The 57,671-nt window shown below is 40.8% G+C and carries 42 protein-coding genes and 2 tRNA genes (2 of these 44 cut by a window edge); 31 read left to right on the forward strand and 13 right to left on the reverse strand.

Annotation, left to right across the window (positions count from 1 at the left end; translation table 11 throughout):
- Nucleotides 1–363, reverse strand: partial view of a pyridoxal phosphate-dependent aminotransferase gene (locus PSE72_RS13795; protein ID WP_004259802.1) — the 5' end (the start) only. The gene continues 852 nt to the left of window position 1, outside the view; only the first 363 of its 1,215 coding nucleotides appear in the window; it begins with the start codon at nucleotides 361–363; its stop codon lies off the left edge, out of view.
- 799 nt (nucleotides 364–1,162) lie between these two features.
- On the opposite strand from PSE72_RS13795, the gene PSE72_RS13800 reads away from it, so the two are divergent.
- The 14 genes from PSE72_RS13800 to nuoN all read left to right on the forward strand — a co-directional run bounded on the left by PSE72_RS13800 (nucleotide 1,163) and on the right by nuoN (nucleotide 18,174).
- On the forward strand, nucleotides 1,163–2,086 hold the full coding sequence (locus tag PSE72_RS13800; RefSeq protein ID WP_115167031.1) for a LysR family transcriptional regulator: 924 nt from the start codon (nucleotides 1,163–1,165) through the stop codon (nucleotides 2,084–2,086).
- Nucleotides 2,087–3,199: 1,113 nt separating this feature from the next.
- The gene (locus tag PSE72_RS13805; protein ID WP_004259806.1) at nucleotides 3,200–3,643 is read left to right on the forward strand and encodes an NADH-quinone oxidoreductase subunit A; all 444 of its coding nucleotides are present in this window, start codon (nucleotides 3,200–3,202) and stop codon (nucleotides 3,641–3,643) included.
- A gap of 18 nt (nucleotides 3,644–3,661) precedes the next feature.
- Nucleotides 3,662–4,336 carry a NuoB/complex I 20 kDa subunit family protein gene (locus PSE72_RS13810; protein WP_004912254.1) on the forward strand — a complete coding sequence of 225 codons (675 nt, stop codon included), beginning with the start codon at nucleotides 3,662–3,664 and terminating at the stop codon, nucleotides 4,334–4,336.
- Between the two features lie 74 nt (nucleotides 4,337–4,410).
- Complete coding sequence (gene nuoC / locus PSE72_RS13815; RefSeq protein ID WP_371021517.1) at nucleotides 4,411–6,213, forward strand: NADH-quinone oxidoreductase subunit C/D; 1,803 nt, start codon at nucleotides 4,411–4,413, stop codon at nucleotides 6,211–6,213.
- A 2-nt stretch (nucleotides 6,214–6,215) separates the two neighbouring features.
- Nucleotides 6,216–6,764 (forward strand): NADH-quinone oxidoreductase subunit NuoE, encoded by a 549-nt coding sequence (gene nuoE, locus PSE72_RS13820; protein ID WP_004912250.1) that lies wholly within the window; start codon nucleotides 6,216–6,218, stop codon nucleotides 6,762–6,764.
- The gene (gene nuoF / locus PSE72_RS13825) at nucleotides 6,761–8,119 is read left to right on the forward strand and encodes an NADH-quinone oxidoreductase subunit NuoF (RefSeq protein ID WP_217007698.1); all 1,359 of its coding nucleotides are present in this window, start codon (nucleotides 6,761–6,763) and stop codon (nucleotides 8,117–8,119) included. The genes nuoE and nuoF overlap by 4 nt, the downstream gene beginning before the upstream one ends.
- An 89-nt stretch (nucleotides 8,120–8,208) precedes the next feature.
- Nucleotides 8,209–10,941: an NADH-quinone oxidoreductase subunit NuoG gene (gene nuoG / locus PSE72_RS13830; protein WP_198641558.1), complete on the forward strand. Its 2,733-nt coding sequence runs from the start codon at nucleotides 8,209–8,211 to the stop codon at nucleotides 10,939–10,941.
- Nucleotides 10,941–11,918 (forward strand): NADH-quinone oxidoreductase subunit NuoH, encoded by a 978-nt coding sequence (nuoH, locus tag PSE72_RS13835; protein ID WP_004912244.1) that lies wholly within the window; start codon nucleotides 10,941–10,943, stop codon nucleotides 11,916–11,918. Before nuoG ends, nuoH begins: the two co-directional genes overlap by 1 nt.
- A 14-nt stretch (nucleotides 11,919–11,932) precedes the next feature.
- Nucleotides 11,933–12,475, forward strand: a complete 543-nt coding sequence (gene nuoI, locus PSE72_RS13840) for an NADH-quinone oxidoreductase subunit NuoI (protein ID WP_004259834.1) — start codon at nucleotides 11,933–11,935, stop codon at nucleotides 12,473–12,475.
- Between the two features lie 12 nt (nucleotides 12,476–12,487).
- Entirely contained in the window at nucleotides 12,488–13,030 is a 543-nt protein-coding gene (gene nuoJ / locus PSE72_RS13845; protein ID WP_004912236.1) for an NADH-quinone oxidoreductase subunit J, read from the forward strand.
- The gene (nuoK, locus tag PSE72_RS13850) at nucleotides 13,027–13,329 is read left to right on the forward strand and encodes an NADH-quinone oxidoreductase subunit NuoK (RefSeq protein ID WP_004912233.1); all 303 of its coding nucleotides are present in this window, start codon (nucleotides 13,027–13,029) and stop codon (nucleotides 13,327–13,329) included. The genes nuoJ and nuoK overlap by 4 nt, the downstream gene beginning before the upstream one ends.
- Nucleotides 13,326–15,167, forward strand: coding sequence for an NADH-quinone oxidoreductase subunit L (gene nuoL, locus PSE72_RS13855; RefSeq protein ID WP_004912230.1), 1,842 nt, complete (start codon nucleotides 13,326–13,328; stop codon nucleotides 15,165–15,167). Before nuoK ends, nuoL begins: the two co-directional genes overlap by 4 nt.
- A 19-nt stretch (nucleotides 15,168–15,186) precedes the next feature.
- Complete coding sequence (nuoM, locus tag PSE72_RS13860) at nucleotides 15,187–16,707, forward strand: NADH-quinone oxidoreductase subunit M (RefSeq protein WP_115167032.1); 1,521 nt, start codon at nucleotides 15,187–15,189, stop codon at nucleotides 16,705–16,707.
- Nucleotides 16,708–16,713: 6 nt separating this feature from the next.
- Nucleotides 16,714–18,174 carry an NADH-quinone oxidoreductase subunit NuoN gene (nuoN, locus tag PSE72_RS13865; protein WP_115167033.1) on the forward strand — a complete coding sequence of 487 codons (1,461 nt, stop codon included), beginning with the start codon at nucleotides 16,714–16,716 and terminating at the stop codon, nucleotides 18,172–18,174.
- 55 nt (nucleotides 18,175–18,229) lie between these two features.
- Here the strand turns inward: nuoN and PSE72_RS13870 are convergent, their stop codons facing one another.
- Together PSE72_RS13870 and PSE72_RS13875 are read right to left on the reverse strand one after the other, a co-directional pair.
- Nucleotides 18,230–19,213 carry an alpha-xenorhabdolysin family binary toxin subunit B gene (locus PSE72_RS13870; protein WP_198641559.1) on the reverse strand — a complete coding sequence of 328 codons (984 nt, stop codon included), beginning with the start codon at nucleotides 19,211–19,213 and terminating at the stop codon, nucleotides 18,230–18,232.
- 11 nt (nucleotides 19,214–19,224) lie between these two features.
- Nucleotides 19,225–20,433, reverse strand: coding sequence for an alpha-xenorhabdolysin family binary toxin subunit A (locus PSE72_RS13875; RefSeq protein ID WP_213942572.1), 1,209 nt, complete (start codon nucleotides 20,431–20,433; stop codon nucleotides 19,225–19,227).
- Between the two features lie 751 nt (nucleotides 20,434–21,184).
- Between PSE72_RS13875 and PSE72_RS13880 the strand changes: the two genes are divergently transcribed.
- The 6 genes from PSE72_RS13880 (at nucleotide 21,185) to menE (ending at nucleotide 28,312) form a co-directional block, all read left to right on the forward strand.
- The gene (locus tag PSE72_RS13880) at nucleotides 21,185–22,519 is read left to right on the forward strand and encodes an isochorismate synthase (protein ID WP_115167034.1); all 1,335 of its coding nucleotides are present in this window, start codon (nucleotides 21,185–21,187) and stop codon (nucleotides 22,517–22,519) included.
- A 117-nt stretch (nucleotides 22,520–22,636) separates the two neighbouring features.
- On the forward strand, nucleotides 22,637–24,310 hold the full coding sequence (menD, locus tag PSE72_RS13885) for a 2-succinyl-5-enolpyruvyl-6-hydroxy-3-cyclohexene-1-carboxylic-acid synthase (protein WP_115167035.1): 1,674 nt from the start codon (nucleotides 22,637–22,639) through the stop codon (nucleotides 24,308–24,310).
- Nucleotides 24,310–25,074, forward strand: a complete 765-nt coding sequence (gene menH / locus PSE72_RS13890; RefSeq protein WP_272690985.1) for a 2-succinyl-6-hydroxy-2,4-cyclohexadiene-1-carboxylate synthase — start codon at nucleotides 24,310–24,312, stop codon at nucleotides 25,072–25,074. Before menD ends, menH begins: the two co-directional genes overlap by 1 nt.
- Nucleotides 25,075–25,086: 12 nt before the next feature.
- On the forward strand, nucleotides 25,087–25,944 hold the full coding sequence (gene menB, locus PSE72_RS13895) for a 1,4-dihydroxy-2-naphthoyl-CoA synthase (RefSeq protein WP_004259866.1): 858 nt from the start codon (nucleotides 25,087–25,089) through the stop codon (nucleotides 25,942–25,944).
- The gene (menC, locus tag PSE72_RS13900; RefSeq protein WP_004912210.1) at nucleotides 25,944–26,915 is read left to right on the forward strand and encodes an o-succinylbenzoate synthase; all 972 of its coding nucleotides are present in this window, start codon (nucleotides 25,944–25,946) and stop codon (nucleotides 26,913–26,915) included. The genes menB and menC overlap by 1 nt, the downstream gene beginning before the upstream one ends.
- Nucleotides 26,903–28,312, forward strand: a complete 1,410-nt coding sequence (menE, locus tag PSE72_RS13905) for an o-succinylbenzoate--CoA ligase (RefSeq protein WP_115167037.1) — start codon at nucleotides 26,903–26,905, stop codon at nucleotides 28,310–28,312. Before menC ends, menE begins: the two co-directional genes overlap by 13 nt.
- A gap of 44 nt (nucleotides 28,313–28,356) precedes the next feature.
- Here menE and PSE72_RS13910 read toward each other — a convergent pair whose 3' ends face one another.
- Complete coding sequence (locus PSE72_RS13910) at nucleotides 28,357–29,796, reverse strand: catalase (protein WP_162598830.1); 1,440 nt, start codon at nucleotides 29,794–29,796, stop codon at nucleotides 28,357–28,359.
- A 334-nt stretch (nucleotides 29,797–30,130) separates the two neighbouring features.
- Here PSE72_RS13910 and PSE72_RS13915 point away from each other — a divergent pair, with 334 nt between their 5' ends.
- Nucleotides 30,131–30,673 carry a YfaZ family outer membrane protein gene (locus PSE72_RS13915; RefSeq protein WP_004912202.1) on the forward strand — a complete coding sequence of 181 codons (543 nt, stop codon included), beginning with the start codon at nucleotides 30,131–30,133 and terminating at the stop codon, nucleotides 30,671–30,673.
- Nucleotides 30,674–30,793: 120 nt separating this feature from the next.
- On the opposite strand, the gene tyrP is transcribed toward PSE72_RS13915, so the two are convergent.
- Nucleotides 30,794–31,942, reverse strand: a complete 1,149-nt coding sequence (tyrP, locus tag PSE72_RS13920) for a tyrosine transporter TyrP (protein ID WP_254178842.1) — start codon at nucleotides 31,940–31,942, stop codon at nucleotides 30,794–30,796.
- A gap of 479 nt (nucleotides 31,943–32,421) precedes the next feature.
- Between tyrP and PSE72_RS13925 the strand changes: the two genes are divergently transcribed.
- Nucleotides 32,422–33,762, forward strand: a complete 1,341-nt coding sequence (locus PSE72_RS13925; RefSeq protein WP_109911562.1) for an anaerobic C4-dicarboxylate transporter — start codon at nucleotides 32,422–32,424, stop codon at nucleotides 33,760–33,762.
- A gap of 72 nt (nucleotides 33,763–33,834) precedes the next feature.
- On the opposite strand, the gene yfaE is transcribed toward PSE72_RS13925, so the two are convergent.
- The 4 genes from yfaE to ubiG form a co-directional block, all read right to left on the reverse strand.
- Nucleotides 33,835–34,098 carry a class I ribonucleotide reductase maintenance protein YfaE gene (gene yfaE / locus PSE72_RS13930; RefSeq protein ID WP_109911563.1) on the reverse strand — a complete coding sequence of 88 codons (264 nt, stop codon included), beginning with the start codon at nucleotides 34,096–34,098 and terminating at the stop codon, nucleotides 33,835–33,837.
- A gap of 2 nt (nucleotides 34,099–34,100) precedes the next feature.
- Complete coding sequence (gene nrdB, locus PSE72_RS13935; protein ID WP_004912195.1) at nucleotides 34,101–35,237, reverse strand: class Ia ribonucleoside-diphosphate reductase subunit beta; 1,137 nt, start codon at nucleotides 35,235–35,237, stop codon at nucleotides 34,101–34,103.
- Between the two features lie 11 nt (nucleotides 35,238–35,248).
- Nucleotides 35,249–37,540: a class 1a ribonucleoside-diphosphate reductase subunit alpha gene (gene nrdA, locus PSE72_RS13940; protein WP_004912194.1), complete on the reverse strand. Its 2,292-nt coding sequence runs from the start codon at nucleotides 37,538–37,540 to the stop codon at nucleotides 35,249–35,251.
- A 357-nt stretch (nucleotides 37,541–37,897) separates the two neighbouring features.
- Nucleotides 37,898–38,620: a bifunctional 2-polyprenyl-6-hydroxyphenol methylase/3-demethylubiquinol 3-O-methyltransferase UbiG gene (ubiG, locus tag PSE72_RS13945; RefSeq protein ID WP_198641564.1), complete on the reverse strand. Its 723-nt coding sequence runs from the start codon at nucleotides 38,618–38,620 to the stop codon at nucleotides 37,898–37,900.
- A gap of 297 nt (nucleotides 38,621–38,917) precedes the next feature.
- Here ubiG and gyrA point away from each other — a divergent pair, with 297 nt between their 5' ends.
- Both gyrA and rcsC read left to right on the forward strand, forming a co-directional pair.
- Nucleotides 38,918–41,533: a DNA topoisomerase (ATP-hydrolyzing) subunit A gene (gyrA, locus tag PSE72_RS13950; RefSeq protein WP_004912190.1), complete on the forward strand. Its 2,616-nt coding sequence runs from the start codon at nucleotides 38,918–38,920 to the stop codon at nucleotides 41,531–41,533.
- A gap of 214 nt (nucleotides 41,534–41,747) precedes the next feature.
- On the forward strand, nucleotides 41,748–44,534 hold the full coding sequence (gene rcsC, locus PSE72_RS13955; protein WP_238562958.1) for a two-component system sensor histidine kinase RcsC: 2,787 nt from the start codon (nucleotides 41,748–41,750) through the stop codon (nucleotides 44,532–44,534).
- A gap of 78 nt (nucleotides 44,535–44,612) precedes the next feature.
- Here rcsC and rcsB read toward each other — a convergent pair whose 3' ends face one another.
- Both rcsB and rcsD read right to left on the reverse strand, forming a co-directional pair.
- Complete coding sequence (rcsB, locus tag PSE72_RS13960; RefSeq protein ID WP_004259923.1) at nucleotides 44,613–45,263, reverse strand: response regulator transcription factor RcsB; 651 nt, start codon at nucleotides 45,261–45,263, stop codon at nucleotides 44,613–44,615.
- Nucleotide 45,264: 1 nt separating this feature from the next.
- On the reverse strand, nucleotides 45,265–47,964 hold the full coding sequence (rcsD, locus tag PSE72_RS13965) for a phosphotransferase RcsD (protein ID WP_272690986.1): 2,700 nt from the start codon (nucleotides 47,962–47,964) through the stop codon (nucleotides 45,265–45,267).
- 213 nt (nucleotides 47,965–48,177) lie between these two features.
- Here rcsD and PSE72_RS13970 point away from each other — a divergent pair.
- From PSE72_RS13970 to lpxL, 3 genes are all read left to right on the forward strand, one after another.
- A tRNA-Ser gene (locus PSE72_RS13970) sits at nucleotides 48,178–48,265 on the forward strand.
- 5 nt (nucleotides 48,266–48,270) lie between these two features.
- Nucleotides 48,271–48,346, forward strand: a tRNA-Thr gene (locus tag PSE72_RS13975).
- Nucleotides 48,347–49,089: 743 nt separating this feature from the next.
- On the forward strand, nucleotides 49,090–50,013 hold the full coding sequence (gene lpxL, locus PSE72_RS13980; RefSeq protein WP_115167040.1) for an LpxL/LpxP family Kdo(2)-lipid IV(A) lauroyl/palmitoleoyl acyltransferase: 924 nt from the start codon (nucleotides 49,090–49,092) through the stop codon (nucleotides 50,011–50,013).
- A 534-nt stretch (nucleotides 50,014–50,547) separates the two neighbouring features.
- Here the strand turns inward: lpxL and gltP are convergent.
- Together gltP and PSE72_RS13990 are read right to left on the reverse strand one after the other, a co-directional pair.
- Complete coding sequence (gltP, locus tag PSE72_RS13985) at nucleotides 50,548–51,855, reverse strand: glutamate/aspartate:proton symporter GltP (protein WP_109911568.1); 1,308 nt, start codon at nucleotides 51,853–51,855, stop codon at nucleotides 50,548–50,550.
- Nucleotides 51,856–52,419: 564 nt separating this feature from the next.
- Nucleotides 52,420–53,082: a GntR family transcriptional regulator gene (locus tag PSE72_RS13990; RefSeq protein ID WP_115167041.1), complete on the reverse strand. Its 663-nt coding sequence runs from the start codon at nucleotides 53,080–53,082 to the stop codon at nucleotides 52,420–52,422.
- Nucleotides 53,083–53,487: 405 nt separating this feature from the next.
- On the opposite strand from PSE72_RS13990, the gene PSE72_RS13995 reads away from it, so the two are divergent.
- The 4 genes in view from PSE72_RS13995 to PSE72_RS14010 are tightly spaced (at most 14 nt apart) and all read left to right on the forward strand, a layout consistent with a single transcriptional unit that may run on beyond the window.
- The gene (locus tag PSE72_RS13995; protein WP_004912166.1) at nucleotides 53,488–54,729 is read left to right on the forward strand and encodes an NRAMP family divalent metal transporter; all 1,242 of its coding nucleotides are present in this window, start codon (nucleotides 53,488–53,490) and stop codon (nucleotides 54,727–54,729) included.
- 14 nt (nucleotides 54,730–54,743) lie between these two features.
- Complete coding sequence (locus PSE72_RS14000; RefSeq protein ID WP_109911569.1) at nucleotides 54,744–55,523, forward strand: LamB/YcsF family protein; 780 nt, start codon at nucleotides 54,744–54,746, stop codon at nucleotides 55,521–55,523.
- Nucleotides 55,520–56,326: a putative hydro-lyase gene (locus PSE72_RS14005; protein WP_115167042.1), complete on the forward strand. Its 807-nt coding sequence runs from the start codon at nucleotides 55,520–55,522 to the stop codon at nucleotides 56,324–56,326. Before PSE72_RS14000 ends, PSE72_RS14005 begins: the two co-directional genes overlap by 4 nt.
- A gap of 9 nt (nucleotides 56,327–56,335) precedes the next feature.
- Nucleotides 56,336–57,671: the 5' portion of a 5-oxoprolinase/urea amidolyase family protein gene (locus PSE72_RS14010; RefSeq protein ID WP_198641568.1), read on the forward strand. Its footprint extends 239 nt past the window's final position; 1,336 of the gene's 1,575 nt are visible here — the first part of the coding sequence; its start codon is at nucleotides 56,336–56,338; its stop codon lies off the right edge, out of view.

The following is a 57,671-nucleotide window of genomic DNA, read 5'->3' on the forward strand; positions in this document are numbered from 1 at the left end:
TTCATCACCATTATTAAGCAGTGCTTGCATGGCTTGTACGATTAATTCGGAAACACCATTACCAATGTAGACATCTTCTACTGTCATTTCATGAATGCCACGAGCTTGGTAATGCTGCACAATCGCTTTACGGGCAGAATACAAGCCTTTTGAGTCGCAATAACCTTGAGAACTTGGCAGATTACGCAAGACATCCACAAGGATTTCATCTGGAGCTTCAAAACCAAACGGGGCCGGATTACCAATATTGAGTTTGAGGACTTTGTTGCCTTCTTCTTCTAGGCGCTTCGCTTCTTTTAATACGGGCCCACGAATGTCATAGCAAACATTATCGAGCTTACTGGATTTAGTTAGATTATTCATAGTTCTCTCATTACCCTATGGGTTACATTGGTCGGGCCGGCGTTATTCCTTTACTGTACTCCTCCCTCAGAAGCTTTTGAAGATGCAAGGTTATTTTTGGTGTAAAAGGTTGGTTTACGCTTAAATGTAATGTTTGGTATCTTATTATTTATTTTAGGTTGGATGTATATTCTTATAATATTGAATTGTTTGAATTATAATATCGACATTCTTTGATGTTTTGGAGTATAAAAAGTAAAAAAGCATAAAAATAGCGGAAAAAAAGAAAATTGTATCAAAATGTAATATTAAGCATTGAATCATTAAATCAGACATGATTTTTTTGCTGTAATGGCCTTTTTTTATAATAATTAGGGCGATTTTGTTAGTAATATTGATTGTTTCAAGCTGCTTTCTTTAACCAAAAGTGCTGCTTAAAATTATAACTATTTGATATTTTTGACTATATAAAAATAGTGAAACGAATTTTATAATGTGCTTACATTAAAATAATTGTGATTACATTAAATATGTTACTATTTAAGCGTAACCTATCAAGCGCGTTTTAGCGTGTTTTTTAGGAAATCATCCCCCTTTTATTAAAATTATTTGATTTTTGGAAGTATGCTATTTGTACCCTGCTCTATCGTTAGCGATTAATGAGCTGGATGCAAAAAAGTAAAATAATGAGAAGTCATTGCAGATCTATGGATTAGAAATGCACTCACTTAGTAGTCTTAGTAGTCGCTATAAACTCGCTGATTCTCATGGAGGAGAGCAGAAACACCAGGTAACATAAAATTATATAAGAGAATGAACGATGATAAATTCCAATCGTCCCATCATGAACCTAGATCTTGATTTGCTACGTACTTTCGTCGCTGTCGCAGATCTTAACACATTTGCAGCCGCAGCAGCAGCCGTTTGTCGAACACAATCTGCTGTGAGCCAGCAAATGCAACGTTTAGAGCAATTAGTCGGCCGTGAGCTTTTCGCTCGCCATGGGCGAAATAAACTGCTCACCGCGCACGGATTACAATTACTTGGCTACGCAAGGCAAATACTTCGCGCCAATGATGATGCTACAGCGTCATTAACTTATAATGACGCTGATGGTGAATTGCGTATTGGCGCATCCGATGACACCGTCGATATCTTATTACCTTTCTTACTTAATCGTATCGCGTCTGTTTATCCAAGAATTGCCGTAGAAGTGCGCATTAAACGAGCACAATTTATTGAGTCAATGCTTGATAATCATGAGATAGATCTTGCTTTAACAACAGCAAGAATTAGTCACCACCCCAAAACAGCTCTAAGAACAGTGCCTGTTTTGTGGCACAGTGCACCTGATTTTCAATTACGTCCCAATGAGCCAGTCCCATTAGTTGTTATGGATGAAACCAATCCATATCGTAAACTTTGTACTAGTGCCCTTGATGATGCAGGTTTGTCATGGCATGTTGCGTATGAAGCAGCTTCTTTACCTGCTGTTCGTGCGGCAGTCAATGCTGAGGTTGGGGTAACCGCCAGACCAATGGAAATGCAAAATGCAGATTTACGTATTTTGAATGAAGCTGATGGGCTGCCACGTTTACCAGACATTCAGTATTGGTTGTATAAGAATGCAGACGAGCAAAAAGATTTTGTTCTGACAGTATTTAATGCGATTGAAAACAAAAAAATCCCTTATGTTGCAGCCTCAGCAAGTGAGTTGATGGATAGCAGCGAGGAAGGTAATTAAGTTAATCGATTCATCTGGTTATCTTAACGCCAATACTTAATTAATTTAGTGTAATGACGGTAATCCCAATACGTTTGGGATTACCGTTTTTTATGTCATTTTTGCCAATCTATTACGGGATCACTTGTTTGTGATCAATGCGTTATTGGCTATGTACAAATAAAATCAACATGTTAATCGCAGTCTAAATAAGATGTGAGCGGAGGTTGAGGTGGCTATCACTGATTAAATGGTTAACGTACAGACTAATTGAGCTGCTAGATAACAGATAACGTGAATTGATGCGGATGACTGAAACGATTATTTCAAAGTATGGAACTCATTTTTCAATATTGGGGAGTGGTATCGAGAAATTGGCTTTTATACATGTTTAAATAATGCTCTGTGATATTTTTAATCGGTTATCAAGTTTAAATTTATCGATTTTTTATCGATATCCGCTCATAAAAAAAGCAATTAACCACTTAATAAGTATGGTTAAATAGGAAAGACCATGAAATAATTGTGATGTAGCTGGCATAACATGAATTTCATTGTTTAGTTAACAGTTTGTTATGTTATTAACAATAATTTTTTATTGAATAGATAAAATAGCGCTGTAATGTCAGTCAGTTACTTGAAGTTATGCGTTAAAAAGAGTTACAAAGACTTAAAGTGAAATTGAATGCTATGTAAACAAATTGAGTACTTTTTCAATAAAAGTGTGCGTTAGATCAAATAAAAAGCGCAATTTTTCATCTGTTAAGACAGGTTTTTCCTGAGATAATGGTGTAGTAAAAACGAATAATCAGTTAAACTAGTTTGCGTGTTTACTTGAGTATCATTACACTGACACGTTTTAGCAGATTATGGTTACTTTTTGTTGTTCTATTGTTTTCAAAGTGTGAAATTTTTGTAACAAATACGGGTTATTTTACTTAATTTAAGTAAAATAAATTGTAATGAGAGAGGACAAACCAAACGCAGTCAACAGGCTGATTTAAGTTTGGGGATATTTTAGTTTGTGATCAATTTTGGTCTTTCTTCTCGATTAACTGGGCAATTGTGGTGCAACTCTGCCGTGATGTAAAAAAGAGCAGTTAACACACCATAAGTAATGAGTAAGCAACGAGTATGTCTACATCAATCCTAGCGTTAGCCCATAACTGGGCGTTTGCGATATTCCTTATCGGCACTATCGGTCTTTGTGCTTTCATGTTGGTCGCAGGTCACTTTTTAGGTAGCCGCGCCAAAGCCAGAACAAAACATGTTCCTTATGAGTCCGGTATCGACTCGGTCGGTAGTGCACGTCTCCGCATGTCTGCTAAGTTTTACTTAGTCGCCATGTTTTTCGTTATCTTCGATGTTGAAGCCATGTTCTTATTTGCATGGTCAGTTGCCATCCGCGAAGCCGGTTGGGTAGGTTTCATCGAAGCCGCGATCTTTATTTTGGTATTGTTGGCGGGACTGTTTTATCTCGTTCGCGTAGGAGCATTGGATTGGACTCCAGTCCGTTCCCGCGGAAAAGTTAAGCATCCTAGTGAAGTTATTAAAATCAGCAATCGTCATCCGCAGTAAAAAGCGAGGCATTATACAATGGATTATACGCTCACCCGCATAGATCCGAACGGTGAGAACGACCGTTACCCACTGCAAACCCAGGAAATCGTCACTGATCCACTGGAGCAGCAAGTTGAAAACAGTGTTTACATGGGGAAACTTTCTCATGCACTTCACGATGTGGTTAACTGGGGGCGCAAAAACTCTCTCTGGCCATATAACTTTGGTCTTTCATGTTGCTATGTAGAAATGGTGACTTCGTTCACGGCTGTTCATGACGTCGCCCGCTTTGGTGCAGAAGTACTGCGTGCTTCACCTCGTCAAGCCGATTTCATGGTAGTAGCAGGTACCTGTTTCACTAAAATGGCGCCTGTTATTCAACGTCTGTATGACCAAATGCTTGAACCAAAATGGGTAATCTCCATGGGTTCATGTGCCAACTCTGGTGGCATGTATGACATTTATTCTGTTGTACAAGGCGTCGATAAATTTATTCCTGTAGATGTGTATATCCCAGGTTGCCCACCGCGTCCAGAAGCCTATATGCAGGCTCTGCTTCTGTTGCAAGAATCTATCGGTAAAGAGCGTCGACCGCTGTCTTGGGTTGTTGGAGACCAAGGGGTTTACCGTGCCAATATGCAATCAGAAAGAGAAAGAAAGCACGGTGAACGTATTGCAGTGACTAACCTGCGTACACCAGACGAAATTTAAGGCTTAAAGCCATACAGCGTAACAGAGCAATGTTGTTGCGAAATAATAAACCTGATCAAGCGTTATGGTGAAGAATGATGACAGATCAGATAGCGCAAGCGAGTAGTACCCAGCCAGGATGGCAGACACAGGATCACTTAAACGACCCTGTGCTTCTGGAACTGCGCAATCAATTTGGGCCGGATGCCTTTTCTGTTCAAGCAACTCGCACTGGCATGCCAGTGGTTTGGGTGCGTCGTGAACAGTTACTGGAAGTGGTCGATTTCCTAAAGAAATTACCAAAACCGTATGTCATGTTATTTGACTTACATGGGGTAGATGAACGTCAACGAATTCACCGTCAAGGTCTGCCAGAAGCAGACTTTAGTGTTTTCTACCACCTCATCTCTATCGATCGTAACCGCGATATCATGTTAAAAGTCGCTCTTAATGAGAAAGACTTAAACGTGCCTTCGATCGTTTCATTGTTCCCGAATGCGAATTGGCATGAACGTGAAGTGTGGGATATGTTCGGTATCACCTTCCAAGGTCACCCAAATTTACGCCGCCTTTTAATGTCTCCAAGCTGGGAAGGTCATCCGCTACGTAAGGATTATCCTGCGCGTGCGACTGAGTTTGACCCTTTTGTGCTGACTAAGCAGAAACAAGATCTGGAAATGGAAGCCTTGACTTTCAAACCAGAAGAGTGGGGCATGGCACGTGGAAATGAAAACGAAGATTTCATGTTCCTGAACTTGGGGCCAAACCACCCATCCTCACACGGTGCGTTCCGTATCGTGCTGCAATTGGATGGTGAAGAAATTATCGACTGCGTACCTGATATTGGCTACCACCACCGTGGTGCTGAAAAAATGGGTGAACGCCAGTCATGGCATAGCTACATTCCTTACACTGACCGTATCGAGTACCTCGGCGGTTGTGTGAATGAAATGCCATATGTGTTGGCCGTTGAAAAACTGGCTGGTATTGAAGTGCCGGATCGCGTGAAAACCATTCGTGTCATGTTGTCTGAGTTATTCCGTATCAACAGCCACTTACTGTATATCAGTACCTATATCCAAGACGTTGGTGCGATGACCCCGGTCTTCTTTGCGTTTACTGACCGTCAAAAAGTCTACAACGTCATTGAAGCAATTACCGGTTTCCGTATGCACCCCGCATGGTTCCGTATCGGTGGTGTTGCGCACGACTTACCGCGTGGTTGGGAAAAACTGCTGCGTGAGTTATTAGACTGGTTGCCAAAACGTTTAGAGTCTTATGTAACTTCTGCACTGAAAAACTCCATCTTAAAAGGTCGCTCTATCGGTACTGCAATGTACTCAAAAGAAGAGGCGTTGGCATGGGGTGTGACAGGGGCTGGATTACGTGCAACAGGCGTTGATTTTGACGTACGTAAATGGCGTCCATATTCAGGCTATGAAAACTTCGAGTTTGATATTCCTATCGCTCATAACGGTGACTGTTATGACCGCGTGATGATCAAAGTGGAAGAGATGCGTCAGAGTATCCGTATTCTTGAGCAATGCTATAAGAATATGCCAGAAGGCCCATTCAAAGCTGACCATCCACTGACAACTCCGCCACCAAAAGAACGCACGTTGCAGCACATCGAAACCCTGATCAACCACTTCTTGCAAGTGTCTTGGGGGCCGGTGATGCCAGCAAATGAGTCATTCCAGATGGTCGAAGCTACGAAGGGTATCAACAGCTACTACTTAACCAGTGATGGTAGCACCATGAGCTACCGTACGCGTATTCGTACCCCGAGCTATGAGCACTTACAGCAAATTCCTGCGGTGATCAGAGGTAGTTTAGTTTCAGACTTAATCGTCTATCTGGGTAGTATCGATTTTGTAATGTCGGATGTGGATCGCTAACCATGCATAATGAACATAACGAAAATGAGAAGCACAATGAGCTCAATGTCGTGAATGTGTTTGAACCGCAAGTCAATCATGGCTTTGTCTTAACAGAGAAAGAGCGTGAAGAGATTGAAGGTGAGAAACACCATTACGAAGATGCACGTGCTGCCTCAATTGAAGCACTGAAAATTGTGCAAAAAAACCGCGGTTGGGTTGAAGATGGTGCGATCCATGCTATCGCTGACGTCTTAGGCATCCCAGCCAGTGATGTTGAAGGTGTGGCGACATTCTATAGCCAAATCTTCCGCCAGCCAGTAGGTCGCCACATTATTCGCTATTGCGACAGTGTTGTTTGCCATATTACAGGGTATCAGGGCTTAGAAGCTGAAATCATTAAACAGCTGAATATTCGCCCGGGCCAAACAACAGCCGATGGTCGCTTTACGTTGCTGCCAACCTGTTGCTTGGGTAACTGTGACAAGGGTCCTACGATGATGATCGATGAGGACACTCACAGCTACGTGCAGCCTGAAAATATTCAAAAATTACTGGAGCAGTATCCATGACAAATTCTGTTAATCCAGTGATCCGTACTGCTGAAACTCATCCTCTAACATGGCGTTTGCGTGATGACAATCAGCCTGTTTGGTTAGATGAGTATCGCAGTAAGAACGGATACAAAGGCCTTGAGCGTGCGCTCAAAGGTATGGCTCCCGATGAAGTTGTGAACCTTGTGAAAGACGCTGGCCTGAAAGGGCGCGGCGGTGCGGGTTTCTCAACGGGTCTGAAATGGAGCCTGATGCCAAAAGACGAAAACATGAAACTGCGTTACTTCTTATGTAATGCGGATGAAATGGAACCGGGCACCTATAAAGACCGTTTATTGATGGAGCAACTCCCTCACTTGTTAGTTGAAGGGATGATCACAGGCGCTTATGCACTTAAAGCCTATCGTGGTTATATCTTCTTACGGGGTGAGTATGTTGAAGCTGCGCAAAATCTGCGCCGTGCCATCGAAGAAGCCAAAGCGGCGGGCCTGTTAGGCAAAAATATCCTCGGTTCAGGTTTTGATTTCGAACTATTTGTTCACACCGGCGCTGGGCGTTATATCTGCGGTGAAGAAACTGCACTGATTAACTCCTTAGAAGGCCGTCGCGCTAACCCACGTTCTAAGCCACCATTCCCTGCAACATCAGGTGCTTGGGGTAAACCAACTTGTGTCAATAACGTCGAAACTATTTGTAACGTGCCAGCAATTTTAGAGCACGGCGACCAATGGTATATCGATTTAAGCGCAGGTAAGAGTAAAGACGCGGGCACGAAATTGATGGGCTTCTCAGGCCGCGTGAAAAATCCGGGTTTATGGGAATTGCCATTTGGTACCACGGCACGTGAAGTGTTGGAAGATTACGCAGGTGGTATGCGTGATGGGCTGAAATTAAAAGCATGGCAGCCAGGTGGAGCAGGGACAGACTTCCTGACTAACGACCACCTCGACTTACCGATGGATTTCGAAAATATTGCGAAAGCAGGCAGCCGTCTTGGTACTGCATTAGCGATGGCGGTTGATCATGAAATCAACATGGTTTCTTTAGTGCGTAACTTAGAAACTTTCTTTGCCCGTGAATCTTGTGGTTGGTGTACGCCGTGCCGTGATGGTCTGCCATGGAGTGTGAAAATTTTACAAGCGCTGGAAAAAGGTGAAGGGCAGCCGGGGGATATTGAAACCCTAGAGCAGCTGTGCCGTTTCTTAGGGCCAGGTAAAACTTTCTGCGCTCACGCACCGGGTGCGGTCGAACCGCTACAAAGTGCCATCAAATATTTCCGTGATGAATTCGAAGCGGGTATTTCGCAAAAAAATCTGCGTAACATTGTGCAGATTGCGGGTATCCAACCCAACCTGCTGAAGCAGCGCTGGTAATTGTTTAGCGATTGAGCAACCGCTAAATAGATTTTTCACGAAGAACGTATTTTTGATTAACGCCTGCTTTATGCGGGCCTTTGGGAAGCATGCTGACTATGGCTACAATATATGTAGACGGCAAAGAATATGACGTAAACGGGTCTGAAAACCTGTTACAAGCCTGTCTTTCTCTAGGGCTAGATATTCCTTATTTTTGCTGGCATCCGGCGCTGGGAAGCGTTGGCGCTTGCCGCCAGTGTGCGGTTAAGCAGTATCAGAACGCAGATGACACACGCGGTCGCCTAGTAATGTCTTGTATGACACCCGCAACGGAAGGGACTTACATCTCTATTGATGATGAAGAAGCCAAACAATTCCGTGAAAGTGTTGTGGAATGGCTGATGACCAACCATCCTCATGACTGTCCAGTCTGTGAGGAAGGGGGGAACTGTCACCTACAAGATATGACGGTGATGACCGGTCATAACATGCGTAAATATCGTTTTACGAAACGTACTCACATTAACCAAGACCTCGGTCCATTTATTAGTCATGAAATGAACCGTTGTATCGCGTGTTATCGTTGTGTTCGTTACTACAAAGATTACGCAGATGGCACAGACTTGGGTGTGTATGGTGCACATAACTATGTGTATTTCGGTCGTACTGAAGACGGTACACTGGAAAGTGAGTTTTCCGGTAACTTAGTTGAAGTTTGTCCTACTGGGGTATTCACTGATAAAACACATTCAGAGCGCTATAACCGTAAGTGGGATATGCAGTTTGCCCCCGGTATCTGCCAACAGTGCAGTATCGGTTGTAACACGAGCCCGGGTGAGCGTTATGGTGAAATCCGTCGTATCGAAAACCGTTATAACGGTTCGGTAAACCACTATTTCCTGTGCGACCGTGGTCGTTTTGGTTACGGTTATGTCAACCGTAAAGATCGTCCTCGTCAAGCGGTACTCAATAAAAATGGCGTCAAACAAGTCATTTCGGCTATCGAAGCAATGCAAAGTGGTGCGCAAATTATCAATCAAGCGAAAAAAGTGATTGGTATTGGCTCTCCACGCGCGAGCGTTGAAAGCAACTATGCATTGCGCGCATTAGTCGGAGCAGATAACTTCTATTCAGGTATTTCTGCGGGAGAGCAACGCCGCTTAGCGCTGATGCAAAACATCCTGCAAAACGGCGGTATCTATACGCCAACATTGCGTGAAGTAGAAGGCTATGATGCGGTACTGGTACTGGGTGAAGATTTAACTCAGACAGGTGCACGTATGGCGTTATCTGTTCGCCAAGCGGTGAAAGGTAAAGCACGTGAAATGGCCGCAGCGCAAAAAGTCGCTGACTGGCAAATCGCCGCAATCATGAATATTGGTCAACATGCAAAATATCCGCTGTTTATTACCAACGTTGATGATACGCGTTTAGACGATGTGGCTGCCTTTAATTATCGTGCACCAGTAGCTGACCAAGCACGTTTCGGTTTTGCTATCGCCAATATGATTAACGGCGAAGCCCCTGCGGTGAATGATTTACCCGCAGACTTAAAAGCCAAAGTTGAAACCATTGCTCAGGCATTAGCTGGTGCGAAAAAACCATTAATTATTAGTGGTAGCCATAGTGCCAGCGAGGCAATGATCCAAGCGGCCGCTAACGTGGCATTTGCACTGAAAGCCAAAGGCGCGAATGTTGGGTTATCTTACTTAGCGTCTCATGCGAATAGTTTCGGTCTGGCAATGATGAACGCACAGCCATTAGACAGCGCTTTAGCTCGCATTGAAGCGAACGAAGCGGACGTGGCTATCGTTATCGAAAATGACCTGTACCGTCACAGCAGCGTGGATGCCGTCAATAGCGCATTAGCGAAATTGAGCCACTTGATTGTTGCAGATCATCAGCAAACCGACATCATGGATAAAGCAACATTGGTTCTGCCAGCCGCAAGCTTTGCTGAAGCAGACGGTACGTTGATTAACCAAGAAGGTCGTGCTCAGCGTTTCTTCCAAGTCTTTGACCCAACTTATTACGACAAAGCTATCGTGATGAACGAAAGCTGGCGCTGGATGCATTCACTGCAAACTGAAGCGCAAGAGCGTGATGCGGATTGGTCGCAACTTGATCACGTCATCGCAGATTGTGTTGCCGCAATGCCACAATTCTCAGGTATGGTTGATGCCGCACCAAAAGCGTCTTTCCGTATTCGTGGTCAAAAACTGGCGCGTGAACCACATCGTTACAGTGGTCGTACAGCAATGCTAGCAAATCAATCTGTTCATGAACCTCGTCAACCGCAAGATATTGACTCTCCATTTGCTTTCTCAATGGAAGGGAACAACAGCCCAATCGCGCCACGTCAGCAAATTCCATTTGCATGGGCGCCGGGTTGGAACTCACCACAAGCCTGGAACAAATTCCAAGCCGAAGTGGGTGGTCACCTGTTATTTGGTGACCCGGGTATCCGTTTGTTCAATTCAACACAGAGCAAATTGGCTTACTTCACTGAAATTCCAGCGGCTTATCAAGCCAATGAAGCTCAGTGGGTTGTCGCACCTTATTACCACCTGTTCGGCAGTGATGAAATGTCACAGCGTTCAGAAGTAATTCAAGAGCGTATGCCTGAGCCTTATATCATGCTGAACACGCAAGATGCTGCGTCACTCGGCCTGTCAGCAGGAACTAAAGCGGAGTTTAGCCATGCAGGTCAAGTGTTTAACTTGACTGTCCGCCTAAGTAATCACCTGTCTACAGGTCAAATTGGCTTACCGTTAGGAATGCCAGGTATCGCACCTTCAATGGCTGGCGTGTCAGTCAATAATCTGCGGAGGGGAGCATGATGGATTGGATTTCTCCTGAAGTGATGGAAGTGTTAATTTCCATCCTTAAATCTGTCGTCATATTATTGGTTGTTGTGACTTGTGGGGCATACATGAGTCTGGGAGAGCGCCGTATTCTCGGTCTGTTCCAGAACCGTTATGGCCCTAACCGCGTGGGTCCCTTTGGGATGGGCCAGTTAATCGCGGATATGTTCAAAATGCTGTTTAAAGAAGACTGGATCCCGCAGTTTGCTGACAAGAAAATCTTTACGCTTGCACCAGTGATTGCGTTTTGTTCACTGTTCTTAGCATTTGCCATCGTCCCTGTTAGCCCGACTTGGCATGTTGCAGACCTCAATATCGGGATTTTATTCTTTCTGATGATGGCGGGTCTCGCTGTCTATGCGGTGTTATTCGCAGGTTGGTCAAGTAACAACAAATACTCATTATTAGGTGCGATGCGTGCGTCAGCACAAACCGTGAGTTACGAAGTGTTCTTAGGCCTTTCTTTAATGGGTGTGGTTGCACAAGCAGGTTCATTCAACCTGATTGATATTGTGAACTCCCAAGAAGGCATGTGGAATATTATTCCGCAGTTCTTTGGTTTTGTGACTTTTGCGATAGCGGGCGTTGCGGTATGTCACCGTCATCCGTTTGACCAACCCGAAGCAGAACAAGAGATTGCTGATGGTTACCACGTTGAATACTCAGGTATGAAGTTTGGTTTGTTCTTCGTCGGTGAGTATATCGGTATCGTAACGGTTTCTGCACTGATTGTGACGCTGTTCTTTGGTGGCTGGCATGGTCCATTCCTGCCGTCATTCTTGTGGTTTGCTATCAAAACTGGCTTCTTCATGATGATGTTTATCTTGATCCGTGCCTCTTTACCGCGTCCACGTTATGACCAAGTGATGTCTTTCGGTTGGAAAATTTGTCTGCCGTTGACACTGCTTAATCTGCTGGGTACTGCAGCAGTGATTTTATACAACGCTCAGTAAGGGGTGATTGAACCATGACATTGAAAGAGTTATTGGTCGGTTTCGCCACCCAAGTACGTAGTATTTGGATGGTCGGCCTACATGCGTTCGATAAACGCGAAACGCAAATGTATCCAGAAGAGCCGGTTTATCTGCCACCCCGTTACCGTGGGCGTATCGTACTAACGCGCGATCCAGACGGTGAAGAGCGTTGTGTTGCGTGTAACTTATGTGCGGTTGCTTGCCCTGTGGGATGTATCTCACTGCAAAAAGCTGAACATGAAGACGGCCGCTGGTACCCTGAATTTTTCCGCGTTAACTTTTCGCGCTGTATTTTCTGCGGTCTGTGTGAAGAGGCTTGCCCAACCACGGCAATCCAATTAACACCTGATTTTGAAATGGCCGATTGGAGACGTCAGGATCTGGTTTACGAGAAAAATGACCTGTTGATTTCAGGTCCGGGTAAATATCCTGATTATAACTTTTACCGTAAATCGGGTATGGCGATTGCAGGTAAAGACAAAGGTGAAGCGGATAACGAAGCGAAACCGATTAACGTCAAAGACCTGTTGCCATAAGGAGCGATATTCATGGAATTTACATTTTATATCGCCGGTCTAGTTGCCATTTTAGCAACTTTAAGGGTGATAACGAATACAAATCCGGTGCATGCACTGTTGTATCTGGTTGTTTCTCTGCTGGCTCTGTCAATGGTGTTTTTCTCCCTCGGCGCGTATTTTGCTGGGGCATTGGAAATCATCGTATATGCAGGTGCCATTATGGTCCTGTTCGTGTTCGTCGTGATGATGCTCAACTTAGGGCGTTCTGTTCAAGAACAAGAGCGCGCTTGGTTGACGCCGAAAAACTGGATTGGCCCTGCGGTGTTATCCGCGGTTTTATTGGCTATCTTAGTTTACGGCATCACCTCGTTGTCTTATCAAGAAGGCATTGAGGGAACCATCATTGGGGCGAAAGAAGTGGGAATTAGCCTATTTGGGCCGTATGTTCTGGCTGTCGAATTGGCATCTTTGTTATTACTCGCAGGTTTAGTGGTAGCATTCCACGTTGGACGTGACCGTAAAGAAAACGGTGCTGACCTTGTCAGCATCGAGAAGGCGGAGGAACAAAAATGATACCTCTAGAACACGGTCTGATTTTAGCGGCGATTTTATTTGTGATGGGGCTCAGTTGCCTTGTTATTCGCCGTAATCTGCTTTTCATGCTGATCGGACTGGAAATCATGATTAACTCAACTGCACTGGCATTTGTGGTTGCAGGGAGTTTTTGGGGGCAGCCAGACGGCCAAATTATGTATATTTTGGCAATCGCATTGGCTGCAGCGGAGGCGAGTATTGGATTGGCGTTGTTACTGCAACTCCATCGTCATCGTCAGAACCTGAATATTGATAAAGTCAGTGAGATGCGCGGATGAACCTACTCTATTTAACTATTCTGTTGCCTTTACTGGGGTCGGTGCTGTTAGCCTTCTCTCGTGGACGCTGGTCAGAAAACGTTTCGGCCATTATTGGTGCGGGGTCGGTTGGCTTAGCGGCCGTCGTCGCATTCTATGCTGGCAATGAATTTTTAGCTCAAGACGCAGGTAGCGTATTCATCCAGCCACTTTGGACTTGGATGTCTGTCGGTACCTTTAATATCCCATTCACTCTAATGTTAGATGGCCTGTCACTGACCATGTTAGGTGTGGTAACGGGTGTGGGCTTCCTTATCCACGTATATGCATCTTGGTATATGCGTGGCGAGGAAGGTTACTCACGTTTCTTCGCTTACACTAACTTGTTTATCGCAAGCATGGTGGTTTTAGTCCTCGCTGACAACATGATGCTGATGTATCTCGGTTGGGAAGGGGTAGGGCTGTGCAGTTACCTGTTGATTGGTTTCTATTATACCAATCCAGAAAACGGCAAAGCGGCGATGAAAGCGTTCTTTGTAACGCGTATCGGTGATGTGTTCCTCGCAATTGGTATGTTTATTCTGTGGAATGAGCTTGGCACACTGAATTTCAGCGAAATGGCGGTGTTAGCACCTCAAAAATTTGCGGAAGGTTCAAGTGCGATCAACTGGGCAACCTTGATGTTATTAGGTGGTGCAGTCGGTAAATCAGCACAGTTACCATTGCAAACGTGGTTGGCAGATGCGATGGCGGGTCCAACGCCAGTTTCTGCACTGATCCATGCCGCAACCATGGTAACCGCGGGTGTGTACTTAATTGCTCGTACCCATGTTCTGTTCCTGTTAGCGCCTGAAGTATTACATTTAGTCGGCGTTGTGGGGGCTGTGACATTAGTACTGGCTGGGTTTGCTGCACTGGTGCAAACCGATATCAAACGTGTGCTTGCATACTCCACGATGAGCCAAATCGGTTATATGTTCTTGGCACTAGGTGTACAAGCATGGGATGCAGCCATTTTCCACCTGATGACGCATGCTTTCTTTAAAGCGTTGTTGTTCCTGTCAGCAGGTTCAGTCATTTTGGCATGCCACCACGAACAAAATATCTTCAAAATGGGTGGGCTGCGTAAGCAAATTCCATTCATCTACGCTGTGATGTTAATCGGCGGAAGCGCGCTGGCAGCATTGCCACTGTTTACCGCAGGTTTCTACAGTAAAGATGCAATTTTGTGGGGTGCGCAGCTTGATGGACAAACTGTGTTGTTGTGGGCAGGTATCCTCGGTGCATTAATGACCGCAATTTATACCTTCCGTATGATTTTCATCGTGTTCCACGGTGAAGCGAAAATCAAAGCGCACAAGGTTAAAGGCATCACTCACACATTACCACTGGGCATTTTGGCTATTCTTGCAACGTTTGTTGGTGCATTAATCCACCAACCACTCGAAGGGGTTTTCCCAGCCGAAGCCGCAGGCAGTGAAGACGGTAAAGTCTTACTCGAAGCGATTTCTGGCGGGTTTGCTATCGCAGGTCTATTAATTGCGGTATTCCTCTATCTGTTCAGACGTTCAATAGTCGATGCTATCGCGAAAACTGCAGTGGGTCGTTTCTTCAGCGCATGGTGGTACCAAGCGTGGGGATTCGATTGGCTGTACGATGTAGTCTTTGTTAAGCCATTTAAAGGTATAGCATGGCTACTAGAAAGCGATCCGGTTAACTCTCTGATGAATATCCCTGCACATCTTTCACGTTGGGCAAATAAAGGGCTTGCAGTGAGTGAAAACGGCCAAATTCGTTGGTATGTTGCCTCGTTGGGGCTGGGTGCAGTGCTGATTCTTGCTCTGCTGCTTTTGGTTTAATTAAGGGACACATTGCGCCATGCTATTACCCTGGCTAATACTCATTCCCTTCATCGGAGGCCTGCTAAGCTGGCAGGCTGACCGGTTCAGTCATCGCGCACCGCGTTGGATTGCACTGGCAACGATGGGAATAACATTGATACTTTCCGTACAATTGTGGTTACAAGGGAGCTACTCCCTTGTCAATCCACAAGGTATTCCACAATGGCAATCTGTTTTCTTTATGCCGTGGATCCCGTCACTGGGAATTGACTTTCATTTAGCAATTGACGGTTTATCACTGCTGATGGTCGTGTTAACGGCTATCATGGGGGGCTTCTCGATTCTGAGCTCTTGGAGTGAAAACCAGAAAAACCAAGGTGCGTATCACTTTAACCTGTTGTGGATTATCACAGGTGTGATGGGGATTTTTACCGCGGTTGACCTGTTCTTATTCTTCTTCTTCTGGGAGATGATGCTGATCCCAATGTATTTCCTGATTGCCAATTGGGGACACAAAGGGTCAGAAAACAGACAACATATCAAAGCCGCGACTAAGTTCTTCATCTATACGCAAGCAAGTGGTTTGATCATGCTAGTGTCCATCATTGGGCTCGCGTTGGCGAACTACAATACTTCAGGTGTATTAACATTCGACTATAACCAATTGCTGGGTGCAGAACTCTCTAGCAATGTCGCATTTATGTTGATGTTAGGCTTCTTTATCGCCTTTGCCGTTAAAATGCCACTGGTTCCTTTCCATGGTTGGATGGCAGATACCCAAGAGCAATCGCCAACAGCGGGTTCAGTGGATATCTCCGGTATCATGCTAAAAACCGCAGCATACGGTCTGTTACGCTTTACCTTGCCTCTGTTCCCAGAAGCGTCTATCCAGTTCACGCCTGTGGCGATGACACTGGGTGTGATCAGTATCTTCTACGGTGCATGGTTAGCGTTCAAACAAACGGATATCAAACGTCTGGCGGCGTACAGTAGCTTATCCCACATGGGGTTTGTGACAGTCGCTATTTACGCGGGTTCAACCTTAGCTTACCAAGGTGCGGTGATTCAAATGATCACCAACGGTTTGTCCGGTGCGGCACTGATTATCATCAGTGGTCAACTGTATGAACGTACGCAAACTCGTGATATGCGCATGATGGGTGGATTATGGAAACGCATTAAATGGTTACCAGGAATGTCCCTGTTCTTTGCTGCGGCAACGCTAGGAATGCCAGGTACAGGTAACTTCATTGGTGAATTCATGATCTTGTTCGGTAGCTTCAGCCAATTCACGTTAGTGACCTGCATTATGGTCTTTGGTGTAGTGTTTGCTTCTATCTATTCATTGTGGATGATGCAACAGACCTACTACGGTACACCTAAGTCTGAAAAAGAAATGAAAGGGTTAACGGCACGTGAATTTGGTGTGCTGCTGGCTCTGGCTGCTTTACTGGTTATTATCGGTTTCTACCCACAACCAATTTTAGATACCTCAATTGGTTCGATGGAAACATTACATAACCTGTATTCTGCTTCACTTACAACATTAGGGCTGTAATTCGCCATGACAATAACTCCTCAAGAACTGATCGCAATACTACCACTGATGATCGTCGGGTTGACGGCGGTGGTTGTGATGCTGTCCATTGCGTGGCGACGCGATCACCTTACCAGTGCCGCGCTGACAGTATCAGGCTTTATTATTGCGTTGCTTTCACTCATTTGGGTAGCCGATGGCTACCTAATGGATGTGACTTCGCTTATTCGTGTTGATGGCTTTGCACTGTTCTATAGCGCATTAGTCCTGATTGCAGGTATTGGAACGTCTATCTTTGCTTACCACTGGTTAGAAGGTTTTGGTGATAATAGAGATGAGTTCCATTTACTTGTTGTTATCGCAGTAGCGGGTGGTGTGCTGTTATCTATGTCAAATCATATGGCATCAATGTTTATCGGTATTGAGCTGATTTCATTGCCTCTGTTTGGTTTAGTTGCTTATACCTTTGAGCGTAGCCGCACATTAGAAGCCGGGATCAAGTACATGCTGTTATCTGCAGCCGCGTCTTCATTCCTGTTATTCGGGATTGCGTTACTGTATGCAGAATCGGGTAGTTTAAGTTTTGCTGCTGTTGGTCAAAGTCTTTCCGATAGCCAAATTCACGCACCATTGGTGATGATTGGTTTCGGTATGTTGATTGTAGGCTTTGGCTTTAAACTGTCACTGTTTCCATTCCAACTGTGGACACCAGACGTTTACCAGGGTGCGCCAGCACCAGTGTCAGCCTTCTTAGCAACCGGTAGTAAAATCGCTATCTTCGCAGTATTAGTGCGTATTTTTCTGGAAGCACCAATCGCCAATAGCAATACGTTAGCGATTGTGATTTCTGTGATTGCTATTGCATCTATCTTGTTTGGTAACTTACTGGCTATCACACAAAAAAGTGCAAAACGCTTACTGGGTTACTCATCTATCTCACATATGGGTTATTTACTGGTCGCTCTTGTTGCGTTACGTATCGACCCTGTTGCGTCACAAGTCACTATCGCAATCTACTTAGTGGGTTACTTGTTTGCGAGTTTAGGGGCATTTGGTGTTGTGAGTATCGTTTCAAGCCCTTACCGTGGTGATGATCAGGATGACTTTAGTGCATTCCGCGGGCTATTTTGGCATAAGCCAATTCTTGCAACGGTAATGACGGTAATGATGCTTTCATTAGCTGGTATTCCAATTACATTAGGGTTTATTGGTAAATTCTATGTGATTGCATCCGCAGTGAATGCAGAGTTATGGTGGCTAACGGGGGCTGTAGTGGTAGGTAGTGCTATTGGTTTATATTACTACCTAAGCTTTATGGCTAGCCTATATAGTCGTGATGCAGAACATGCAGAACGTTATACAGGCCCTGAAAAAGCAACATTAGGAACTGTTGTTGCTGTTATTTGCGCCATTGCTGTTATCGTCTTTGGTGTATGGCCACAACCACTTATTGATATGACATCAACAGCGCTTGCTGTGATTAACTAATAGGCCAAAATTTCCTATTGCTAATAAACCGGTTACTTCTAAGTAGCCGGTTTTTTTAATCGGGTAACTGGCGTTGATATTGATATTCCATATCGTCTAAGAAAGACATGAGTACCTGACTTGCTAAGTTAATTTTTTGAATATTCAATATTTTTTCAGACGATTTTTCATTAATAAAATGACACCATTGCAACCAATAATCTTTAATTAAGCTTATCTGAGTAATAATTGACAATTTATGCGAATCTATAGTGGTTATTTGGTCAGCTAATAGCATGAGCTGAGAAAGCTTAAATATTGTTTTATCAATATGGTTAACTTCTTCTTTTAATTCTAAAATTTGATTGCCTAAATCTAGTCTGACCTCGACAAGTTGCGCAAATTCCAAACCATCATCAATGACTGATAATAAATTTTTAATAAAGGCAACGGCTGATTTTAATATTTGTTTTTTATTTGTTGGCATATCAATTGAGTCAATTAATTCGTCATTTAACAAATGTTTCTTTAAGAAATCGGTAATTTTAGATTTTAATATAATATCTTCTGCTGCGATGATAACGGAGTGCTGTTGATTGATTTCATCTATTTTTAGAGTTTTGCTATTTTTGGATGTGACTAGAAGTTCTTTCTGCTCAGTATATTGATGTAGTTTGTGCTGATTGCTTTCTTCTAAATGAATGAGTGATAAAGAATCAGTGGTATAACTGAATTTGGTAATTATTCTTTCTAATTCTAACTTGAAATCAATTAAATCTTCAATGAAGCTTTTAACTAAGATTTCATCAGGTATGTTGATATTTTCATTATTTAATTCGCTTTTTAAAATATAATTTAATTTTATTTTAAGTTTCGGTATTGAGTTTCTGATTATTTCATTGATATTAAAGGATTTACTGGCTATTTTTTGTATTTTTCCATGGATAATAAAATCATAATGTATTATATTTTTATTAAAAGCGGAAATTTCGTTTGACATATGCCTCAATTGATAAATATCAATAGGGGGGAGTATGGGTAAATCAAGCTTATCTTGCATATTAGTACCTTTTATTGAGGGGGAGTGTTATTTGGTTGAATTTCATCAAATAACTTTATTAAATGTGTCGAGTATTCTTGAATGGTATACCAAGATGTAATAGCACGTTTAAAATGAGTAATGAACTGAATAAGTTTTTCAGCGTTATTGATTTTTTTGAAAACCTCGATTGATTGAGTTATTTCGGTTAGGAGGACTAGCCACATATAATCTAAGTGGTCAACGGCTAACCGGGCATCTTTAAATAAACTATCAATTTTATGGAGATTGATTTGAATATCAAAAATAGCTTTTTGGGCAAATTTTTCTTTGTAGATTTGGTCACTAATTGATTTTATTTCTGTTAATGTTTCATTCTTTTTTGCCCGAATTTTTTCAGCCTTTGAGCCAAAAATCCCTCCAGTGATAATGAGGCCGATGACACCACCAACTAAACCCGTAAAACTGAGTTTCACAAAGTGTGAATACTCGAGTTCTAATTGCTGGAGTTCTTGTTTTTTCATTTTAAGTGATTCTTGTAAATAGGAATCGGTTGTTTCATTATTAGTGGGATCAAGTTGTTTATATAACCCTTTAACATTGAATAGCAATGATTCAACATGTTGATAATTTGATAAATAACCTCCTGTAATATGTACGCGGAAATCAGAAATGATATTTTTAATATTACTTGTCTTAATGGATTGGTCTTTAATATCATCCCTAATTAATTGTAAGATATTAGTTAGCTCGGTAGCTATTTGCTGGTCATCATTTTGATAATATATTTCATCTAGTTCACTTTCACTAATATCATTCAAACTCTCAGACACTTTTTTCAAAATAGGCATATGGTTTATATATTCAATAATTTGCCCACCTGTTTGTATAATGTTTCGGCTAACTAGAGATAGATTGACAGATTGTTCTTTAACATGTTGTTCAACGTTATCCCAGCTATTGGCATGTTCACGAATATTGATAATGGTACCAATTAGTTCATTTGTATCGATTGGTAAGGTTGTTGATGAGGTAATACCAAACCATTTTAGAATATCATTTTTTTTCCAAGGCAAAGAAAGAGAAAAGTAAACGTGGCGATGTATGCTAATTAAATCCTCTAATGTGAAAATACCGACTTCACGGGCTGAAAGTGTGTCTTGATTAGTTAATAAAGCTAAGGTTGTATGGCCTATATGTTCTTTTTCAATAATTCTATCGTAATTATCTTTTGTATTCATTTTAAATTCCACATTGATTAAGTTAAAGATTGAACGCTTATTTTTCTTAATACTATTGTATGGTTAAATCACCTATTTATTGCAAATAAAAATATAAAGTTCATATTTGTTAACCTACTAGAAATTGACTGAAAGTTTTATATTAAAAAATGAAAATCAGAGCTAAAAAATAGCATTTTGAATAATTTAATATGTGTTTTAAATATTATTCTCCATTATTTTTATTTGAAAATCATCTATAGTAGTGCTAAATAAAATAACTAATAAGAATATGATATTAATTAAAATATACGATAATTTTTTTGTTTTGAATTAAAAAGGCTTGCAATGGAACATGGGTTTAAAGCTGACATATCACTATGTTTCAAAATGAAATTTTCATTGGGTAAAAATGATGCAGTTTCGAGAAAGAAGCAAAGATTAAAGGGGATAAAATCACATTTTCTATTAATTAAATGAATGGAGTGCTATGTAATATACATAATAAGCTATACTATCAACAGCCTGAAGGTCACTATTAGTGAGTGATAACAGGTTTATTTTGACACAGTTGCTCTTGGCTATCGTCATTTGAGCCATAAAAAATAATTATAGCGAAGTACTAAAAGCAATCCCTTAATTGCAAGTAATCTACTTTTAGTGCTGAGTGGGCTATATAGCATTTACTGTTAGTCATCAATGTATTAAAAAATTGTATTGCGCTATATAATAACCGTAGTGAATTTGTGTGATGTAGCAGTGGGAATCTAAAGTGAACTATAAAAAAATTGATCAATTGATAACTGAAATTTTGGACCATTTGTCTACATTGACTCTAAAAAATCAAGAGTTTACTCGTTTAGTTTGGCAATTAGATGCACAAACCTCTTTCCCTGGCCTTTCATGGTTGTCAGTACAGCAAAGTTATCCTCAATTTTACTGGTATCAACGTACTGGTGCCGAGGAATGCAGTGCTCTTGGTATGGTGAAATCCTTTGATTCGATAGATACGGCACAAACTTTTTTATCTCAGTATCCTGATATGCCAGAGATACGCCTATGGGGGCTTAATGGCTGGAATGCGGTTGGAGCGGGCATTCCTGAAGAGATAAAACGCCAAGCAACTTTTTGTTTTTTGCCCCGCATTGAAATTCATCGATTACGTTCGACAATTAGTGTTAGCGTCAATATTGAGGGGGAAGAAGACCGCTTGAATGCTATTCATCTTTTACAGCAATTGAAGCCGACTTCTCATGTGAGATTGACATTGAATGCCAATATTACTGCACAAGAACATATTCCTACGCATGATGAATGGTGTCGTTTATTAAATTGCGCTATTGATGACATGAAGTCAGGGAAGATGGAAAAAGTAGTGATGGCAAGGGAAACAAAACTCACCCTGTCTAAACCCATTGCGGTTGCTGAGTTTTTAGCCCAAAGCCAGCAGGTGAATCATCATTGTTACCATTTTATGATGGCCTTCAACGCACAGTCAGGGTTCATCTCTTCGACTCCGGAACGTTTATATTTACGGCAAAATGAACAACTGAATTCTGAGGCCTTAGCGGGAACTGTCGCTAATGACCCTGATGACACCGTCGCTGCGGAGTATGCTAAGTGGTTGATGGAAGATAAAAAGAACCAACACGAAAATTTAGTGGTTGTAGATGATATTTGCCAACAATTACAAGGTGCAGTGACGGGGGTTGATGTATCGTCAGCAAAAGTCATCCGCTTGAGAAAAATCCAACACCTTTATCGCTCTATTGTTGCGACATTAATCAATCCTTCTGATAGCGATTGCCTACAACGTCTTCAACCTACCGCTGCCGTATGTGGTTTACCTCGTAAAGTTGCACGGCAATTTTTAGCAAGTAATGAACCCTTTTCTCGTGGTTGGTATGCAGGAACTGGTGGGTTTATTAGCTTGAATAAAAGTGAATTTGCGGTATCTCTACGTTGTGCACAAATAGAAGGTGCACATGTCTCATTATATTCAGGTGCTGGTATCGTCAGTGACTCAGATCCAAAGCAAGAGTGGATAGAAATTGAAAATAAAGCAGCTGGGCTTAAATCTTTGTTTGGAAATAACGAAAAACCATAAAATAAAAATGGTTATTTTCTTTTATTTCAATTAGTTCACCAAAAATTGTTCTGAGATCAAGAAATTTATTTCAGCCAGTCTAAACTAATTGATAACTAATAATTTGCTGGGCATATTATGTCGAATTCTGCTTTTAATCTCCGTTGGGCTGAAGTGATTATTGAAGCACTATCTCGCCACGGAATGAAACATATCTGTATTGCGCCAGGCTCGCGCTCAACACCTCTGACTCTGGCTGCCATCAATAATGCCAAATTACATTGTCACACCCATTTCGATGAGCGTGGTTTGGGTCATCTGGCACTTGGATTGGCAAAAGCCAGCAATGAGCCAGTAGGTGTCATTGTGACGTCAGGGACTGCGGTTGCAAACCTTTATCCATCATTGATAGAAGCTGGACTAACTGGAGAAAAAGTTATTTTTCTCACCGCAGATAGGCCCCCTGAACTGATTGATTGCGGTGCTAATCAGGCTATTCGGCAGACGCATATTTTTGCATCTCATCCTGCTCAATCATTAATGTTGCCAAGGCCGACACAAGATATTTCAGCTAAATGGCTGGTAACCGCTATTGATAATGGCATGAACCAGTTACGCCATGGTGCATTTCATATCAACTGCCCATTTGCTGAGCCACTATATGGTGATATGGATGGGGAACATGAATGGCAGAAAACCCTTGGGGAATGGTGGAATTCGAGCCACCCGTGGCTCACTGAACCGTTAACTCATTCTGTCGCTCTAGTGGCAGATTGGTATTTTTGGCGGCAAAAAAAAGGCGTTGTGCTTGCCGGTAGAATGAGTGCGAGTGAAGGGGAGCTCGTTGCTAAATGGGCTCAAGAACTCGGATGGCCAGTTATAGGTGATGTGTTATCTCAAACAGGGCAGCCATACCCTTGCGCAGATTTATGGCTTCAGCATCCCGATGCTCAACAGGTTTTAAAACATGCAGAATTAGTTGTCCAGTTTGGTTCAAGCTTAACAGGAAAACGGCTATTACAATGGCAAGCCAATTGTGAACCGCAAGAGTATTGGATTATCGACTCGATACCTCAACGGCTAGACCCAGCTAATCATAGGGGAAGAAAGTTAACCTGTTCAATTAAAGGTTGGCTGGACAACCATCCTGCACAGCCGAGAAGTTTGTGGTGTGAATCTCTGCAGACGTTAGCGCAAAAAGCCCAACACCATGTACACCAACAGTTACATGACCAGTTTTCCGAAGCGGCGGTTGCATTTCAATTGCCAGAACTACTCTCACCACGAGGTCAACTATTTGTTGGAAATAGCTTAATTGTTCGTTTGGTGGATGCACTCGCACAACTTCCATTGGGTTATCCGGTGTATAGCAACCGCGGCGCAAGTGGTATTGATGGTCTGATTTCTACCATGGCGGGAGTGCAACGAGGAACAGCACGTCCAACATTGGCTATCGTTGGGGATATTTCTGCCTTATACGATTTGAATAGTTTGGCGCTGTTGCGAGAACCTTCTGCACCGACAGTCCTAATCATCGTGAATAACAATGGTGGGCAAATTTTCTCTATGCTACCCACACCAGACGAAGCAAGGCAAAATTATTACTGTATGCCGCAAAATGTCAGTTTCGAGCCTGCTGCGAAAATGTTTGGCTTACAATATTGTGCGCCGACAGATTGGGGAACACTAAAAAATACTGTTCAACAATTTTGGCATAGTCAGCAAGGAACATTGCTGGTGGAATTACAGGTGGCAAGCGATGAAGGCGCGCGTACTTTAAAACAGCTGCTTAATGAAGTTGTGGAATTGTAATGTTATCCGCTCATCGACATCATTCTACCTCATCGGCTCCTTGGATCATTTGGTTGCATGGTTTGTTAGGCAGTGCGGATGACTGGTCACCCGTGATTGATCAAACACGGACTTTTCCATCATTAGCTGTGGATTTGCCAGGGCATGGCGGTTCTCATTCAGAGCCATGCCAGAGTTTTTCACATTTTGATCAACAACTCAGCGAGCTTTTACAGTATCATCAAATTAATGAATACTACTTGGTTGGCTATTCACTCGGTGCTCGGCTCGCAATGCATTTTGCCTGTCACTATCTGCCTAACGGGCTATTAGGTTTAGTGATTGAAGGCGGGAATGTGGGGTTAGCCAATGAACAAGAACGTGTCGCTCGAGCTGCTAGTGATAGGGCATGGGCGCAACGTTTTCGTTCAGAACCCATTGAAGACGTATTAGATGATTGGTATCAACAAACTGTATTTGCTGATTTGTCAGTCACTCAGCGCCAACAGTTAATTCAGTTACGTGGACAAAATAACCCACACAGTATTGCAGCTATGCTAGAAAATACATCATTAGCAAAGCAACCTTTTTTGGCGGACAAATTACGTCAATTAATCTGCCCTTATCGTTATTTTTGTGGCGGAAAGGATCAAAAATTTCGAAGCGTTTCGCAACAATATGCTTTGCCGTTAACGCTGATTGAAAATGCAGGGCATAATGCACATCGGGAAAACCCCATGGGCTTTGCAACTGCACTACACCATTTTTTATCACACCGTGGTTAAAGGAATCTGATAATGATTTATCCAAGCGAAGAAAAATTATACGCACCAATTGAATGGCAAGATTGCTCTACAGGGTTTGAAGATATTCGCTATCATAAATCTCCTGAAGGAATTGCTAAAATTACGATTAACCGTCCAGAGGTGCGTAATGCTTTTCGTCCACAAACCGTGAAAGAAATGATCCAAGCACTGTCAGATGCACGTTATGATGACCAAGTCGGAACTATCATTTTAACGGGCGAAGGTGAAAAAGCATTCTGTGCCGGTGGTGACCAAAAAATCCGTGGTGACTACGGCGGGTATCGTGATGAGAGTGGAACTCACCATTTAAACGTTCTTGATTTTCAACGCCAAATTCGGACTTGCCCAAAACCTGTGGTTGCGATGGTCGCAGGTTTCTCAATTGGTGGTGGCCATGTGTTACATATGATGTGTGACCTGACTATTGCTGCGGATAACGCAATATTTGGTCAAACTGGGCCAAAAGTCGGTTCATTTGATGGCGGCTGGGGCGCATCCTATATGGCGCGTATCGTTGGGCAGAAAAAGGCGCGTGAAATCTGGTTTTTATGCCGCCAATACAATGCACAAGAAGCATTAGATATGGGCTTGGTTAACACAGTTGTCCCATACGCAGATCTTGAAAAAGAAACCGTGCGTTGGTGCCGTGAAATGCTAGAAAATAGCCCAATGGCATTACGTTGCTTAAAAGCGGCATTAAATGCGGATTGTGATGGTCAGGCTGGCCTGCAAGAATTAGCCGGTAATGCCACTATGTTGTTCTATATGACAGATGAAGGGCAAGAAGGTCGTAATGCCTTTAATGAAAAACGTGCTCCAGACTTCTCTAAATATAAGCGTAATCCATAATGCGTAAAGCCCGTATTTATTCGTTCAGCCTGCCAATGGAGGCAGGCGTTATCCTTCGTTATCAGCGACTAAAAACTCGGGATGGGCTTTTAGTGTGTTTACAAGATGGGGATAATGAAGGTTGGGGAGAAATTTCGCCTCTACCTGAATTCAGTCGTGAAACATTAGAAGAAGCAACCGCCGAAACTATTAAGCGAATGAATGAATGGGTGAAAGAAGGCAAAATTTCTAATAGTCTACTACCCTCTGTTGCTTTTGGCTGTAGCTGTGCTCTAGCGGAGTTAACAGGGGAGCTACCGAAAGAGGCTGATTATCGCAAAGCACCGCTGTGCAGTGGTGACCCTGATGACCTCATTTTGAGCCTTGATGCAATGGAAGGCGAAAAGGTTGCAAAGGTAAAAGTTGGGCTCTATGAAGCTGTGCGTGATGGCATGGTGGTTAACTTATTACTAGAGGCCGTTCCAGAACTGAAACTGCGCTTGGATGCGAATCGCAGTTGGACTCGAACAAAAGCTGACGGTTTTGCTAAATATGTTAACCCAGATTACCGTGACCGTATCGCATTCTTAGAAGAGCCGTGCAAAACCCGTGAAGAGTCACTGCAATTTGCAGCGGATACTGGCATTAGTATCGCTTGGGATGAAAGTGTACGAGAAGAAGGCTTTATGGTTGAGGCGCAGGAAGGCGTTTCTGCGATTGTAATTAAACCAACACTGACAGGCAGCTTATCTTATTGCCGCTACTTAGTAGAAGAAGCGCATCGCTTAGGATTACAAGCCGTGATCAGTTCATCCATTGAAAGTAGCTTTGGTTTAACGCAACTTGCTCGTGTAGCACATTGGCTAACGCCAAATACCATTCCAGGCTTAGATACGGTATCACTTATTCAATCTCAATTGATACGGCCTTGGCCTCAATGTGATATTCCGCTCCAGCAGTTAGATGATTTAACGCTTGTATGGCAGAACTAGATAACTTTAAAGATTGGCTTTGGCAACACTGGGCCAATCTTCGTCCCAATGCGATCGCCCTTGTAACTGAGTCCCAAAGTATGACTTGGGAAAGTGTAAGCCAACAAGTTACTGACCTTAAAACTTACTTTTTAATGCAAGGTGTAACACAAGGGCAGTGTATCGTTTTGCGTGGGAAAAATTCAGTTGACTTATTATTGAGTCAACTGGCACTTATTGCGTGTGGCGCTCGAGTCTTACCGTTAAATCCCCGCCTCCCAGAACGGTTATTAGCAGAATTACTGCCTCATCTTAATGTTAGCGCAGCCATTGATTTTACTGATGAATCAAATTTATTAGCCAATTATCGCCATTTAGATTATCAACTCTATTATCATTTTATTGGTGATGAAAAGGTTGCTCCGGTTGTTTTTCAAGAGGCTATTCAGCAGCCTGCTACTCTGATTTTAACATCGGGGTCGACAGGTCTACCTAAAGCCGCCGTTCACAGTGTTGCAGCTCACCTCAATAGCGCTGCCGGTGTTGTTAATATGATGAATTACCAGCAAGATGATTGTTGGTTACTCTCGCTGCCGTTATTCCATGTATCTGGTCAGGGTATTGTTTGGCGTTGGCTTTTGCAAGGCGGCGCACTTGCGGTAAAAAATCTCCCTTTAGCCCAGGCATTACATGGGGTGACTCATGCCTCTTTGGTGCCGACCCAGCTATGGCGTTTATTGAATGATAACTCAATGGCGAATATCGCGTTGAAAGCCGTTTTATTGGGCGGAGCCAGTATCCCTTCAACACTCACGGACTTGGCACAACAACATGGAATTGCGTGTTGGAGTGGCTATGGGATGACAGAAATGGCTTCTACAGTTTGTGCTAAACGGGCAGATGGCAAGAAAGGCGTTGGTTTACCCTTAAAAGGTAAGCAAATTCGTCTTGTGGGTGGTGAAATTCAAATCCAATCAGACAGCCAAGCGCTTGGTTATTGGTTTGATGGGCAAATTCACCCTTTAAATTGCCTAGATAACTGGTTTAAAACCAACGATAAAGGAGCATTTATTGATGGTGAGTATCAGATCCTTGGTCGTTTAGATAATTTATTTATCAGTGGTGGGGAATGTGTTCAACCAGAAGATATCGAGTCAGTCATCAATTCATACCCTGATATCAGCCAAAGTTTTATTATCCCCATTGATGATGTGCAATTTGGGCAACGCCCTGTCGCGGTTATTGAAGCAAATGAGTCCGTAGGTTTACATCAGCTGGCGGATTGGCTAAAAGATAAACTCGCACCATACCAATATCCTATGGCCTTTTATTATTTAGACCCTGAATTGAAAGCTGGGGGAATAAAAGTGTCGAGACAACAAGTGAAAAAGTGGTTGTTAGCTAGAATGCAGGAATAGGGTGAAATAGTGGTGGGGTTATCCCCACCACTTAATAAATTACACTATTTTAGTGCTTTTAATGCTTTTTCAACACCAGCGCCGTATTCTGGGTGAACTTGTTTAAATAACTCGATTTGGCGCACTTGAGTGGCTTCTGTCGCGTCAATCAGTTCGCCCGCAATACGTTTAAACATACGTTGGTGCTCGGCATCATCTAATAACTCATATAATGCACGTGGTTGGCTGAAGTAATCTTGGTCTTCGCGGTGATCCCAATGGTCAGCGGCACCTTCAATAGATAATGGCGGTTCGCTAAAGTCAGGTTGCTCTTGGAATAATCCTGCTTCATTTGGCTCATAGGTCACATGGTTGCCGCTATTACCGTCAACGCGCATTGCGCCATCACGGTGGTAATTATGGAATGGGCAACGTGGGGCATTCACTGGGATTTGGTGGTGGTTAACCCCAAGGCGATAACGATGGGCATCTCCATAGGAGAATAAACGGCCTTGTAACATTCTATCTGGTGAGAAACCGATACCCGGAACCACGTTAGCTGGGCTAAACGCCGCTTGTTCTACGTCAGCAAAGTAGTTGTCTGGATTACGATTAAGTTCAAAATAACCGACATCAATTAATGGATAATCTTTGTGCGGCCAAACTTTGGTTAAGTCAAATGGGTTATAAGGAACTTGAGAGGCCTCTTTCTCTGGCATAATTTGCACTTGCAAATTCCAGCGTGGGAAATCCCCTTTCTCAATGGATTCAAACAGATCGCGTTGTGAACTTTCTCTATCTTTACCGACTAATTGCTCTGCTTGTTCATCAGACAGATTCTGAATACCTTGTTGGCAACGGAAATGGAATTTAACCCAGAAGCGTTCATTATTACTGTTGATGAAACTATAAGTGTGGCTACCAAACCCGTGCATATGACGGTAACTTTGTGGTATACCACGGTCACTAGCATCAATGGTTAACTGGTGTAAAGATTCTGGTAACTGAGAGAAAAAGGCCCATTTATGTTCCATTGTACGCAGGTTAGAGCGAGGGTCGCGCTTAACTACGTGGTTTAAATCAGGGAATTTTAATGGGTCGCGGAAATAGAACACAGGGGTGTTGTTACCCACCATATCCCAGTTGCCTTCTTCAGTATAAAATTTTAATGCGAAACCACGAATATCACGTTCTGCGTCGGCAGCCCCGCGCTCACCTGCAACGGTAGAGAAGCGAGCAAACATTTCAGTTTTTTTCCCTATTTCAGAGAAAATTTTTGCGCGAGTATAGCGGCTAATATCATGAGTTACAGTAAACGTACCAAAAGCGCCAGAACCTTTTGCGTGCATGCGTCTTTCAGGGATCACTTCACGGTCAAAATGGGCAAGTTTCTCTAAAAACCAAACATCCTGTAATAACATTGGGCCACGTTTACCTGCTGTCATCACATTATTATTATTGGCGACCGGGGCGCCTGAGGCGGTAGTAAGGCCTTTCTTTTTCATCACAATGCTCCTTTGTTTGGATTAATGGACTACACAAACCTAACTAATAAGTTAATATTTTGTAAAAAATAAAAAACAGGACTACAATAAACTTGTAATTCAGTATAGTTATTATGGAATTGATTATCTAATTAATATAACCAATTACTGTGATTACCTGTGAAAAAACGGCACTCATCGCACTTTTTCGCACTAAAATTTTTGATTTGTGAAATTTTGTAATGAATAAAGTCGGCTTTTATAAAGGCTATAGCGTAAATCTAGGTAAGAATGGCTGAAAATAGGGTGAAATTCGCGTAGTATCCATAGGTAATAATATCAAGAGGATAAAATAATGCGCAAACTATTATTATTAGCAGCAGCGATGTCACCATTGTTCGTAGGTACTGCCCATGCAGTTTCAGTCAGTGCACAAGCGGGTGAACATTTTACTGAGCTGTCTGCAGGGTTAGGTAACCAAAATGCAGGGTTAGCATTTAACGGTTCTTGGGCTCGTAGTGACCATGATGGGCAAACGGGTAGTATTGGTGCCACATTTGGTTTACCTGTTGGGCCTTTCTCTGCATTTGTAGGGGGGAAAGGGTTATATTTATCACCGGATCACAATAGTAGTGGCGCTGCATTAGCGGTTGGTGGTGGGTTAAATTGGCAGGCTATGCCTTCATTAAATATTTATGGTGAAGCGTATGGTGCTCCTGAGTCATTGACTTCAGGTAGCAAGTCTTACGTCGAAGCGAAAGCGGGGGCGCGTTATACCGTATTTAAACCTTTATCTATTGATGCCGGATATCGTTTGATTGAAATGAAAGGAACTCATGGCAATAGTAGCGATAAAGTTGCCGATGGCTGGTATGTAGGGGCAGGCCTTTCATTCTAAGAATGTTGAATTTCTTTGGTTAAATTTATTAGATTTAACCGTTTGAATCTCGAAAAAAACCGCCAAATACTACGTTTGGCGGTTTTTTTGTGTCTTTAATTTTATTAAAAAGCAAATAAGTTAGCCAACGTTTGGTAAAAATCCGGCAACAATCGAAAATTGGATAGCAATTACGGCGATACCACATACCAACACTAAAACTAAAATAGGCGTACCGCCTTTAACTTGATACCCACCTTGGGTTTCTAATTTACGTACACGCAGTGTTAACAGTGCAGGAATAATCAGTGCTAAGACTGAGAGCGCGACAGCGGCATAAGTTAATGCTTGTACGAAACTACTAAAGAATAGGGCGGCTAATAATGGCGGAACAAAGGTAAGCAAGCCTGTTTGTACACGACCGATAAAATGATTACTCCGTTTGAACAAATCTGCGAGGTAATCAAATAAGCCCAATGCAACACCTAAGAAGGACGTTGCTAACGCTAAATCCATAAATAGGCTGACGGCAATATTGACTCGAGGTGTAGCAACAACATCGCGAATCGCGGTAAGTAACCCATTAAGGCCAGACTCCTGCGCTAAGATCCCGATAAAGGTGTGTGATGGAATAGAACCTAACGTAGCGATTTGCCATAGAATATAAGCTACTAAAGGAATTGCGCTTCCGGTAATGAAAATCATACGTAATTTACGTACATCTCCATTCATATAGTTAACTAAACTCGGTACGCTACCATGGAAACCAAAAGAGGTAAAAATAACTGGCACTGCGGCCAAAACAAGGCCTTTTTCAATCGGCATAGTGCTTAAGTTTACCACTTCAGCATGTGGCATCATCACAACGAGCATGATGACCAAAAAAATCGTTTTTGCTGTAAATAAAATACGGTTAATAAAATCGACTGAATGTGTGCCAATGCACACGACTGCACCACCAATAATAGTAAATGCGATAATGGCAGTGTTGGTTGAAATGTTAATTCCCCACCAAGAAGACAGGCTATCTGAAATTAATACGCCTGCACCACCTATGTAAGCGGTTGTTAATGCGTACATTAATAGCAGCATACTGAGCCCAGTCACTATTTGGCCAACAGGACCCAGATATTTTTTAGCGACGGAGCCTAGGCCCATATTTGCAGGGTTATGCTGATACACTTCGACTAATAGTAATGAGGTATAACTCATTAACATCCATAATCCAACAAGCAAGCAAACGATGCCTGTGAAACCGACTCCTGCAGCGGCAAGTGGCATTGCCAACATCCCTGCACCTATTGTTGTCCCTGCAACGATTAACACACTGCCAAGCGTACGATTCTTCACAAGTTCCTCTGATTGAATTTCAATAATTAACAAGTGATGCAGATTATGCGATCGAAAGTTCGCTGTCAAATGTAAATTACAGCTGGTGTAATTATAAGTTTACACTGATAATCAAGTAGATAGCGAAACTAAAGACAATAATCAGGGTTAATTAAGTGAAGAAAAAATGATGATTTATAGTGACTAAAGGTAAATTTAAATGGGGTGGTTTGTTAAAAAAGGTGTGGTAATTAGTTGATTTTTATTAAAATGGCAGCTAACTGTACAGTATGTCAGTTACTTAATGTAAATTATGTGATGAGGTCAAAATAAAAGCATAAAAAATAAAACTAAATTGATTTTGAAGTTATCATAAATCAAATTAATGCTTGAAAATCATCCCGATAATATATGCAAACATATATATAAAGGATGGAACTATGGACTTTATGATTCAACTCGCCATTATCCTTGTTTGCTTATTCTATGGAGCAAAAAAAGGGGGAATGGCACTCGGGCTATTAGGTGGTGTTGGCCTAGTTATCTTAGTTTTTGGTTTTGGTTTACCGCCTGGAAAACCGCCTGTTGATGTTATGCTTGTTATCATTGCTGTTGTTGCCGCATCAGCGACGTTACAAGCATCAGGCGGTTTAGATGTCATGCTGCAAATTGCAGAACGACTACTGCGGAAAAACCCTAAGTACATTTCTATTGTGGCACCTTTTGTGACATGTATCTTAACCATTTTGTGTGGTACAGGGCATGTGGTATATACGATTTTACCTATCATCTACGATGCGGCGATTAAAAATAATATCCGTCCAGAAAGACCGATGGCCGCGAGTAGTATTGGCGCACAAATGGGGATTATCGCCAGTCCAGTTTCAGTCGCGGTTGTTTCACTAGTAGCAATGCTAAATGGTGTGACAATCAATGGTAAGTCACTCGAATTTTTGGATTTATTAGCAATTACTATCCCATCAACGTTAATTGGTATTTTAGCTATTGGTATTTTCAGTTGGTTTAGAGGAAAAGATCTCGATAAAGACCCTGTATTCCAAGAGTTTATATCAGTCCCTGAAAACCATGATTATGTTTATGGTGACAGTGTGACACTGCTAAATACAAAATTACCGAAAATTAACTGGGTCGCGATGTGGATTTTTTTAGCCTCTATCGCAGTTGTTGCACTACTTGGCGCATTCTCTGAACTAAGGCCGCTAGTTAATGGTAAGCCGTTATCTATGGTTTTAGTCATCCAGATGTTTATGTTATTAGCGGGTGCGCTAATTATCATTATCTGTAAGACCAATCCTGGGCAAATTTCAAAGAATGAAGTATTCCGTTCAGGGATGATTGCTATCGTGGCGGTGTATGGTATCGCTTGGATGGCGGAAACCATGTTCGGCGCACACATGGATGAAATTAAAGGAACGTTAGGTTCTTTAGTGAAAGATTTCCCTTGGGCTTATGCCGTCATCTTGTTATTAGTTTCTAAGTTTGTTAACTCTCAAGCCGCTGCACTAGCCGCTGTTGTACCAATTGCATTAGGTATTGGTGTTGACCCTGCCTATATTATCGCTTCTGCGCCTGCGTGTTATGGTTACTACATTTTACCGACTTATCCAAGTGATCTTGCGGCAATTCAATTTGACCGTTCTGGAACAACGCGTATTGGTAAATTTGTTATCAACCACAGTTTCATTCTACCGGGGTTAATTGGGGTGGGCGTGTCTTGTGTGTTTGGCTGGGTATTTGCAGGTTTATATGGTTATTTATAATCAATAAATTAAGTAAATAAATAGTGATTGCACAGGTAACGGGTAGACCGCTGTGCAATCACCTATTTTAAATTAACCAATTTCAATATCAGACAATGGATGGCAGCAGCAGGGAAGGATCTCGCCATCTTGTACAAATGCGATAGGTTTTTGCTTATAGCCCACTTTACCATGCAATAATGTCACTCGGCATGAACCGCAGTAGCCTTCACGGCATTGGTATTCTACAGGAATACGGCTGTCTTCTAAGGCTTCCAGCAAACAGGAGTGAACTTCGGTATGGTAGGGGACTTGAACACCCTGCGTTAACCGCAGGGTGATTTTATGGCTTGCCATACTTACAGTTCGAAGTCGCTCAAATCGTCGGTATCGACTTGAGAGTCAATTTGGCCGACTAAATAAGAACTCACTTCAACCTCTTGAGGTGCAACTTGTACGTTATCAGACACCAACCATGCGTTGATCCATGGAATTGGGTTTGAACGTGCTTCAAATGGCAATTTCAGGCCAACAGCTTGCATGCGAATGTTAGTAATATATTCAACATATTGGCATAAAATATCTTTATTTAAACCAATCATAGAGCCTTCGCTGAATAGGTAGTCAGCCCACTCTTTTTCTTGCTCTGCTGCTTGAACGAACAAGTCATAACACTCTTGTTCGCACTCTGCCGCGATTTCGGCCATTTCTGGGTCATCTTGCCCTGAGCGCAACAGGTTCAACATGTGTTGTGTTCCAGTTAAGTGCAGCGCTTCATCACGTGCGATTAGCTTGATGATTTTAGCATTTCCTTCCATCAGTTCGCGTTCAGCAAACGCAAATGAACAGGCAAAGCTAACATAGAAACGGATGGCTTCGAGCGCATTAACGCTCATTAGGCACAGATACAGCTGTTTCTTCAATTGACGTAAAGAAACAGTGACTTGTTTGCCGTTACAAGTATGCGTGCCTTCACCAAACATATGATAGTAATTGGTCATTTCGATCAGGTCATCGTAAAAACCAGAAATATCTTTAGCACGCTTTAAAATTTCTTCATTTTCAACGATATCGTCAAAAATAATGGCTGGGTCATTCACTATATTACGAATAATGTGTGTATATGAACGTGAGTGGATAGTTTCAGAAAACGCCCACGTTTCAACCCAAGTTTCCAGTTCAGGAATCGAAATCAGCGGCAATAATGCCACATTAGGGCTGCGGCCCTGAATAGAGTCCAGCAGCGTTTGGTATTTCAGATTACTGATAAAAATATGTTTTTCGTGATCTGGCAACGCATTATAGTCAATACGGTCGCGAGATACGTCAACTTCTTCAGGGCGCCAGAAAAACGACAATTGTTTTTCAATCAGCTTTTCAAAAATAGGGTACTTTTGCTGATCATAGCGCGCCACGTTAACTGGTTGGCCGAAAAACATCGGCTCCAGCATTTGGTCATTCTTTTTCTGTGAAAACGTTGTATATGTGTGTGACATAACAATTCCTATTAAATTTTACACGCGCCGCCTTCGCAATCGGAATCCGCTGACTCAACAACTTCTTCCAGATCGCCCTGAACATCTTCCGCCCCATCGCGGGTGTTATGGTAGTAAAGTGTTTTCACACCAAACTTATAGGCGAGCAATAAATCTTTTAGCAATTGGTTCATTGGTACTTTGCCGCTCTCAAAACGAGTCGGGTCATAGTTTGTGTTAGCAGAAATCGACTGGTCGATAAATTTCTGCATGATACCAACGAGTTGTAAATAGCCACTGTTTGAAGGCATTTGCCATAGTAGCTCGTATGCGCCTTTCAGATTTTCGTAATCTGGCACTACTTGACGCAAAATACCATCTTTAGAGGCTTTAATACTGATATAACCACGTGGTGGCTCAATACCATTGGTTGCGTTAGAAATTTGTGATGATGTCTCTGAAGGCATCAATGCAGACAGTGTCGAGTTACGCAGACCATGTTGTTTAATATCTTGGCGTAAAGCTTCCCAATCGTAATGCAAAGGTTCATTAGTTAACTTATCGAGCTCTTTTTTATAGGTATCGATAGGTAAAACGCCTTGTGCATAAGTTGTTTCATTGAACCATGGGCAAGCACCTTGCTCTTTTGCTAACTCATTCGAGGCTTTTAATAGATAATACTGAATGGCTTCGAATGTTTTGTGCGTTAAGTTGTTCGCACTACCGTCAGAATAACGAACACCGTGCTTCGCGAGATAATAAGCGTAGTTAATCACCCCAATACCGAGTGTACGACGCCCCATTGAGCCTTGCTTCGCCGCAATGATTGGGTAATCTTGGTAGTCAAGCAGTGCATCAAGAGCACGAACAGCTAATATTGCCAGCTCTTCTAATTCATCTAGGCTATCAATCGCCCCTAAGTTAAATGCCGATAATGTACACAGCGCAATTTCACCGTTCTCGTCATTAATGTTATTTAATGGCTTAGTTGGCAGTGCAATTTCTAAACATAAGTTTGACTGACGAACAGGGGCAACCTGTGGGTCAAATGGGCTATGTGTATTACAGTGGTCAACGTTTTGAATATAGATTCGGCCAGTAGACGCACGTTCTTGCATCATTAATGAAAATAGCTCAACCGCTTTAACACTGGATTTGCGAATATTTTCATCTTGTTCGTATTTCACATATAAACGTTCAAATTCGTCTTGATCAGCGAAAAATGCATCATAAAGACCTGGAACGTCTGATGGACTGAATAATGTAATATCTTGGTTTTTAATCAAACGCTCATACATTAACTTGTTGAGTTGCACACCGTAATCCATATGGCGAACACGGTTACCTTCAACCCCACGATTATTTTTCAGTACCAATAAACTTTCAACTTCAAGGTGCCAAATAGGGTAGAACAAGGTTGCAGCACCACCACGAACGCCACCTTGCGAACAAGATTTCACCGCAGTTTGGAAGTGTTTATAGAACGGAATACAACCAGTGTGGAACGCTTCACCACCACGAATTGGGCTGCCTAATGCACGAATGCGGCCTGCATTTACCCCAATACCTGCACGCTGTGAGACATATTTCACAATTGCGCTTGAAGTGGCATTGATGGAATCTAAGCTGTCACCACACTCAATCAGTACACAAGAGCTGAATTGACGTGTAGGAGTACGTACCCCCGCCATAATTGGCGTAGGTAATGAAATTTTGAATGTTGAAACGGCGTCATAGAAACGGCGAATATAATCGAGACGCGTCTCTTTTGGGTAATGTGAAAATAGGCAAGCAGCAACTAAAATGTATAAAAACTGTGCGCTCTCATAGATTTCACCGGTAACGCGGTTTTGAACTAAATATTTCCCTTCAAGCTGTTTTACCGCAGCATAGGAAAAATTCATATCACGCCAATGGTCTATAAAGCTATCCATTTGCTCGAACTCTGCTTCAGAGTAGTCTTCCAGCAAATGCTTGTCATATTTCCCCATTTCGACGAGGTGTTTAACATGCTTATATAATGCAGGCGGTTCAAACTGGCCATAGGCTTTCTTGCGTAAGTTAAAAATAGCAAGACGTGCAGCTAAGTATTGGTAATCAGGTGTATCACCCGTAATTAAATCTGCTGCTGCTTTGATCATCGTTTCGTGAATGTCAGAAGTTCTGATCCCATCATAAAACTGAATCTGTGAACGTAACTCCACTTGAGAAACGGATACGTTACTTAGGCCTTCCGCGGCCCAGGTTATTACCTTGTGGATTTTGTCGAGATCAATGCGTTCTTTATGTCCATCACGCTTTGTGACTAACAGACTCTGGTTCATGAGCAAGTACACCTTGGTTGAACTACAAATGGGTTAAAAAAACATAAAAAAGCTCATGGTGTAATGCCATGAGGCTAGTAGTGTTATGTTTGCTTGTACCACTATATGTAGTAGTTTGTTTAGAATACCATAACAAGATAATGTTAATATGTGATTTTATCAAGTGAACAAATTAGAGGGATCTTGTGGATAACTGGTTGGATAAGAAAACAGATCATGTCGGTAAGCTGCATGGTAAAAGGCATTAATAAAAAAAATGCTTCCGACATGAGGACTAAAATAAATTTTGTAAACTGCGATCGTTTGCTGCTTTCTTAAACGTACTGCTTGTGATTTATTCTTTTCACGACTAAATGACTATTCGCTCACAGTATGCAGCATATAATTTACATCAACATTTGGCCCTAGCCAGAATTTATCCGTTAATGGGTTGAAGTGTAACCCTATGATATGTTTATCTTTCAGTGGTGTTCCGTCAATCCAGCCAATTAACTCAGAAGGGCGAATAAATTTGTTGGCATCATGAGTCCCTTTAGGCACGATTTTCATAATATATTCAGCGGCGACAACAGCCATTAACCATGCTTTTTTGTTACGGTTAATGGTTGAAAAAATCACGTGTCCACCTGGTTTCACTAATTTAGCGCAAGCTCTAACGACAGACTGAGGGTCCGGAACATGTTCAAGCATCTCCATACATGTGACAACATCATAGGCTTGAGAGTGCTTGTCAGCGTGCTGTTCGACGGTTTCTTGGACATATTCAACCGGAATACCGGACTCAAGAGAATGTAAGCGTGCGACCATTAAGGGTTCAGCCCCCATATCAAGGCCGGTGACTTCTGCACCTTCACGCGCCATACTTTCGGATAAAATGCCACCGCCACAACCAACATCAAGAATTTTTTTACCGAAAACACCGTCTACACGCTGCATAATATAACCTAAGCGTAAAGGGTTGATGCGGTGTAGTGGGGCAAATTCCCCTTCTAAATCCCACCAACGGGAAGCGATGGACTCAAATTTCTCGATCTCTTGCTTATCGACGTTAAGGTACGTTGGGGTTTGGGTGTCATTCATACAAAGAAGCTCCTATTTTTAACCTATTCCCTAAAGCCTATTAACGATAATTATATTTAAACTATGTTCAGTAGGGGGAGATAGCGGCCCGATAAGAATTGATGGCTAAAATATAAACAACAATGCAGTTATTGCAGTTATTAATTGATAAACCCTCAAGTTTCGGACACATAAACTTAATTTTCCGCTATTATACATAGCTTGGAAGACAAATACCCGTCTCTTATTTTTATTAAATTGGCGAATTGTGGTATAGTTCTACTCTTTGAATCCGAAGTTATGAGGGACAGTGGTTCCATGAGCGAGATTGCCAGAGAAATCACACCAGTTAATATCGAAGAAGAGCTTAAAAGTTCGTATTTGGATTATGCAATGTCCGTTATTGTCGGCCGTGCACTTCCAGATGTTCGAGATGGACTGAAGCCAGTACACCGCAGAGTACTGTTTGCGATGAATGTATTGGGAAATGATTGGAATAAACCCTATAAAAAATCTGCCCGTATTGTTGGGGACGTCATCGGTAAATACCATCCACATGGTGATAGCGCTGTTTACGAGACAATCGTTCGTCTAGCACAGCCTTTCTCAATGCGTTACATGCTGGTTGATGGTCAGGGAAACTTCGGTTCAGTTGACGGAGACTCCGCAGCGGCAATGCGTTATACGGAAATCCGTATGGCGAAAATTGCCCATGAGCTACTGGCTGACCTTGAAAAAGAAACCGTTGATTTCGTTCCAAACTATGATGGAACAGAGCAAATTCCTGAAGTTATGCCGACGAAAATCCCCAACCTTTTGGTTAATGGGTCGTCCGGTATTGCTGTTGGGATGGCAACCAATATTCCACCTCACAATTTAGGGGAAGTGATTAACGGTTGTCTTGCCTATATAGAAGATGAAGACATCAGTATTGAAGGCTTAATGGAGCACATTCCAGGGCCTGACTTCCCTACAGCGGCGATTATCAACGGCCGTCGTGGGATTATTGATGCATATCGTACAGGGCGTGGCAAGGTCTATATCCGTGCAAGCGCTGAAGTGGAAGTCGATGAGAAAAATGGTCGTGAAACCATTATTGTCAGCGAAATCCCTTATCAAGTGAATAAAGCTCGCTTGATTGAAAAAATTGCAGAATTAGTTAAAGACAAACGCGTTGAAGGTATCAGTGCACTGCGTGACGAGTCGGATAAAGACGGTATGCGCATTGTTATTGAAGTTAAACGCGATGCGGTGGGTGAAGTTGTACTAAACAACTTATATTCATTGACCCAATTGCAAGTTTCTTTTGGTATCAATATGGTAGCTCTACATCAAGGGCAACCCAAAATACTGAATTTAAAAGATATCATTGCTGCTTTTGTGCGTCACCGTCGTGAAGTTGTCACTCGTCGTACGATTTTTGAATTACGCAAAGCGCGTGACCGTGCTCATATCCTTGAAGCATTAGCAATCGCCTTGGCTAATATTGACCCAATTATTGAACTGATCCGTAAAGCACCAACGCCTGCTGAAGCAAAAGCAGGGCTAATTGCACGTTCTTGGGATCTGGGTAATGTTGCTGCGATGCTAGAACGCGCGGGTGATGACGCCGCTCGTCCTGAGTGGTTAGAGCCTCAGTTTGGTGTGCATGAAGGGCAATATTTCCTGACTGAACAACAAGCCCAAGCTATTTTGGACTTACGCCTCCAAAAATTAACGGGCCTTGAGCACGAAAAATTACTGGAAGAGTACCGTGAACTTCTAGTACAAATTGAAGCTTTACTGTTTATTTTACGCAGCCCTGAACGTTTGATGGAAGTGATTCGCGAAGAGTTAGAAATTATTCGTGATACCTACAACGACCCTCGTCGTACAGAAATTACAGAAAATACTGCAGACATCAATATTGAAGATTTGATCAACCAAGAAGATGTAGTGGTGACATTATCTCATCAAGGTTATGTGAAATATCAGCCTCTGTCTGATTACGAAGCACAGCGCCGTGGTGGTAAAGGTAAGTCTGCGGCAAGAACTAAAGACGAAGACTTCATTGAACGATTATTGGTCGCCAATACACATGACACCATCTTGTGTTTCTCAAGCCGTGGTCGGTTATATTGGATGAAAGTTTACCAATTACCAGAAGCGAGCCGTGGCGCTCGTGGTCGCCCAATTGTTAACTTATTACCACTAGAGCAAGATGAGCGTATTACGGCCATCTTACCTGTACGTGAATATGAAGAGGGTTACAACGTCTTCATGGCAACGGCGAGTGGTACGGTGAAGAAAACTCCTTTACAAGAGTTTAGTCGCCCAAGAAGTGCCGGTATTATTGCGGTGAACTTGAATGACGGTGATGAACTGATTGGTGTTGATTTAACAGATGGTTCAAACGAAGTCATGCTGTTTTCAGCTCAGGGTAAAGTTGTGCGCTTCGCTGAAGATGCCGTTCGTCCTATGGGACGTACCGCAACAGGTGTACGTGGTATTAAATTAATGGATAACGACAAAGTCGTTTCTTTGATTATTCCACGTGGAGAAGGGCATATCTTAACTGTGACAGAAAATGGTTACGGTAAACGTACTGAAGAAGCTGAATACCCAACTAAATCTCGTGCAACTCAAGGGGTTATCTCCATTAAAGTGAGTGAGCGAAACGGGAATGTAGTTGGCGCGATTCAGGTTGATGAAACAGACCAAATCATGATGATCACGGATGCCGGCACATTAGTTCGTACACGGGTGTCTGAAGTGAGCGTCGTTGGCCGTAATACTCAAGGTGTTACCTTGATTAGAACCGCTGAAGATGAAAAAGTTGTTGGTTTGCAGCGCGTTGCTGAAACAGATGACGATGAAAACAATGATGATGAGATTGCAAATGAAAACACTGAAGAAAATGGTGTTGATGATGCAAATATCGACGATCAAGAGTAATCATCGCGTTTAATTTAATGAACGGGTAGCGTAATTAGCTGCCCGTTTTAGTTTCTAACCTTAATGTCTTAATTTTAATACTTTTCATGTTAGTCGCTTTTTTATCATGTAATCGAGTATAATTAGCAGTCATAGTATCGAATATACAGGAAAGCGCTTGAGATATTTACCCTCGTTTAAAACATCACTTAGACTTTCTCGGGATTTATTTCGTATCCTCGGCTTGATGTTGTGGGGTATGGGCGTTTTTATTACTTTATTCTTCCTTTATTCGCAATTTAATGAATACAAATCGGACATTCGTCAACAGTTCTATTCGGGTTATGAAAACCTGCAAGCCTATATTCAACAAACCGGAGCGACACTTAATTCTATCCAGTCAATGACTGAGCTATATCGAGTAAAGCTACAAGAATCGACAGAAGTAAAGAATCTTCCAAGTAAATTTCTCGAATTACCGAACGCATCTAATTACTCTTTCTATAAATTAACGCCGAATACGGATTGTGATTATTTTAGAGATAGAGCAGAGAATTACTTGCAGGCTTTTGAACAACTGAATTACTTTTGGAAAGAGAGTATTGCTGCACCTCAAGCTTTAAACCATGTCTTTTTAGTTGGTTCAAGAAGTTATTGTATGGTGGATTATCCGATCCGCTCAACAATATCTGATATCGAAATACTCAAAAAAGTCAGCTATGAAAGTGTGCGGACTTACCAAGGCTTGAGGTTACAAGGAAAAGAGCGCAATTTATTTACAATTATGCATGGTGCACAGCCAGATTATGGGCAAGTTTACTTAATTCAGGCAATCAAGCACGATAACATGCTGCCTGCGTTTATTGGGTTAGAACGTTCAATTAACTTGAATCAATTCAATATACGCCGAAATAAAGCTATCGAAATACTAATAATTAACGACTATAACCAGCCTGTTTTATATTCTCCTATCGATATCAACCCTAAGAGCTCAGCGCTACTCAATATTTCAGAGCCTTCATTTTTTGGTTTTAACTCAGATTATTCAAAATTAATCTTCAAAAAACGCTTACTGCCCTCTCAAATTACGGTCATTTTCTCCATTGCGACATCTGAAATATTAACTAGTTTAGAAAATACTATTTTTTACGGTATTGTCCTTAATATTTTTACGGGGGGGCTAATTTTCTTTTTAATTTGGTTACTTGAAAGGAAAATGCTAGAACCTGCAGAGAACACCGCGATACGGCTTGAAGAGCATGAACAATTCAATCACAAAATAGTGGCATCAGCACCTGTCGGTATCATCATTTTAAGATTAACCGATGGAGGTAATATCCTTAGTAATGAATTAGCTCATGACTATTTCCGGCTATTAAATGAAGATGATAAACAGCGAATATTAACAATCATTCGCCAAAAAACGAGCAATTATATTGATGTGGTGACAACCAATGGGACACATTTACAAATTAGCTTTGTAAACTCTCGTTATCAGAATGAAGATGTCGCTATTTGTGTATTAGTGGACATCAGTATTCGTGTTCAAATGGAAAAATCGTTGCAAGATGTAGCCGATGCAGCGGAACAAGCGAACCATGCTAAGTCGATGTTCTTAGCGACAGTAAGCCATGAATTAAGAACGCCGTTATATGGCATTATTGGTAACATAGAATTGCTACAACGTTATGAGTTATCTGAGAAAGCGACACGTTTGGTTTCCACTATGGATAACTCATCGTCGCTTTTATTACAGATTATTAGTGATATTTTGGACTTTTCAAAAATTGAATCTAAGCAGTTGAAAATAGAAAGCAAACTGTTTAATTGTCGTGAAGTTTTTGAGTTCGTATTAGCGAACTACTTGCCATTAGTGACTAAGAAAAAAATATCATTATATTCCTATATTGAACCTAACATTCCAGACCTAATATTGAACGATTCTGTGCGTTTACAACAAGTGGTTTCTAATATTGTTAATAATAGTATTAAGTTTACAGAATCAGGTTTCGTATTACTGTATGTTTGGAAAGATGAAAATTATTTAAAGATAGAAATACGTGACTCAGGAATTGGAATGACCCATGCAGTAGTCATGCAGTTGTTTGATCCATTCTTTCAAGTTTATGACAAAAATAATATAGGTCATAAAGGAACAGGTTTAGGTTTAGCGATTTGTGAAAAACTGATTAACCTCATGGATGGTGATATTGAGGTCAATTCCCAAATTGGGCTTGGTAGCTCATTTACTATTCGTATTCCTTTATATGGTCAAGAATATATTAAGAAAAACATTCCAGAATATCGTGCACATTATCGTATTGCTATCTCGTGCCGAAATGAATTTTTAATGAATTTTCTTTTACGCTTGTTAAGTCACGAGCAATTTACGGTTGTGGGTCATCACTCGATTGATAAAACACAAAATTATGACCTGCTAATAACCGATTATGAGTATACCGGAGGTATAACCTGTGAAGATCATATCCAGTTATCAAGTTTTTATGCCGGTGAACTTCACGAAATAAAATCACACCAATGGATTTATAATACATATCAATTAGATAAGTTGCCTGTTTTAATTGATAAAGTCATCATGAAAACGATTGAGCAATCGCAGAAAAATAATATAGCAAATCAACCATTGGTTGCTGATAATTCGTTAGGTGAATACCATGTGTTAATTGTCGATGACCACCCAATTAACCGAGCATTATTGAGTGAACAATTAGCGTCTATCGGTTTTACTACAGGCACTGCAATAGATGGATTAGATGCACTAAAATATCTAAATAATCATCACGTTGATATTGTTTTAACGGATGTAAATATGCCAAATATGGATGGTTATCAGCTGGCAAAAGAACTGCGGCGCTTAGAGTTTAGCTTACCCGTTATCGCATTAACTGCTAATGCAATGGCAGAAGAAAAGCAACGCTGTATTAATGCAGGAATGAATGATTGTTTGTCAAAACCAACAACAATTGCAATTTTACGAGAGACCCTGACGCGCTACTGTTAAATATACTTAAAGATGAATGCAAAAATAAAAACCCATAACTGGGTTTTTATTGGTGTAGTCTTATCATTGAAATGAAACTCACTCTGAAGGCGAGTTATCAATACTTACAGAAGAAAGGTAATTTAGCAGCGCAATATCATTTTCAACGCCTAATTTCAGCATGGCTGATTTTTTCTGGCTACTGATCGTTTTTATGCTACGGTTAAGTTTTTTCGCAATTTCAGTGACTAAAAAGCCTTCAGCAAATAAACGTAGTACTTCACTTTCTTTTGGTGATAAGCGTTTATCGCCGTAGCCACTTGCATTGACTTTTTCCAGTAGCTTACTCACACTTTCTGGCGTGAATTTTTTGCCTTTCTGTAAAGCGGCTAAAGCTTTAGGTAAATCAGCTGGTGCGCCTTGTTTTAACACTATCCCTTCAATATCCAGCTCTAATATTGCGCTAAGAATGGCTGGGTTATTGTTCATTGTGAGAACAATGATTGATAGATCAGGATAATGCCGTTTGATGTATTTGATTAAAGTAATACCATCGCCATATTTATCACCTGGCATTGATAAATCAGTAACTAGCACGTCTGCATTTAAGCGTGCTAAGTTATTAATCAAAGAGGTTGAGTCCTCAAATTCCCCTACGATATTCACCCATTCAATTTGTTCAAGTGATTTTCTGATGCCGAAAAGAACGATAGGGTGATCATCGGCAACAATGACATTTAGGTTATTCATATTATTGGTTACCTTCTGGCATTAGTTTTTTGACTGAATTATCCAGCATGCTAATGCAATTTTTTATTTCCAATCCGTTTTCATCTGCTATGTAACGCTCCAAATCTTCACAAAGCTTATGAAGAAAAGTAAATTCGAGCATAGCAAAAACTCCTTTTAAACGATGTGCAGTGTTTTTCAATTCGGTCAAATCCTCAACACTTTCACTATTATACAGTTTATTAATATCTATCGGTACTGTTGTGATAAACAAATCTCGATATCCACTATTTGCTAGTATTAATTGATAACTTGCAATTGCATCTTCTATTGATTCATTCGAGGTTCGTGAAACCGTTTGGTCATCAACATTGTGAAAAATCAGATTATTAGAATGCTCATGTTCATGATCCGTGTTTTCGATCAGTAATGAGATGGCATCAATTAATTCATCAGCAAAATTATAGTTAGCTTCGATGTAATGAGGTTGTAATTGGTTTATTCCTGAAAGAGTACCATTTACTTTAACAATATTTTCAAAATATTCCTCATTATTATCAGTTATCAAGAGATCCCAGTTGGTATGAGGGGAACTCTCACTTAAGTCCAAATATTCTGCTCCATAATTAGTTAATATATTCCTAACAATCCGTGAAATATCTGCATTATGTATGTTTAAGCGTATACAAACATCTTCCAATAAAGCCGGGTAGTCTTTAACTAGTAACTCTTTAGCTGCAGGTAGCGTAATTTCATAATGAGTGCCGATTGCATCACTAGAACGAATAGAAAAAGCACCATTCATTTTTTTTACCAGTAGTTTGCATAAATAAAATGTTATACCTGAACGTGTATAGTTAGAGGAATTTAAAATCTGTCCAGTAAAAGGACTTTGCAAATTACTCAGTTCTTGATTACTTACGCCAGTCCCACTGTCTCTAATATTCAGTAAGATGATATTTTTACTAGCATTATAAGATAACGTGAATGAAATTTTTCCAAAAGAGGTTGTTGCAATAGAATAATCCCAAATTAGCTGTATTAATTGCTTTAAATAATCCAGATTAGCCACGATAAGCGAATCTGGATTGAGATTATTATGAAAATAAAGCGCTAACCCTTTGTTATTACACTGCGATAAGTTTTGTTTTAAAAATTGACTCACAAGGTTACTGATAGAAACGTTCTCTGTTTTTACGGGGTCAGTTTGAGACTCAAGTTGATTTAATAAGTTAATATTTTTAAACCAGCGATTAATATGAAAAAGCTGATTTTCAATTTCTAAAATAAATGCACGATTATTTATATTGGCAATTTCGGATAGTTTGGTTAATTGATTATCAACTTTAATTAGTGAAGGCAATATTTCACTACACATATTCTCAAATACAGCTTTACGCATATGAATATTTTTTTTGTATTCGCGATTCGCTAATTCTTGGCGTTTTTGGGTTAATGCTTCTTTATCTTTATCCGTAATAATGAAGAGAACTGTATTGGATTTTGATATGTTATCGACAAGAACAACTTCATAGACAATATTTTCGATAGAAACTTGAATAACATCATGATTTTCCATGGCTATTTCTTTAATGTGAACCAGATCCATGGAAGGTAATAGTTGATTAGCAATATCATTGCTCAGAATTTTTTTGTTAGTGTTAAAGTCGTAAACTAAAATGCCGTACGAAATATGACTGATAATATCGCTAGTCAGTGCTTCATTAAAATTCAGTTCTTGCAACATATTTGTATTGGGAGAAATCAGGCGTTTACGGATAAAGAGCATAATCAGCAAAGCAAAAAAGATCATGATAAGCATGCCAGTCATTAGCCATAAGTTATAGCTAATGACATTAAAAATAATGCTTTTTAATGAAACATGGTAATAAAGTTGATAACTGGTACCGTCAATAGGGTGGGAGAAGATGAGGTTAGTTCCAACCCAAGTTGTATGAGACTCATTGCTTCCTGTGCTTGCAGGGCGTGTATTTATCGTAAAAAAATCCCCATTTAAATTTGGGGGGATCAGTGAATTGATCGAAATATCAAAAGATATGACGCTCGTTAACTGCCCTGGAGAATTAAACATCAGCCGATAAGTATAGTAATAAAGGTTATCAGGGGAGTATTTTTGAATATTTGAAATTATTTCCCGTCGATCTAACAATGTTGATTGTGTCAACATATCAGCGCGCTTTTCTTCTGCCGTTAAGGTGAGATAACTTTCTTTAAATCGTAGCTCAGGTTTAAGGATTGAATGGGTGGTTACTAAGACTAGTGTATTGTCTAACCCATTGAGATAATACATCGAGTTATATTCATTACGGGCACCCCAGACAATCTCCATATAATTTGCAAGCTTAGAGGCTAAAACATTACTACTTTGCTTATTATTACCAAATACAATGGCATCGATTGATTGGTTGGCGCTACTTAACCAAAAAATATCATGGCGCATTCCTGTCACAGTGAGATTATCGGCGGGAGGTACTGATGTCTTTTCATTGGCAATTTTGTAGATATGGCTCGCTTGATAACGATAATCTTCGATTTGATAGGCTAACCGACTCGCCATACTGTTCAAACTAGTCTGACGGCTTTGAACCAATGCTTGATAGTAGTTAAATAGCGATAAAAAAAGCATTACTATTAGCAACAGAATAAATGCTGCGAAAATACGAAAAAGAGTGTTTGGCTTTAATAATGATTGTTTGTACATACTGTAGCAAGTCGTCCCGTCGGCTAAAATATTATTAGATTAAAAATCATACGCCTAGAGAAAGGATAGACACCGATTTTGCACAGATACTACCATTTTTCTTGGGAAAGAGAGAGTGATTGAGTGAAGATTAGCCAAACGAAGTAAAAAAATCAATTTTTTTACTTTCAGGGGTAGACAAGTTGCAGGGATTCCTCCATAATCGCGCCCCATGGAGAGATGGCCGAGCGGTCGAAGGCAGCGGTCTTGAAAACCGCCGATGGGAAACCATCCTAGAGTTCGAATCTCTATCTCTCCGCCATATTCGCCGGCTTAGCTCAGTTGGTAGAGCAACTGACTTGTAATCAGTAGGTCACCAGTTCGACTCCGGTAGCCGGCACCAAATAAGAACCCGTTATTTTGCATAGTAATATGAAAGATAACGGGTTTTTTCTTGTTTGTAATTCATGTCATTTTACCCCTTCTAGTTGCTGATAAGTACATCGAGAACATCACCACTCAAATGATTTTAAAACAATGAGAGAGTAGATATGGCTGAGATGAAATTAAAATCTCAGATGGATATTCGGGTTAACGACAGAACTGGTAAGGAGAATAGTGAAAGGTGGTTAGGGTATCCCTATGATAGGAGGAGCTATCCACTCTATAAGTGGCTACAATCTTAGGCTAATTTACAGATCTTATGTTTTCTCATAGTAGTCTATGGTTGATGGCATCAAGTTGCTAAAAATAGCGACTAAATTGACAAATATAAGCAAAATAATCCGTAAAATGACAAAAATGCATATTAATAATGAGATTAATTAATCCATATATGTGATAATTTTGTCAATTCACTACTGTTTAAGTGATTACGTTTTTAGTTTAATCGGCGTATCGTTCTGAAGAGGAAAAAGGAATCCGGCAGAGCTGCTGATTAGTTGGCATATTAAAAATCGAATATTGCTTAATAGTTTTGAAAAGGTTATCCGACCGTTATCTACTTAAGTAGAAGATGAATTTTAAGGATATTCAGCTAGTTGTGGGTGAAAACCCATTTTGTTGTAGTAATCATGTTGAATTTAAAAGACTAAATATTGTCTAAAATAGCGTGCATTCTGCAAAAGCGAAGTATTGGGAGATATAATGTACGCCAAAAACCCATTTTCACTGAAATTGGTCCATCCGAAGTACTTAGTAACATGGATGGGGGTTTTTATCTTATTTTTATTGGTTCAATTACCTTATAAATGGCAGATATCGTTAGGTGCTTTTTTAGGTATCAATTCGCGGTATTTTATTAAAAGAAGAGTATCAATAATTAAACGAAACTTAGAGTTGTGTTTTCCGGACAAAAATAAAAATGAAATAGATATTCTGGTAAATGATAACCTAAAATCTTTGGGGATCGCATTATTTGAAACTGGAATTGCCTGGTTTTGGAACGATAAAAGAGTTAAAAAGCTCTTTCAAGTAAAAGGAATGTCTAATTATTTAGATGCGATTGCGAAAAACAAAGGTGTAATAATTGTTGGGGTTCATTTTATGTCACTTGAGTTAGGTGGCCGGATTATGGGCCTTTGTTTCCCTGTTAATGCAATGTATCGGCCGCATAATAATAAAGCGATGGAATATATTCAAACAAAGGGACGGTGCCGTTCAGGTAAAGGAATGATTGACCGTAAAAATTTGAAATTTATGGTTCAAGAGTTAAAAAATGGTAAGTCCATATGGTTTGCACCCGACCAAGATTTTGGACGAAAAGGGACGATATTTGCGCCATTTTTTTCTGTAAAAAATAGTTCCACATCAAAGGGAACGTCAATACTTGCTCAATTATCTAAATCACCGACACTCACAGTAACATTATTGAGAAATAAGAGCGGTGCTAATTATGATTTGATACTGGGAAAAGAAATACCTGAGTACCCAAGTTGTAATGCATTACAGGATGCAACAGTAATTAACTCGGTTTTAGAGATGGAAATTATGAAAGCGCCAGAACAATATCTTTGGGCTCATCGACGGTTTAAAACTAGGCCGGAAGGGGAAGTGTCACTTTATAGTTAGCTTTATATTTATCTATAGCAGTAAAGGCAATCGTGATTAAAAGGAATTAGTTGGCTTTTTACTGATAACCCTTTTTGTATTATAGTTTTTTTAGACTCATAATATAAAACGAGATAAATAAACCTTTTATCTCGTTTTAATCATAAGTTATAGTCTTGTTTAGTACGGATTTTTTTGTTAGAACCAGCTGTGTAGCATAAAGTATGATAATGAAAATATAAAAATTACCATTAGGTGTTGGAGTACCTTTAAAAACAAAAGAAATCTTCTTATTTGATTCATTGTTTCCTGCTTTGGCTAACAAAAAGAGTAGTTAATTAAAAAGTTTTATTCTGTGTAGTAACGCTAATTATAAAATACTAGTTTGTATATAAAATATTACAAAAATGTGAAATGTTTTACGCTTAATAAGTAAAAATATCTAATTTAAAAATATTTAACAAATAACTGATCATTTATTGCGTAAAAATAGAACTACCTTCAATAACGATATTAATCGAAGGCAATTCTATTATAGAGTTACTTTAGAATAAACTAAAAACTATTTTCATATTCTCGAGCTTTTTTATCGTCATAATTATGTTCCCATTTGGCGATAACCAGAGCGGCTAGAGCATTACCTACCACATTAAGTGCCGTACGTGCCATATCTAGAATTCTGTCAACACCTGCGATGAATGCTAACCCTTCTAATGGAATACCTACACTTCCTAGCGTGGCAAGAAGAACAACAAATGAAACACCTGGGACACCAGCAATACCTTTAGAAGTGATCATAAGCGTAAATACTAAGATAAGCTCTTGCCCAATGGAGAGTTCGATACCATAAAGTTGGGCTATAAAAATAGCGGCAATACTTTGGTATAGTGTCGAGCCATCTAAGTTAAATGAATAACCAATTGGAATAACAAAGCTTGTTACAGACTTAGGCGCTCCGTATTTTTCCATTTTATCCATAATACGAGGAAGTACGGTTTCAGAGCTGGCCGTCGAATAAGCGAGTAACAATTCATCTTTTAATATTTTCATCAAAGTGAAAATATTAATTCGACAATAACGGGCAACTAATCCTAATACAACAACCGCAAAAAATATAATTGCACAATGGACGAGTATAACCAGTTTCAATAAAGGAACTAATGATGAGAAACCAAAGTTAGCAACGGTAACGGATATTAATGCGAAAACCCCGATTGGAGCATACATCATAATCATATTTGTTACGCGGAACATTGTTTCAGAGAAAGTCTGTAATACATTGAGTAATGGTTGTTTTTTCTCTAATGGTAAAGAAGAAAGCCCTAAGCCAAATAATACAGCAAAAAAGATGACGGGGAGCATATCACCACTCGCCATCGCTGCAAAAATATTACTTGGAACTAAAGTGAGGATCGTATTAATGATCCCGGAAGGGTGGCTTTCAACTTCTTGAGTGGTTTTTTCATATTGTGAAATATCGACTTGTGTTAATTGTGACATGTCGATACCAACACCCGGTTGGAATATATTGGCAAAAGAGATACCGACGATAATGGCAATTGTAGTAATAATTTCAAAATAAAGGATAGTTTTAAAACCGAGAGAACCTAGTTGCTTGGTATTACCAACTCCTGCTATTCCAACAATTAGGGTCGATATAACAATAGGAACAACAATCATTTTGATTAACTGAATAAATATTTTACCAGCCGGAGATAGAATATTTAAAATCAACCAATCTTTGTACTCTGTATTATCATGTAAAAGCGCACCAGCAATAACGCCCAAAATAAGAGCAACCAATATTTGCCATCCTAGGCCAAATTTAAACGGTTTTTTTTTAGTCACTTGGTTTAATGTCATAATGAAATCTCATTTTATATTAATAATTCTTATGTATGTCTTTTTATTATCATAAATTTTATATCGAATATTCGAGAAAACTACAACTATTAACTCGATAAATTTGAGTAATTCCAATGTGGAATTTATATCAATTTGTTTGTTTTGTTAAATTATAATATAATAATAAAGTTTTATGTTAAATATTATATGTGAATGTGAGTTTTAGGTGAGTTTTGAAGGTAAATTAATATTTAAAGTAAATGGAGTAAATGTTTTAAAATTGTTAATAAAAAGGTTTATTGTAGTGCTTGTTTTTCGCCGATAAAACTAAATAGAGTGAAAAATAGCCACTAAAAGTTTTATTTTTATTGGAAAGGTTTCTGAATGTGATTTTATGTTTAAATCATTCTATTTAATTAGTTAACAAAAATAGAATTTAATCTAATAGAATTATGGCTAGATAATGAAGCATTATTAAAATATAAAAGTTATTGCGATAAATGATTTCTCACTAAAATTTATGTAATGAAATTAGTGAAGAATAGAGAAATTTAATAATAGACAAATTAAACTTTAAATAACTCAAAGAGCAGATTGTTTCCGTTTAAGTGCAGCGAGTAATGTGCGTTCAGAAAGGTCTAAGTAATTACGCAACATATTAGCCGCATCTAAATTTTGGCCAGAATCTAATAAGTTAAGAATAGAGTGGTTTTTATCAATATAGGGAGCATACAAAATTTTAGGGTCATTGAGGTGACCAAAGGCCAGTCGTAATTCAGCTGACACATTACGGTATAATTTAATTAAACGTTCGCTGTCGGATAACTCGACAATGGCAGTATGAAATTTCATATTTGCAGTACCTACACCGACCCAGTTCTCGGTCTTTTCATGTTCACGAGCTTCTTGAACAGCATCTTTCATTTTATGAACTGATGGATGCAAGGCATATGCATGAGTTAACGCATCACACTCAATAAGCCGGCGAACTTGGTAGATATCGATAATGGCGGACATATCAGGGACTGAGACAAATACACCCTTATTTGGAGCATAAGTTAACAAACCTTCCTGCGTAAGTACGCGAAATACTTCTCGCAATGTGTTGCGAGAGATATCGAGTTCTTCACTTAATGTTGCTTCAGATAAGCGCTGACCCGGCGTGATCTCCCCAACTGTTATCTTATAACGTATAACTTCTGCAATAGTGACAGATAAAGTTTGTGCAACAGGTTGTTTTTTCATAATAAAGGCTAATTTTAGTCTCAGGGGTAATAATTCGTTATATTCACATATTCAAGTTATAGCAGCAAGTTTCCTTTCTTTTTTACTCATCCCATTTCCTGTATTTGCACAAAAATAGTGAAATTATAAATTTATCGCACCAACTTGGTGCGAACTAGTCGATAAGCAATATGCTTATGCAGTAAAAATTGTTAAAAAAGTGATCTCGTCTTGATTTTTAAACGAGCAATTACGATTTTTATTGATTGTTTATTCATCATTTAATACTAATTGTTCAACAATCTATTAAAAATGAATTAACAATATAGATAACAAGTAGAACAATGGCACGATAATTGCCTTAGTGATTGTGACATTAACAACCATATTAATAATTAAAACAATAACTATTAGAGGAGTATGCACATGGCCGCTCAAGAAAGTGCACCAACTACGGCTGAATATGTGAAAAGCCGCCGTTCATCACTGATAAGCGCAATTTTTTTAATGGCAACCTCTGCCATTGGTCCTGGGTTTATCACACAAACTGCTACTTTTACCGTGACATTAGGAGCCGCTTTTGCCTTCGGGATATTAGCGTCTATTGTGATTGACTTCATTGTTCAACAGAACATATGGCGGGTTGTTACCCTGACTAAAATGCACTCATCCGAAATTGCGAATGCCACAATTCCTGGGAGTGGTTATTTACTCGCCATATTGGTTATTTTTGGCGGGCTAATTTTTAATATTGGCAATATTGCAGGCGCAGGGTTAGGGCTTAATGCTTTAGTCGGCTTAGACCCTAAATGGGGTGGTTTAATTAGCGCACTATTAGCCATTTATATTTTTTCCTCCCGTAAGGCCAGCACATTTATTGATAGGTTAATTATTGGATTAGGTGTAGTGATGATTGGCTTAACGTTATTTGTCGCTATTGCATCAAACCCACCTGTTGGTGAGGCATTACGTCAAAGCGTACTACCGGACACGGTTGATTTTGCCATGATAACCACCATTGTTGGGGGCACTGTTGGGGGGTATATCTGTTATGCAGGCGCTCATCGCTTATTGGATAAAGGCGCAGTAGGTATTGAAAACATTAAAGTTGTTTCTAGCGCTGCGACAAAAGGTATCTTAGTTGTTGGGTTGATGCGTTACATTTTATTTTTGGCTATCTTAGGTGTAGTTGCAAGTGGTGTGACTATTGATATTTCTGGACATGCGGCTAACCCGGCATCACAAGCATTTCAGGCAGCTGCGGGTAATTTTGGTTTACGTATCTTCGGTTTAATTCTATGGGCTGCAGCACTTACCAGTGTGATTGGTGCAGCGTATACCTCAATGAGCTTCTTAACGGCATTTAAGTCTTCTATCACAGAAAGGCAACGTAATGTTGCAACTATCATATTCATCGCAGTTTCTCTGATTGTCTATTTATTTATGGGAACAGCCCCTGCGGCATTATTGGTTTTTGCCGGTGGTTTCAATGGGCTAATTTTACCTATTGGTTTAACTTTATTTGTTTATATCGGCTGGAAACGCTCAGATTTAATGTCAGGTTACCATTATCCACGTTGGCTATTATGGTCTGGTGTTGTGACGTGTGCACTCACTTGGTATATGGGCGCAATGTCTGTCGGTGCAATCTTTAATTATCTGAAATAACTCAAGGAGAAGCCATGAGAAAGCAAATTGATTTAAATAGCGACCTTGGGGAGAGTTTTGGCCAATGGGAAATGGGGAACGATACCGCCATTCTTCCTGTTGTTAGTAGTGCCAATATTGCCTGCGGTTTTCATGCGGGTTCGCCAGAAGGGATATTAAAAACCCTTAAAGCAGCGAAGGAAAATGGTGTTGCTGTTGGTGCTCATGTTGGCTATCCCGACTTAGTGGGATTTGGTCGACGTAATATGGATATTGCATCAAATGAATTAACTGCGGACGTGATTTATCAAATTGGTGCATTACAAGGGTTAGCAACCGCAGCAGGAACACAAGTTTTATATGTTAAACCCCATGGAGCATTGTATAACACGATTGCTCATGATAAACGTCAAGCTATGGCGGTGATTGATGCGATATTAGCCATTGATAAGCAGCTGATATTAGTCGCATTAGCAGGATCGCCATTAATTGAGTGGGCGAGAGAATGTGGCTTAAATGTCGTCGCAGAAGCTTTTGCTGATAGAGCTTATAACAGCGATGGTACATTAGTATCTCGAAAATTAGCCGGCTCTGTATTACATGACCCACAGATAGTCGCAGACCGCATGTTGCAATTGGTCATGGAGGACGGTGTGATGTCAATTGATGGAAAATTTACACCGGTTGACGCGGGGTCAATTTGTGTTCATGGCGATAGCCCTGGCGCTCTTGAAATGGCAAAACAGGTGCGCGCCATTCTAGAGAAACAAGGTATTGAAATTTATGGTTTTGCTCATAAAGGAGACCGCGAATGACACCGCTAATGAAGGCATCACAGCAGGCCATTGAAGCCGCTCGTCTTGCACGCCTTGCTATCCGCGAAGGATATGACAAACCAACAGCTGGCCTTGCTCCGGGCATGACTCAAGCCAACATGATTGCATTGCCACGCGATTGGGCATTTGATTTTTTATTATATGCTCAGCGTAATCCAAAGAGCTGCCCTGTTTTGGACGTATGCGAAGCAGGGAGTTGGCAAACTGTTTTAGCTGAAGGTGCTGATTTACGTACTGATATTCCACGTTACCGTGTGTGGGAAAATGGTCAGTTAACCGCTGAAATTACGGATGCGACATCGATTTACCAACAACATCCTGATTTAGTGACTTTTTTAATTGGTTGCAGTTTTACTTTCGAAACACCAATGATTGAAGCCGGTATTGATGTACGGCATATCACCGATAAATCCAATGTTCCGATGTATAAAACTAATCACCTTTGTCGCCCAGCTGGGCGTTTACAAGGGGAGCTAGTGGTTTCAATGCGACCAATACCTGCAAATCGAGTGGCGGATGCTGTGAGTATTACTGGCAGGTTTCCTGCGGTGCATGGCACGCCTATTCATATTGGTGCACCAGAACAATTAGGTATTGTTGACATTATGCAACCTGACTTCGGTGATGCGGTTCGCATCGAAGAGGGCGAAATTCCCGTTTTTTGGGCTTGTGGTGTAACGCCTCAAGCAGCAGTGATGAAATCAGGGGTTCCCTTCGCATTAAGCCATGCACCTGGTTACATGTTTATCACAGATGTACCTGATGCCGCATATCATATATAGAGGTGCCAATTGAGATTTTTACCCGTCAATTTAAGTGCCTTTATGGTGGAGTTAGAAAGTCTTGAGCAAACAATGGCATTGACTGATTCCTTAACAGAAATGCCAATTTATGGGATTGACGAAATTACGCCAGCAGCAAGGACGATTTTAATTCGCTATAACCCGATCAAGATTGATGTAAATGATTTGGTTGAAAAGATTTCGCTTAGGGATGTGTCAAGGGTCGTCGGCAAGGCCAGCAAATTGGTCACTATCCCTGTTCATTATAATGGGGAGGATTTATCCGATGTTGCATTGCATTTAGGTATATCCACCGCTGAAGTTATACGTCGTCATACAGAAAATGAATTTCAGGTTGCATTTAGCGGTTTTGCCCCAGGTTTTGGTTACATGGTTTCGAAAGGCGCTAATTTGAATGTTCCAAGGCGTCAATCACCAAGGGTGCGTATTCCTGCGGGTTCTGTTGCATTAGCGGGAGAGTTTAGCAGTGTCTATCCACAAGCTAGCCCTGGCGGATGGCAGTTGATTGGTGTGACTGAGCTATTAATGTGGGATATCAATCGACCTGAACCTGCGTTAGTTCAGGCAGGAACGCGGGTCAACTTTGTTGATGCAGCGAAAAGTCAGATTAGCTATAGCTTGCCAACTAAAGAGAAAATTGAAACTAAACCTGAGAGTGTGGCTGCTGATTTAACCGTTTTAACGACGGGGTTACAGGTTTTATTTCAAGATTTAGGGCGTATTGGCCAATCGGCATTAGGTATTTCAGAATCAGGCAGTATGGATAAATCGGCATTGCGTAGTGCAAACCGTATTGTGGGGAATGAATCAGACTCACCCGCTTTAGAGATAACACAAGGTGGGTTTAAGGCTCAGGTACACAAAGACCTTATTGTTGCAGTGACTGGAGCGCCTTGTGTTATTGACGTTATCACGGCAGAACACGAACAATATCAAGTTAATACTTATCAACCAATTCATTTAGCAAAAGGCGACACCATTAAACTAAGCCGGCCGAACAAAGGTGTACGTAGCTATTTTGCTGTGCGGGGTGGTTTTAACATAGAACCTATTTTATCGAGTTGTTCGTTTGATACGTTAGCGCAAGTTGGTCCAGCCCCAATTACAGTAGGCCAAACATTAACGGTTAACACCAATTCGTCTTCATTAGCCGTTTCATTGTATGAAACACCTGTTTTTGATTATCCCGCTGAAAGCGACATAGTGGTTTTGGATGTGGTATTGGGACCTCGAACGGATTGGTTTACAAAACAAGCCGTTGAGCAACTAACGAATCAGTTATGGCAAGTCACAGCGTCATCAAACCGTATAGGCCTGCGCTTAT

The sequence above is a fragment of the Providencia sp. PROV116 genome (genome assembly GCF_028482485.1).
In the GTDB taxonomy this organism is placed as follows: Bacteria; Pseudomonadota; Gammaproteobacteria; order Enterobacterales; family Enterobacteriaceae; genus Providencia; species Providencia rettgeri.

Excerpts from the sequence above, each read along its gene's own strand:
- PSE72_RS13800 (WP_115167031.1), top strand. The coding sequence starts at position 1,163 with ATGATAAATTCCAATCGTCCCATCATGAACCTAGATCTTGATTTGCTA.
- PSE72_RS13805 (WP_004259806.1), top strand. The coding sequence starts at position 3,200 with ATGTCTACATCAATCCTAGCGTTAGCCCATAACTGGGCGTTTGCGATA.
- PSE72_RS13810 (WP_004912254.1), top strand. The coding sequence starts at position 3,662 with ATGGATTATACGCTCACCCGCATAGATCCGAACGGTGAGAACGACCGT.
- nuoC (WP_371021517.1), top strand. The coding sequence starts at position 4,411 with ATGATGACAGATCAGATAGCGCAAGCGAGTAGTACCCAGCCAGGATGG.
- nuoE (WP_004912250.1), top strand. The coding sequence starts at position 6,216 with ATGCATAATGAACATAACGAAAATGAGAAGCACAATGAGCTCAATGTC.
- nuoF (WP_217007698.1), top strand. The coding sequence starts at position 6,761 with ATGACAAATTCTGTTAATCCAGTGATCCGTACTGCTGAAACTCATCCT.
- nuoG (WP_198641558.1), top strand. The coding sequence starts at position 8,209 with ATGCTGACTATGGCTACAATATATGTAGACGGCAAAGAATATGACGTA.
- nuoH (WP_004912244.1), top strand. The coding sequence starts at position 10,941 with ATGGATTGGATTTCTCCTGAAGTGATGGAAGTGTTAATTTCCATCCTT.
- nuoI (WP_004259834.1), top strand. The coding sequence starts at position 11,933 with ATGACATTGAAAGAGTTATTGGTCGGTTTCGCCACCCAAGTACGTAGT.
- nuoJ (WP_004912236.1), top strand. The coding sequence starts at position 12,488 with ATGGAATTTACATTTTATATCGCCGGTCTAGTTGCCATTTTAGCAACT.
- nuoK (WP_004912233.1), top strand. The coding sequence starts at position 13,027 with ATGATACCTCTAGAACACGGTCTGATTTTAGCGGCGATTTTATTTGTG.
- nuoL (WP_004912230.1), top strand. The coding sequence starts at position 13,326 with ATGAACCTACTCTATTTAACTATTCTGTTGCCTTTACTGGGGTCGGTG.
- nuoM (WP_115167032.1), top strand. The coding sequence starts at position 15,187 with ATGCTATTACCCTGGCTAATACTCATTCCCTTCATCGGAGGCCTGCTA.
- nuoN (WP_115167033.1), top strand. The coding sequence starts at position 16,714 with ATGACAATAACTCCTCAAGAACTGATCGCAATACTACCACTGATGATC.
- PSE72_RS13870 (WP_198641559.1), bottom strand. The coding sequence starts at position 19,213 with ATGCAAGATAAGCTTGATTTACCCATACTCCCCCCTATTGATATTTAT.
- PSE72_RS13875 (WP_213942572.1), bottom strand. The coding sequence starts at position 20,433 with ATGAATACAAAAGATAATTACGATAGAATTATTGAAAAAGAACATATA.
- menD (WP_115167035.1), top strand. The coding sequence starts at position 22,637 with ATGTCGAATTCTGCTTTTAATCTCCGTTGGGCTGAAGTGATTATTGAA.
- menH (WP_272690985.1), top strand. The coding sequence starts at position 24,310 with ATGTTATCCGCTCATCGACATCATTCTACCTCATCGGCTCCTTGGATC.
- menB (WP_004259866.1), top strand. The coding sequence starts at position 25,087 with ATGATTTATCCAAGCGAAGAAAAATTATACGCACCAATTGAATGGCAA.
- menC (WP_004912210.1), top strand. The coding sequence starts at position 25,944 with ATGCGTAAAGCCCGTATTTATTCGTTCAGCCTGCCAATGGAGGCAGGC.
- menE (WP_115167037.1), top strand. The coding sequence starts at position 26,903 with ATGGCAGAACTAGATAACTTTAAAGATTGGCTTTGGCAACACTGGGCC.
- PSE72_RS13910 (WP_162598830.1), bottom strand. The coding sequence starts at position 29,796 with ATGAAAAAGAAAGGCCTTACTACCGCCTCAGGCGCCCCGGTCGCCAAT.
- PSE72_RS13915 (WP_004912202.1), top strand. The coding sequence starts at position 30,131 with ATGCGCAAACTATTATTATTAGCAGCAGCGATGTCACCATTGTTCGTA.
- tyrP (WP_254178842.1), bottom strand. The coding sequence starts at position 31,942 with ATGTTGGCAATGCCACTTGCCGCTGCAGGAGTCGGTTTCACAGGCATC.
- PSE72_RS13925 (WP_109911562.1), top strand. The coding sequence starts at position 32,422 with ATGGACTTTATGATTCAACTCGCCATTATCCTTGTTTGCTTATTCTAT.
- yfaE (WP_109911563.1), bottom strand. The coding sequence starts at position 34,098 with ATGGCAAGCCATAAAATCACCCTGCGGTTAACGCAGGGTGTTCAAGTC.
- nrdB (WP_004912195.1), bottom strand. The coding sequence starts at position 35,237 with ATGTCACACACATATACAACGTTTTCACAGAAAAAGAATGACCAAATG.
- nrdA (WP_004912194.1), bottom strand. The coding sequence starts at position 37,540 with ATGAACCAGAGTCTGTTAGTCACAAAGCGTGATGGACATAAAGAACGC.
- ubiG (WP_198641564.1), bottom strand. The coding sequence starts at position 38,620 with ATGAATGACACCCAAACCCCAACGTACCTTAACGTCGATAAGCAAGAG.
- gyrA (WP_004912190.1), top strand. The coding sequence starts at position 38,918 with ATGAGCGAGATTGCCAGAGAAATCACACCAGTTAATATCGAAGAAGAG.
- rcsB (WP_004259923.1), bottom strand. The coding sequence starts at position 45,263 with ATGAATAACCTAAATGTCATTGTTGCCGATGATCACCCTATCGTTCTT.
- rcsD (WP_272690986.1), bottom strand. The coding sequence starts at position 47,964 with ATGTACAAACAATCATTATTAAAGCCAAACACTCTTTTTCGTATTTTC.
- lpxL (WP_115167040.1), top strand. The coding sequence starts at position 49,090 with ATGTACGCCAAAAACCCATTTTCACTGAAATTGGTCCATCCGAAGTAC.
- gltP (WP_109911568.1), bottom strand. The coding sequence starts at position 51,855 with ATGACATTAAACCAAGTGACTAAAAAAAAACCGTTTAAATTTGGCCTA.
- PSE72_RS13990 (WP_115167041.1), bottom strand. The coding sequence starts at position 53,082 with ATGAAAAAACAACCTGTTGCACAAACTTTATCTGTCACTATTGCAGAA.
- PSE72_RS13995 (WP_004912166.1), top strand. The coding sequence starts at position 53,488 with ATGGCCGCTCAAGAAAGTGCACCAACTACGGCTGAATATGTGAAAAGC.
- PSE72_RS14000 (WP_109911569.1), top strand. The coding sequence starts at position 54,744 with ATGAGAAAGCAAATTGATTTAAATAGCGACCTTGGGGAGAGTTTTGGC.
- PSE72_RS14005 (WP_115167042.1), top strand. The coding sequence starts at position 55,520 with ATGACACCGCTAATGAAGGCATCACAGCAGGCCATTGAAGCCGCTCGT.